The 50,716-nt window shown below is 73.3% G+C and carries 49 protein-coding genes and 1 tRNA gene; 38 read left to right on the forward strand and 12 right to left on the reverse strand.

Going from position 1 to position 50,716, the window contains the following annotated elements:
• Positions 1 to 31: 31 nt before the first annotated feature.
• Positions 32 to 1,150 carry a transaldolase gene (gene tal, locus ACPYO4_RS13980; RefSeq protein ID WP_425709864.1) on the reverse strand — a complete coding sequence of 373 codons (1,119 nt, stop codon included), beginning with the start codon at positions 1,148 to 1,150 and terminating at the stop codon, positions 32 to 34.
• Positions 1,151 to 1,229: 79 nt separating this feature from the next.
• Positions 1,230 to 3,329, reverse strand: coding sequence for a transketolase (tkt, locus tag ACPYO4_RS13985; RefSeq protein WP_425709865.1), 2,100 nt, complete (start codon positions 3,327 to 3,329; stop codon positions 1,230 to 1,232).
• 353 nt (positions 3,330 to 3,682) lie between these two features.
• On the opposite strand from tkt, the gene ACPYO4_RS13990 reads away from it, so the two are divergent.
• From ACPYO4_RS13990 to ACPYO4_RS14120, 27 genes are all read left to right on the forward strand, one after another.
• On the forward strand, positions 3,683 to 4,576 hold the full coding sequence (locus ACPYO4_RS13990; protein ID WP_425709910.1) for a heme o synthase: 894 nt from the start codon (positions 3,683 to 3,685) through the stop codon (positions 4,574 to 4,576).
• 64 nt (positions 4,577 to 4,640) lie between these two features.
• On the forward strand, positions 4,641 to 5,603 hold the full coding sequence (locus ACPYO4_RS13995) for a site-specific tyrosine recombinase XerD (protein ID WP_425709866.1): 963 nt from the start codon (positions 4,641 to 4,643) through the stop codon (positions 5,601 to 5,603).
• A gap of 41 nt (positions 5,604 to 5,644) precedes the next feature.
• Positions 5,645 to 7,279, forward strand: coding sequence for a glucose-6-phosphate isomerase (pgi, locus tag ACPYO4_RS14000; protein WP_425709911.1), 1,635 nt, complete (start codon positions 5,645 to 5,647; stop codon positions 7,277 to 7,279).
• 44 nt (positions 7,280 to 7,323) lie between these two features.
• Entirely contained in the window at positions 7,324 to 7,665 is a 342-nt protein-coding gene (locus ACPYO4_RS14005) for a TfoX/Sxy family protein (RefSeq protein ID WP_425709867.1), read from the forward strand.
• A gap of 46 nt (positions 7,666 to 7,711) precedes the next feature.
• The gene (locus tag ACPYO4_RS14010; RefSeq protein WP_425709868.1) at positions 7,712 to 8,593 is read left to right on the forward strand and encodes a ParA family protein; all 882 of its coding nucleotides are present in this window, start codon (positions 7,712 to 7,714) and stop codon (positions 8,591 to 8,593) included.
• Positions 8,583 to 9,530: a segregation and condensation protein A gene (locus ACPYO4_RS14015; RefSeq protein ID WP_425709869.1), complete on the forward strand. Its 948-nt coding sequence runs from the start codon at positions 8,583 to 8,585 to the stop codon at positions 9,528 to 9,530. The genes ACPYO4_RS14010 and ACPYO4_RS14015 overlap by 11 nt, the downstream gene beginning before the upstream one ends.
• Positions 9,527 to 10,177: an SMC-Scp complex subunit ScpB gene (scpB, locus tag ACPYO4_RS14020; RefSeq protein ID WP_425709870.1), complete on the forward strand. Its 651-nt coding sequence runs from the start codon at positions 9,527 to 9,529 to the stop codon at positions 10,175 to 10,177. The genes ACPYO4_RS14015 and scpB overlap by 4 nt, the downstream gene beginning before the upstream one ends.
• On the forward strand, positions 10,174 to 10,917 hold the full coding sequence (locus ACPYO4_RS14025) for a pseudouridine synthase (RefSeq protein WP_425709871.1): 744 nt from the start codon (positions 10,174 to 10,176) through the stop codon (positions 10,915 to 10,917). Before scpB ends, ACPYO4_RS14025 begins: the two co-directional genes overlap by 4 nt.
• Before the next feature lie 77 nt (positions 10,918 to 10,994).
• Positions 10,995 to 11,597, forward strand: a complete 603-nt coding sequence (locus ACPYO4_RS14030; RefSeq protein WP_425709872.1) for a MarR family winged helix-turn-helix transcriptional regulator — start codon at positions 10,995 to 10,997, stop codon at positions 11,595 to 11,597.
• The gene (locus ACPYO4_RS14035; RefSeq protein WP_425709873.1) at positions 11,594 to 12,673 is read left to right on the forward strand and encodes a polyprenyl synthetase family protein; all 1,080 of its coding nucleotides are present in this window, start codon (positions 11,594 to 11,596) and stop codon (positions 12,671 to 12,673) included. Before ACPYO4_RS14030 ends, ACPYO4_RS14035 begins: the two co-directional genes overlap by 4 nt.
• The gene (locus ACPYO4_RS14040; protein ID WP_425709874.1) at positions 12,670 to 13,545 is read left to right on the forward strand and encodes a phytoene/squalene synthase family protein; all 876 of its coding nucleotides are present in this window, start codon (positions 12,670 to 12,672) and stop codon (positions 13,543 to 13,545) included. Before ACPYO4_RS14035 ends, ACPYO4_RS14040 begins: the two co-directional genes overlap by 4 nt.
• On the forward strand, positions 13,542 to 15,365 hold the full coding sequence (crtI, locus tag ACPYO4_RS14045) for a phytoene desaturase family protein (RefSeq protein WP_425709875.1): 1,824 nt from the start codon (positions 13,542 to 13,544) through the stop codon (positions 15,363 to 15,365). The genes ACPYO4_RS14040 and crtI overlap by 4 nt, the downstream gene beginning before the upstream one ends.
• Positions 15,362 to 15,775 carry a lycopene cyclase domain-containing protein gene (locus ACPYO4_RS14050; protein ID WP_425709876.1) on the forward strand — a complete coding sequence of 138 codons (414 nt, stop codon included), beginning with the start codon at positions 15,362 to 15,364 and terminating at the stop codon, positions 15,773 to 15,775. Before crtI ends, ACPYO4_RS14050 begins: the two co-directional genes overlap by 4 nt.
• Positions 15,772 to 16,116: a lycopene cyclase domain-containing protein gene (locus ACPYO4_RS14055; protein WP_425709877.1), complete on the forward strand. Its 345-nt coding sequence runs from the start codon at positions 15,772 to 15,774 to the stop codon at positions 16,114 to 16,116. The genes ACPYO4_RS14050 and ACPYO4_RS14055 overlap by 4 nt, the downstream gene beginning before the upstream one ends.
• Positions 16,113 to 17,045 (forward strand): prenyltransferase, encoded by a 933-nt coding sequence (locus ACPYO4_RS14060; RefSeq protein ID WP_425709878.1) that lies wholly within the window; start codon positions 16,113 to 16,115, stop codon positions 17,043 to 17,045. Before ACPYO4_RS14055 ends, ACPYO4_RS14060 begins: the two co-directional genes overlap by 4 nt.
• Before the next feature lie 2 nt (positions 17,046 to 17,047).
• The gene (locus tag ACPYO4_RS14065) at positions 17,048 to 18,634 is read left to right on the forward strand and encodes an SDR family oxidoreductase (RefSeq protein WP_425709879.1); all 1,587 of its coding nucleotides are present in this window, start codon (positions 17,048 to 17,050) and stop codon (positions 18,632 to 18,634) included.
• On the forward strand, positions 18,634 to 19,134 hold the full coding sequence (locus tag ACPYO4_RS14070; protein ID WP_425709880.1) for a pyrimidine dimer DNA glycosylase/endonuclease V: 501 nt from the start codon (positions 18,634 to 18,636) through the stop codon (positions 19,132 to 19,134). Before ACPYO4_RS14065 ends, ACPYO4_RS14070 begins: the two co-directional genes overlap by 1 nt.
• Complete coding sequence (locus tag ACPYO4_RS14075; protein ID WP_425709881.1) at positions 19,097 to 19,939, forward strand: tryptophan-rich sensory protein; 843 nt, start codon at positions 19,097 to 19,099, stop codon at positions 19,937 to 19,939. The genes ACPYO4_RS14070 and ACPYO4_RS14075 overlap by 38 nt, the downstream gene beginning before the upstream one ends.
• A 41-nt stretch (positions 19,940 to 19,980) precedes the next feature.
• A complete protein-coding gene (locus ACPYO4_RS14080) occupies positions 19,981 to 20,655 on the forward strand; it encodes an FMN-dependent NADH-azoreductase (RefSeq protein ID WP_425709882.1) in 675 nt (224 codons plus the stop codon).
• Positions 20,656 to 20,791: 136 nt separating this feature from the next.
• A complete protein-coding gene (locus ACPYO4_RS14085) occupies positions 20,792 to 21,703 on the forward strand; it encodes a DUF2268 domain-containing protein (protein WP_425709883.1) in 912 nt (303 codons plus the stop codon).
• A 37-nt stretch (positions 21,704 to 21,740) separates the two neighbouring features.
• Positions 21,741 to 22,913 carry a prephenate dehydrogenase gene (locus ACPYO4_RS14090; protein ID WP_425709884.1) on the forward strand — a complete coding sequence of 391 codons (1,173 nt, stop codon included), beginning with the start codon at positions 21,741 to 21,743 and terminating at the stop codon, positions 22,911 to 22,913.
• A complete protein-coding gene (cmk, locus tag ACPYO4_RS14095; protein ID WP_425709885.1) occupies positions 22,910 to 23,686 on the forward strand; it encodes a (d)CMP kinase in 777 nt (258 codons plus the stop codon). Before ACPYO4_RS14090 ends, cmk begins: the two co-directional genes overlap by 4 nt.
• On the forward strand, positions 23,683 to 24,390 hold the full coding sequence (locus ACPYO4_RS14100) for a lysophospholipid acyltransferase family protein (protein ID WP_425709886.1): 708 nt from the start codon (positions 23,683 to 23,685) through the stop codon (positions 24,388 to 24,390). The genes cmk and ACPYO4_RS14100 overlap by 4 nt, the downstream gene beginning before the upstream one ends.
• A complete protein-coding gene (gene der / locus ACPYO4_RS14105; protein ID WP_425709887.1) occupies positions 24,387 to 26,003 on the forward strand; it encodes a ribosome biogenesis GTPase Der in 1,617 nt (538 codons plus the stop codon). Before ACPYO4_RS14100 ends, der begins: the two co-directional genes overlap by 4 nt.
• The gene (locus tag ACPYO4_RS14110; protein WP_425709888.1) at positions 25,996 to 27,432 is read left to right on the forward strand and encodes an MFS transporter; all 1,437 of its coding nucleotides are present in this window, start codon (positions 25,996 to 25,998) and stop codon (positions 27,430 to 27,432) included. Before der ends, ACPYO4_RS14110 begins: the two co-directional genes overlap by 8 nt.
• The gene (locus ACPYO4_RS14115; RefSeq protein WP_425709889.1) at positions 27,429 to 29,534 is read left to right on the forward strand and encodes a hypothetical protein; all 2,106 of its coding nucleotides are present in this window, start codon (positions 27,429 to 27,431) and stop codon (positions 29,532 to 29,534) included. Before ACPYO4_RS14110 ends, ACPYO4_RS14115 begins: the two co-directional genes overlap by 4 nt.
• Entirely contained in the window at positions 29,534 to 30,673 is a 1,140-nt protein-coding gene (locus ACPYO4_RS14120; RefSeq protein ID WP_425709890.1) for a glycoside hydrolase family 88 protein, read from the forward strand. The genes ACPYO4_RS14115 and ACPYO4_RS14120 overlap by 1 nt, the downstream gene beginning before the upstream one ends.
• Before the next feature lie 8 nt (positions 30,674 to 30,681).
• On the opposite strand, the gene ACPYO4_RS14125 is transcribed toward ACPYO4_RS14120, so the two are convergent.
• The 4 genes from ACPYO4_RS14125 to ACPYO4_RS14140 form a co-directional block, all read right to left on the reverse strand.
• A complete protein-coding gene (locus ACPYO4_RS14125; protein WP_425709891.1) occupies positions 30,682 to 31,128 on the reverse strand; it encodes a hypothetical protein in 447 nt (148 codons plus the stop codon).
• Positions 31,125 to 31,571, reverse strand: coding sequence for a hypothetical protein (locus ACPYO4_RS14130; protein ID WP_425709892.1), 447 nt, complete (start codon positions 31,569 to 31,571; stop codon positions 31,125 to 31,127). Before ACPYO4_RS14130 ends, ACPYO4_RS14125 begins: the two co-directional genes overlap by 4 nt.
• A gap of 66 nt (positions 31,572 to 31,637) precedes the next feature.
• The gene (locus tag ACPYO4_RS14135; protein WP_425709893.1) at positions 31,638 to 32,117 is read right to left on the reverse strand and encodes a hypothetical protein; all 480 of its coding nucleotides are present in this window, start codon (positions 32,115 to 32,117) and stop codon (positions 31,638 to 31,640) included.
• The gene (locus tag ACPYO4_RS14140; protein ID WP_425709894.1) at positions 32,117 to 32,761 is read right to left on the reverse strand and encodes a hypothetical protein; all 645 of its coding nucleotides are present in this window, start codon (positions 32,759 to 32,761) and stop codon (positions 32,117 to 32,119) included. Before ACPYO4_RS14140 ends, ACPYO4_RS14135 begins: the two co-directional genes overlap by 1 nt.
• A gap of 175 nt (positions 32,762 to 32,936) precedes the next feature.
• Here ACPYO4_RS14140 and ACPYO4_RS14145 point away from each other — a divergent pair.
• A tRNA-Pro gene (locus tag ACPYO4_RS14145) sits at positions 32,937 to 33,013 on the forward strand.
• 143 nt (positions 33,014 to 33,156) lie between these two features.
• Here ACPYO4_RS14145 and ACPYO4_RS14150 read toward each other — a convergent pair.
• Together ACPYO4_RS14150 and ACPYO4_RS14155 are read right to left on the reverse strand one after the other, a co-directional pair.
• Complete coding sequence (locus ACPYO4_RS14150; RefSeq protein WP_425709895.1) at positions 33,157 to 34,290, reverse strand: aminotransferase class V-fold PLP-dependent enzyme; 1,134 nt, start codon at positions 34,288 to 34,290, stop codon at positions 33,157 to 33,159.
• 4 nt (positions 34,291 to 34,294) lie between these two features.
• Positions 34,295 to 34,810 carry an O-acetyl-ADP-ribose deacetylase gene (locus ACPYO4_RS14155; protein WP_425709896.1) on the reverse strand — a complete coding sequence of 172 codons (516 nt, stop codon included), beginning with the start codon at positions 34,808 to 34,810 and terminating at the stop codon, positions 34,295 to 34,297.
• A gap of 150 nt (positions 34,811 to 34,960) precedes the next feature.
• On the opposite strand from ACPYO4_RS14155, the gene ACPYO4_RS14160 reads away from it, so the two are divergent.
• The 9 genes from ACPYO4_RS14160 (at position 34,961) to ACPYO4_RS14200 (ending at position 45,453) form a co-directional block, all read left to right on the forward strand.
• Positions 34,961 to 35,569 carry a dihydrofolate reductase family protein gene (locus ACPYO4_RS14160; RefSeq protein WP_425709897.1) on the forward strand — a complete coding sequence of 203 codons (609 nt, stop codon included), beginning with the start codon at positions 34,961 to 34,963 and terminating at the stop codon, positions 35,567 to 35,569.
• A gap of 56 nt (positions 35,570 to 35,625) precedes the next feature.
• Positions 35,626 to 36,702 carry a YdcF family protein gene (locus tag ACPYO4_RS14165; protein ID WP_425709898.1) on the forward strand — a complete coding sequence of 359 codons (1,077 nt, stop codon included), beginning with the start codon at positions 35,626 to 35,628 and terminating at the stop codon, positions 36,700 to 36,702.
• A gap of 29 nt (positions 36,703 to 36,731) precedes the next feature.
• Complete coding sequence (locus tag ACPYO4_RS14170; RefSeq protein WP_425709899.1) at positions 36,732 to 37,943, forward strand: GDSL-type esterase/lipase family protein; 1,212 nt, start codon at positions 36,732 to 36,734, stop codon at positions 37,941 to 37,943.
• Positions 37,944 to 38,015: 72 nt separating this feature from the next.
• A complete protein-coding gene (locus tag ACPYO4_RS14175; RefSeq protein WP_425709900.1) occupies positions 38,016 to 39,158 on the forward strand; it encodes an ROK family protein in 1,143 nt (380 codons plus the stop codon).
• Positions 39,159 to 39,377: 219 nt separating this feature from the next.
• Positions 39,378 to 40,466, forward strand: a complete 1,089-nt coding sequence (locus tag ACPYO4_RS14180; protein WP_425709901.1) for a substrate-binding domain-containing protein — start codon at positions 39,378 to 39,380, stop codon at positions 40,464 to 40,466.
• A gap of 168 nt (positions 40,467 to 40,634) precedes the next feature.
• Positions 40,635 to 42,161, forward strand: coding sequence for a sugar ABC transporter ATP-binding protein (locus tag ACPYO4_RS14185; protein WP_425709902.1), 1,527 nt, complete (start codon positions 40,635 to 40,637; stop codon positions 42,159 to 42,161).
• The gene (locus ACPYO4_RS14190; protein ID WP_425709903.1) at positions 42,158 to 43,174 is read left to right on the forward strand and encodes an ABC transporter permease; all 1,017 of its coding nucleotides are present in this window, start codon (positions 42,158 to 42,160) and stop codon (positions 43,172 to 43,174) included. The genes ACPYO4_RS14185 and ACPYO4_RS14190 overlap by 4 nt, the downstream gene beginning before the upstream one ends.
• Positions 43,171 to 44,166, forward strand: a complete 996-nt coding sequence (locus ACPYO4_RS14195) for an ABC transporter permease (protein WP_425709904.1) — start codon at positions 43,171 to 43,173, stop codon at positions 44,164 to 44,166. Before ACPYO4_RS14190 ends, ACPYO4_RS14195 begins: the two co-directional genes overlap by 4 nt.
• A gap of 33 nt (positions 44,167 to 44,199) precedes the next feature.
• Complete coding sequence (locus tag ACPYO4_RS14200) at positions 44,200 to 45,453, forward strand: Gfo/Idh/MocA family protein (RefSeq protein WP_425709905.1); 1,254 nt, start codon at positions 44,200 to 44,202, stop codon at positions 45,451 to 45,453.
• Between the two features lie 296 nt (positions 45,454 to 45,749).
• Here the strand turns inward: ACPYO4_RS14200 and mgtE are convergent, their stop codons facing one another.
• From mgtE to ACPYO4_RS14220, 4 genes are all read right to left on the reverse strand, one after another.
• Entirely contained in the window at positions 45,750 to 47,093 is a 1,344-nt protein-coding gene (gene mgtE / locus ACPYO4_RS14205; protein WP_425709906.1) for a magnesium transporter, read from the reverse strand.
• Positions 47,094 to 47,276: 183 nt separating this feature from the next.
• The gene (locus tag ACPYO4_RS14210; protein WP_425709907.1) at positions 47,277 to 48,317 is read right to left on the reverse strand and encodes a YeiH family protein; all 1,041 of its coding nucleotides are present in this window, start codon (positions 48,315 to 48,317) and stop codon (positions 47,277 to 47,279) included.
• Positions 48,318 to 48,352: 35 nt separating this feature from the next.
• Positions 48,353 to 48,886, reverse strand: coding sequence for a sugar O-acetyltransferase (locus tag ACPYO4_RS14215; RefSeq protein WP_425709912.1), 534 nt, complete (start codon positions 48,884 to 48,886; stop codon positions 48,353 to 48,355).
• A 128-nt stretch (positions 48,887 to 49,014) separates the two neighbouring features.
• The gene (locus ACPYO4_RS14220) at positions 49,015 to 49,818 is read right to left on the reverse strand and encodes a DUF4386 domain-containing protein (protein ID WP_425709908.1); all 804 of its coding nucleotides are present in this window, start codon (positions 49,816 to 49,818) and stop codon (positions 49,015 to 49,017) included.
• Between the two features lie 95 nt (positions 49,819 to 49,913).
• On the opposite strand from ACPYO4_RS14220, the gene ACPYO4_RS14225 reads away from it, so the two are divergent.
• Positions 49,914 to 50,579 (forward strand): TetR/AcrR family transcriptional regulator C-terminal domain-containing protein, encoded by a 666-nt coding sequence (locus tag ACPYO4_RS14225; protein ID WP_425709909.1) that lies wholly within the window; start codon positions 49,914 to 49,916, stop codon positions 50,577 to 50,579.
• Positions 50,580 to 50,716 lie beyond the last annotated feature (137 nt).

Below are 50,716 nucleotides of genomic sequence, written 5' to 3' on the forward strand. Positions count from 1 at the left end.
CCGCGTCCGTCCGGTTCGTGCCGACCGGCTGTCAGGCCGACGCCGAGTCGAGCGCCGAACGGACGGTCTGCAGGAGCTCCTCCCACGACACCTCGAACTTCGACACGCCCTCGTCCTCGAGCTGGGCGGTGACCTCGTCGATGTCGATGCCCAGCGCGGCGAGCGACTCCAGGACCTGCTGGGCCTGGTCGGCTCGGCCGGACACCGTGTCCCCGCGGATCTCGCCGTGCTCCGCGGTGGCGAGCAGGGTCTTCTCCGGCATCGTGTTGACGGTGTCGTCCGCGACGAGCTCCTCGACGTACATCGTGTCCCTGTACGCCTCGTCCTTCACGCCGGTCGACGCCCACAGCGGCCGCTGGACGTGGGCACCCGATGCGGCCAGCTCGGTGAACCGCGGAGAACCGAAGATCTCCTCGAACCGGGCGTAGGCCAGGCGGGCGTTGGCGATCGCCGTGGCGCCGCGCAGCGCGCTCGCCTCGGACGAGCCGAGCGCGTCGAGGCGCTTGTCCACCTCGGCGTCGACCCGGGAGACGAAGAACGAGGCGACCGAGCGGATGGTCGACAGGTCGATACCGTTGTCCTGGGCACGCTCGAGCCCGTCGAGGTAGGCGGTGGCGACGGCGCGGTAGCGGTCGAGGGAGAAGATGAGCGTGACGTTGACGCTGATGCCCTCGGCGATCGCGTCGGCGATCGCGGGCAGGCCCTCCTCGGTGGCGGGGATCTTGATCATGACGTTGGGCCGGTCGACGACCTGCCAGAGCGTCCGTGCCTCCGCGATCGTGGCTCCCGTGTCGCGCGCGAGGCGCGGGTCGACCTCGATCGAGACGCGGCCGTCCTTGCCGCCGGTCGCCTCGAAGACCGGGGCGAAGACGTCGCAGGCCGCGCGGACGTCGTCGGTCGTGATCGCGGTGACGGCCTGCTCGACGTCGCTGCCCGCACGTGCGAGCTCGGCCACCTGGGCGTCGTAGGCGGAGCCCTTCGACAGCGCACCGGCGAAGATCGTCGGGTTGGTCGTCACGCCGACGACGTTCCGGTCGTCGATGAGCTGCTGCAGCGAGCCGTCGTCGAGCCGCTCGCGGGAGAGGTCGTCGAGCCACACGGACACGCCGTGGGCGGAGAGCTCGGACAGGGGGCTGGTCTGATCGGTCATGCCGTCCTCCGGTGGTGGAAGTGCGACGGGCCGCGGCCGGCGTACCGTCCGCGGCCCGTCGAGGGTGTCACGTGGGTCGTCAGGCCGAGGCGGCCTCGATGGTCTCCTTCGCGGCAGCCACGACGGCGTCCGCCGTGATGCCGAGCTTCTCCATGACGACGTCGCCGGGCGCGGAGGCGCCGAAGCCCTCGATCGACACGGACCGTCCGGCGTCGCCGACGAGGTCGCGCCAGGGCATGGCCAGCCCGGCCTCGACGCTCACCCGGGCCCTGACGCCCGAGGGGAGGACCTCCTCGCGGTAGGCCTCGTCCTGGTCGGCGAACCACTCGACGCTGGGCAGGGACACGACGCGGGCGCCGATCCCGTCCTGCTGGAGCGTCTCGCGCGCCGCGAGCGCGTGCTGCACCTCGGAGCCGGTGGCGATCAGCAGGACGTCGATCGAACCGGTGGGCGAGTCGGCGAGCACGTAGCCGCCGCGCAGGGCGCCCTCGGCCGGGGCGAGACCCGTGTCCCCGCCGCGCTCCGGGTTGGGCAGGTTCTGGCGCGAGAGGATGAGGCCCACCGGGCGCTCGGTCCGCTCGAGGATGCCGCGCCACGCGACGGCGGTCTCCGCGGCGTCCGCCGGGCGGACGACGTCGAGGTCCGGGATCGCGCGCAGCGCGGTGAGCTGCTCGATCGGCTGGTGGGTGGGGCCGTCCTCGCCGACGCCGACCGAGTCGTGCGTCCACACGTAGATCGACGGCGTGCCCATGATGGCGGCGACGCGCACCGCGGCCCGCATGTAGTCGGAGAACACGAGGAACGTGCCGCCGTAGGGGCGCGTCACGCTGGAGGCGGAGATGCCGTTGAGGATCGAGCCCATGGCGTGCTCGCGGATGCCGAAGTGCAGCGTGCGGCCGTACTTGTTGCCCGGGAACTTCTTGGACGCGCGCTCCACCGGCAGGAACGACGGCTCTCCGTCCATCGTCGTGTTGTTCGAGCCGGCGAGGTCGGCCGAGCCGCCCCACAGCTCGGGCAGCACGGGCGCAAGGGCCGTGAGGACCTTGCCGGACGCCGAGCGGGTCGAGACCGCCTTGCCGGCCTCGAACTCCGGCAGGGAGTCGGTCCAGCCGTCCGGGAGCTCCTTGGCGACGAGGCGGTCGAGCAGCGCGGCGCGTTCCGGGGCGGCCGTGCGCCACGCGTCGTAGGACTCCTGCCACTGGGCGCGCTCGGCGGCGGCGCGGTCGGCGGCCTGCGTGCGCGTGTGGTTGATGACCTCGTCCGCGACCGCGAAGTCCTCGGCCGGGTCGAACCCGAGGACCTCCTTGGTGGCGGCGACCTCGTCGGCACCGAGGGCGGCGCCGTGGGCGGTGCCGGTGCCCTGGAGGGTCGGGGCGGGCCAGCCGATGACGGTCCGCAGCGCGATGAAGGACGGGCGTCCGGTCTCGGCCTTGGCGGCCTCGATGGCGGCGAGCAGCGCGTCGGCGTCCTCGGTGTAGCCCGTGCCGCCCTGGGTGAAGTCGACGACCTGGACGTGCCAGCCGTAGGCCTCGTAGCGGGCGACCGTGTCCTCGGAGAAGGCGATCGAGGTGTCGTCCTCGATGGAGATCTTGTTGTCGTCCCAGAAGACGATGAGGTTGTCCAGGTTCTGCGTGCCGGCGAGCGAGCTGGCCTCGGAGGTCACGCCCTCCTGCATGTCGCCGTCGGAGGCGATGACGTAGACGTGGTGGTCGAACGGGGAGGTCCCGGGGGCGGCGTCCGGATCGAAGATGCCGCGCTCGCGACGGGTGGCCATCGCCATGCCGACCGCGTTCGCGAGGCCCTGGCCCAGCGGGCCCGTGGTCACCTCGACGCCGTCGGTGTGGTGGTACTCCGGGTGGCCGGGGGTCTTCGATCCCCACTCGCGCAGCGCCTGGAGGTCCTCGATCTCGAGGCCGAACCCGGCGAGGTAGAGCTGGACGTACTGGGTGAGCGAGGAGTGGCCCGCCGACAGGACGAACCGGTCGCGGCCGATCCAGCGGCTGTCGGACGGGTCGTGCCGCAGGACCTTCTGATAGAGGAGGTAGGCGAGCGGGGCGAGCGCCATCGCGGTGCCGGGGTGCCCGTTGCCCCGCTTCTGTACTGCGTCCAGCGCGAGCAGGCGTGCGGTGTCCACCGCCTTGAGGTCGAGCTCGTCGAGCACCGGTGCGTGGTCGTTCACGTGTCCTCCAGTTCGTCGGGTGCGCCAGGGCGCTGCGGATCTTCTCCGAGCCTAGTCGGCGGCCGGGCGAGTGGCACGTGCCTCTCAGAACGGCCGCGGATCCCGGGCGGTGCGCGGGTAGCATGGGCAGGACCTGCCTCCCGCGCGCCGCCCCGCGTGCGCGCCCCGGGGATGTGGGAACGGCGAGAGAGGTGGTGCGCGTGCACGAGCGCGACCTGGTGAGCCCGCCCGAGGACACGACCGACGAGGTCGCCGCGAGCGGACCCGGCACGAACGGGCCCGCGGACGCGGGCGCGCACCCCACCGCGGGCCACGGAGCCGTCGCCGGCGCGGGCGGGCAGCACCCGGGCCCGCTGCACCCCGGGCGTCGCCGTTCCCGGCTCGCCGCCTACGTCGCGCTGACCAAGCCGCGCATCATCGAGCTCCTGCTCGTCACCACGCTGCCCACGATGGTCCTCGCCGCCGACGGATGGCCGGGCTGGTGGAAGGTCGTCGTCGCGCTCGTGGGCGGGACCGTCGCCGCCGGGTCGGCCAACGCCTTCAACATGGTCCTCGACCGGGACATCGACGCCGTGATGAACCGGACCCGGGAGCGCCCCCTGGTCACCGGCGAGATCCGGCCGCGCAACGCGCTGATCTTCGCGTTCGTCCTCGGCGTCGTGTCCGTGGCGTGGTTCGCCGTCCTCGCCAACCTCGTGGCCGCGGCGCTCACGCTCGCCGCGATCCTGCTCTACGTCGTGTTCTACACGATGATCCTCAAGCGCCGCACGAGCCAGAACATCGTGTGGGGCGGGGTCGCCGGCTGCATGCCGGTGGTCATCGGGTGGTCCGTCGTCACGGGCTCGCTCGACTGGCCGGCGCTGCTGCTGTTCCTCATCGTCTTCTTCTGGACCCCGCCGCACTACTGGCCGCTGTCGATGAAGTTCACCAAGGACTACCAGCGGGCCGGGGTACCGATGCTCGGCGCCGTGGCCGGAGCGCCCACGGTGGCCACCCACGGGCTCGTCTACGCCGCGCTCACCGTGGCCACGTCGCTCGCGCTCGTCCCGGTGGCCGGCATGGGCTGGTTCTACATCGTTGCCGCCGCGGTCTCCGGCGGCTGGTTCCTCGTCCAGTGCGTGCAGCTCCTGCGCCTGTCGGGAGACCCGCGCCGGGGCCGCAAGCACGCGATGACGGTCTTCCACGGATCGATCACCTACCTGTCGGTCCTGTTCCTCGCCGTCGCGATCGACCCGTTCATCCCGTGACCCGGTCGGGCCCCGTGGCCGGCGCCCGGGCCCTCGCCACCGGCGCCGACCCGGCACCCCACCCATGAGCCCGGACGGCCTGGCGGCCGCGCTCGAGCAGTACCTGGCGCACGTCGCCGTCGAGCGCGGGCTGTCCGCCCACACCGTCGCCGCCTACCGCCGCGACCTCACCCGGTACGCGCAGCACCTGCGCACACTCGGCCGGCGCGACCTCGCGAGCGTCACCGTCGACGACGTCGCCGGCTTCGCCGCCACGCTCGCGGAGGGCTCCGACGGGGGCCGGCCGCTCGCCGCCTCCTCCGCCGCCCGGGCCGTCACCGCGGCCCGGGGCTGGCACCGCTTCGCCCTCGCGGAGGGCCTGGTCCCCGACGACGTCGCCGCCCGCGTGCGCCCGCCCGCCCAGGGACGCCGCCTGCCCAAGGCCGTACCGGTGGCGGACGTCGAGGCGCTCATCGCCGCCGCCGGGGCGGCCGAGGAGCCGCTCGGCGTGCGCGACGCCGCCCTGGTGGAGGTCCTCTACGGCACCGGCGCGCGCATCTCGGAGGCCGTGGGCCTCGTGATCGACGACGTGGACCTGGCCGAGCGCGCCGTCCGGCTGTTCGGCAAGGGGCGCAAGGAGCGCGTCGTCCCCCTGGGCGGGCCTGCGGCCGACGCCGTCGGCGCCTACCTCGTCCGCGGGCGTCCCGCGCTCGCGGCGCGCGGGCGAGGCAACGCGAGCCTCTTCCTCAACACCCTCGGCCGGCCGCTCTCGCGCCAGAGCGCGTGGGGCGTGCTGCGGGCCGCCGGGGAGCGCGCCGGGATCGAGGTCGACCACCTCTCGCCACACACGCTGCGCCACTCCTTCGCCACCCACCTCCTCGCCGGCGGCGCCGACGTCCGCGTGGTCCAGGAGCTGCTGGGGCACGCGAGCGTGACGACCACCCAGATCTACACGCAGGTCACCGTCCAGGCGCTGCGCGAGGTCTACGCGACGAGCCATCCGCGTGCGCGTCACGGCGGACGGGCTGGCACGCGGGACGTGAAGTGAGCCACGATGGGGCCATCGACGTCGACCCCTCGGAGGAGACCATGGCCGCGCACGTCCCGGACACGCCCGCCTGGCGGGCGCTGGCCGCCCACCACGCCGAGATCGGCGAGACGCACCTGCGGGAGCTCTTCGCGGACGACCCCGCGCGCGGGACGAGCCTCGCCGCGCAGATCGGCGACCTCTACGTCGACTACTCGAAGAACCGCGTGACGGCCCGCACGCTGGAGCTGCTCCGGGACCTGGCCGACGAGGCCGGCCTGGCCGGCCGCACGGCCGCGATGTTCGCCGGCGAGCACATCAACACCACCGAGGACCGCGCGGTCCTGCACACGGCGCTGCGCCTGCCACGCGACGCGGAGCTCGTCGTCGACGGCCAGGACGTCGTCGCCGACGTCCACGAGGTACTGGACCGCATGGCGACCTTCGCCGACCAGGTGCGGTCGGGGGAGTGGACCGGGTACACGGGTAAGGCCATCACCACCGTCGTCAACATCGGCATCGGCGGCTCGGACCTCGGCCCCGCGATGGCCCAGCGTGCGCTCGCCGCCTACGCCGACCCGCGGATCGACGTGCGGTTCGTCTCCAACATCGACGGTGACGACCTCAGCGCCGCGCTCCAGGGCATCGACCCGGAGGAGACGCTCGTCGTCGTCGCCTCGAAGACCTTCGGCACGATCGAGACGCTGACGAACGCGCGGTCGGCGCGCGCGTGGCTCGTCGACGTGCTCGGGGACGAGGCCGCCGTCGCGCAGCACTTCGTCGCGGTCTCCACCAACGCCGAGAAGGTCGCCGAGTTCGGTATCGACACCGACAACATGTTCGGGTTCTGGGACTGGGTCGGCGGCCGCTACTCGTTCACCTCCGCCGTTGGTCTGGCACTGATGATCTCGATCGGGCCTGACGCCTACCGCGACATGCTCGCGGGCTTCCACACGGTCGACGAGCACTTCCGCACCACGCCGTTCGAGCAGAACGTGCCCGCCCTGCTCGCGATGATCAAGGTGTGGAACCGGAACCTCCTCGGTGCCTCGACGTCCGCCGTGCTGCCCTACGCCCAGGACCTGGGCCGGTTCGCCGCCTACCTGCAGCAGCTCGACATGGAGTCCAACGGCAAGCGCGTGACGCGCGACGGCGAGCCGGTGGCCACCGACACCGGTCCGGTCGTCTGGGGCGAGCCCGGCACGAACGGTCAGCACGCCTTCTACCAGCTCATCCACCAGGGCACCGAGCTGATCCCCGCGGACATGATCGGGTTCGTGCGTCCCGCGCACGAGGAGGTCGAACTCCATCACGACCTGCTCACCGCCAACCTCCTGGCCCAGTCCGAGTCGCTCGCGTTCGGCAAGACCGCCGAGGAGGTGCGGGCCGACGACGTGCCCGAGGAGCTCGTCGCGCACAAGACCTTCCCGGGCAACCGGCCGACGACGACGATCCTCGCCCCGCGCCTCACCCCGTCGGTGCTCGGCCAGCTCGTCGCGCTGTACGAGCACGAGGTGTTCGTCCAGGGCGTCGTCTGGGGCATCAACTCCTTCGACCAGTGGGGCGTCGAGCTCGGCAAGGTCCTCGCGACCCGCATCGCCTCCGAGCTCTCGGCCGACGAGGCGCCGCCGGCTGATGCCCACGACTCCTCGACCTCCGAGCTCATCCGCCGCTACCGGACAGAGCGCCGGGGCTGACCGGTGGTGACCTCGACGAGGGCACCGGCGGGCGGGGCGCCTCGGTGACGGCCGAGCGTGACCGTCTCGTCGAGCGGCTGCGCGTGCTCCTGGCCGGGGAGCCCTCGACCCTCGAGAAGCGGATGTTCGGCGGCGTGGCGTTCATGGTGCGCGAGCAGATGGTCGTCTCCGCGTCCGGCGACGGGTCGCTGCTGGTCCGCGTGGACCGTGCGGCGGACCCCGGGCTGGTCGACCTCGCCGGCGCGAGCCGGGCCGAGATGGGTGAGGGGCGGAGCATGGGACCGGGGTGGATCCGGGTCGACGCCTCGGCGATCGACGACGAGGACGGACTGTCCCGCTGGATAGGCCGCGCCATGGAGCGCAACCGGTCGGTGACCGGCGTCTGATCGGCGGGCGCGCCCCGGGCCCGGCACCTCGACTAACCTTGAGCCGATGAGCAACGAGCAGCCGACCCTGGACGCCGCCGGCACCGAGCCGGCCGCGCCGATCTCCTGGGGCGACGAGGACTTCCCGGCGCCGGACCCGTTGCCGAGCCACGGACCCGCCCGGGTCATCGCCATGTGCAACCAGAAGGGCGGGGTCGGCAAGACGACGACGACGATCAACCTGGGCGCCGCGCTCGCCGAGTACGGCCGGCGCGTCCTCATCGTCGACTTCGATCCGCAGGGTGCCGCGTCCGCCGGCCTCGGGATCAACGCCAACGAGATCGAGCGCACCGTCTACCAGCTCATCATGGAGCGCCGGCCCGACGTGCGGTCGGCGATCCTCACCAGCCCGGTCGCCAACCTCGACGTCCTGCCCGCGAACATCGACCTCTCCGCGGCGGAGGTCCAGCTGGTCGGCGAGGTCGCGCGCGAGCAGGCCCTCGCGCGGGTGCTCGCGCCGGTGCTGGACGACTACGACGTCATCATCATCGACTGCCAGCCCTCCCTCGGGCTGCTCACGGTGAACGCGCTCACGGCGGCGCACGGGGTGCTCATCCCGCTCGAGGCCGAGTTCTTCGCGCTGCGCGGTGTCGCCCTGCTGGTGGAGACCATCGAGAAGGTCACCGACCGGCTCAACCCGCGCCTACGGATCGACGGCATCCTCGCCACGATGGTCGACCTGCGGACCCTGCACTCGCGCGAGGTCCTCGACCGCGTCCGGGAGGCCTTCGGCGACAAGGTGTTCCGCACCGTCATCTCGCGCACGGTGAAGTTCCCGGACGCCTCGGTCGCGGCGGAGCCCATCACCAGCTACGCACCCACGCACCCGGGGGCGGACGCCTACCGGCGCCTCGCCCGCGAGCTCGTCGCCCGCGGCGATGCAGCCTGAGACGGACGTGACCGGGGCGGCTCCGGAGGTCGTCGCGGACGGGGACGCGCCCCCCGGGGACGGCGGCTTCTCGGTGGTCCTGGACAACTTCTCCGGGCCGTTCGACCTCCTGCTCTCGCTCATCTCCAAGCACCGGCTCGACGTCACCGAGGTCGCGCTCGCGACCGTGACCGACGAGTTCATCTCCTACCTGGCGGCCGCTGACGTCTGGGACCTCGACGAGGCGAGCGAGTTCGTCGTGGTCGCCGCGACGCTGCTCGACCTCAAGGCGGCCCGGCTCCTGCCGCGCGGTGAGGTCGAGGACGCGGAGGACCTCGCTCTGCTGGAGGCCCGCGACCTGCTCTTCGCCCGCCTGCTCCAGTACCGGGCCTACAAGTCCGTCTCCGAGGACCTGGCCGAGGCGTGGGAGCGCGGCGCGCGGTCCTGGCCGAGGTCGGCGCCGCTCGAGCCGCACCTGGCCGCGCTCCTGCCCGAGCTCGTCTGGTCGACCGGTCCGCACGACCTCGCGCGGCTCGCCGCGCACGCGGAGACCGGCCGGCCCGCTCCGCCCGGCGTCGGCGTCGACCACCTGCACGACCCGCTCGTGCCAGTCGCCGGGCAGGCCACGATCCTCGTCGACCGGCTGCGCGAACGCCGGACGCTGACCTTCCGGCAGCTCGTCGCCGACGTCCCCACCACGGGGCACGTGGTCTCCCGCTTCCTCGCACTGCTCGAGCTCTTCCGCCAGGGCGCGGTCGCCTTCGAGCAGGCCGAGGCCCTCGCCGAGCTCAGCGTCCGCTGGACCGGCCCCGACGAGGGCGACGTCGTCGTCGGTGACCCCACCGAGCTCGCCGAGCCCGAGCCCGGGCAGCGCGCAGTCATCCACGAGGCGGTCACCACCGCCGACGACGACGAAGCCGCTGCCGACGACCCGCACGACACCAGGAGCGAGACGTGAGCCCCGAGCCGACCGACGACGCGACGCCGACCGACGGGGCGGTGCAGGACACGCTCGACGAGGTCCACGCCCGCCCCGGGGCCGACGAGCTGCACGCCGCGATCGAGGGCGTCCTCATGATCGTCGACGACCCTGTGCCCGCGCTCGACCTCGCCGGCGTCCTCGGCGTACCGGCCGACCTGGTCACCGAGGCGCTCGTCGAGCTCGCGGCCGAGTACCGCGGTGAGCGCGGGGGCCGGCGCCGCGGCTTCGAGCTCCGCGAGGTCGGTGGCGGCTGGCGGATCTACTCCTCGCCGTCGGTGGCCGACGTCGTCGGCCGGTTCGTCGTCGACGGCCAGACCGCACGGCTCACCCAGGCCTCGCTGGAGACGCTCGCCGTCATCGCCTACCGCCAGCCCGTCACGCGCGGGAGGGTGGCGGCCGTGCGCGGCGTCAACGTCGACGGTGTCGTCCGCACGCTGCTCGCCCGCGGGCTCGTCGAGGAGGCCGGCGTCGCCGAGGAGGGCGGAGCCATGACCTTCCGGACGACCACGACCTTCCTCGAGCGGATGGGGCTGAGCTCGCTCGACGAGCTGCCGCCGCTCGCCCCCTACCTGCCCGATCTCGACGCCGACCTCGGCGTCGACCTGCCCCAGGGAGCGTCATGACCGATCCGCACACGCCCGAGGGCGTCCGCCTCCAGAAGGTCCTCGCCGGCGCCGGCGTGGCCTCCCGACGCGCGTCGGAGGAGCTCATCGCCGCCGGCCGGGTGAGCGTGGACGGCACGATCGTCCGCGAGCTCGGCACCCGCGTGGACCCCGCCACCGCGGTCATCCACGTCGACGGCTCGCGCGTCCAGCTCGACGACACGCTGCTCACGCTCGCGCTCAACAAGCCGCGCGGTGTGGTCTCCACGATGGACGACCCCGACGGCCGCGCGTCGCTCGCGCAGTACGTCGAGGGTCGGACCGAGCGGCTGTTCCACGTGGGCCGCCTCGACGCCGACTCCGAGGGCCTCATCCTGCTGAGCAACGACGGCGAGCTCGCCCACCGGCTCACCCACCCCTCCTACGAGGTCCCGAAGACCTACCTCGCGACCGTCGAGGGGCGCATCGCCAAGGCGGTCTCCGCGCAGCTGCGCGAAGGTCTCGAGCTCGAGGACGGCTTCGTCAGACCGAACGAGGTGACGATCAAGGACACCGCGCCCGACGCGACCCTGGTGGAGGTCGTCCTGCACGAGGGCCGCAACCACATCGTGCGCCGCATGTTCGAGCAGGTCGGCCACCCCGTGACCCGCCTCCTGCGCACGCGCATCGGCACGATCGCGATCGGCGACCTGCGACCGGGCCGCACGCGGGTCATCGCGGGACCCGAGCTCGGCGCACTGATGGCGACGGTGGGGATGTAGCTGCCCGTCGCGGATGGGACGGGCATGGCGGACACGTCGCTTCTTGCCAAAGTATCTTACTCAGTTAGTATTAACCGGTGCTCTCCGAACCGGTCCGGCGCATCGTCCACTCCTTCCATGACCATGCCTCGATGGACCCCGACGGCTCGCTCCTCGACCTGGACGGGCTGAGCGAGACCGACCTCGCCGAGATCGGCGAGGTGATGCGCGCGCTCCAGGCGTGGAAGGGCGAGGAAGCGCGGCAGGCGAAGGCCTCCAGCGACTACATGGCGCTGTCCGAGCGGGACATGCAGGCTCTGCGCCTCGTCATGGGCGGCGCCCGCATCGATGCCCTGGTCACGCCCGCGATGGTGGCCGAGTACCTCGGTCTGACCAGTGCCGCGGTGACGAAGCTGCTGGACAGGCTGCAGTCCGGCGGCCACGTCGTCCGGACCCCGCACCCGACAGACCGCCGCGGGGTCGTGCTGACCGTCACCCCGGAGACGAGGCAGAGCGCGCGCGGGCACGTCGGGGTGCAGCATGCCCGCAGGTTCGCCGCGGCCGCGCGCGTGAGCTCGGCCGAGCGACGCGCGGTCACGCACTTCCTCCTGGACCTCGCGAGCCACCCGGGCGACGACCCGCGCGACGGTCCTGACGGTGCTCGCCCGGAGGCCACGGACGCGGACGGGGGACGGACATGACGCAGATCGCGCAGCGTGCACGCACCGTGGACCGGGACGAGGCGCGCGTCGACGCGCGGCTCCGGGCGGTCACGCGCGAGCTGCAGACGCGCGGCGTCGGCCACCACCACGCCTTCGGTGACATGGTCGACCACCTCGCCGATCTCGTGCTCGGCGGCAAGCGGCTGCGCTCGCTGCTGGTGATGTCCGCGTGGCGCACCATGTCCGACAGCGACCTGAACCTCGGGCCCGCGCTCGACGTCGCCTGCGCGTTCGAGCTCCTGCACAACGCGCTGCTCGCCCACGACGACGTCATCGACAACGACGACCGCCGTCGGGGCCAGCCGAACGTCGCGGGGCGCGCCACGGCAGACGTCGTCGACCGGGGCGCGACCGCCGGAGGCGCCGTCGGGTTCGGCGTGGCCTCGGGCATCATCGCCGGTGACCTCCTCCTCAGCTCCGCGCACCGCCTCGTCTCGTCGTGCGACGCCCCCGGCGATGTCCGGCTCGAGCTTGTCCAGGTCATCGACGATGCGGTCGTCGCCGCAGCGGCCGGCGAGCACGCCGATGCCTGGTTCGGCCTCGGCCTCGAGGAGTCGGACTGGTCGCGCGTGCTGCGCACCATCGAGCTCAAGACGGCCCGCTACTCCTTCCAGGCCCCGTTGAGGGCGGCGTCGATCCTCGCCGGCGCGGACCAGGACGTCCGTGCAGCCCTGGACGAGATCGGTCGCCGCCTCGGCGTCGTCTACCAGCTGCGCGACGACGTGCTCGGCGTGTTCGGTCGGCCGGACGTCACAGGGAAGTCGGCCCAGGGCGACCTGCGCGAGGGCAAGCAGACCCTCCTCGTGGCGTTCGCCCGGACCACGCCCGACTGGGCGCGGGTCAGCCACCTGTTCGGCTCCCCGGCGCTGACCGACGCCGGTGCCGAGCAGCTCCGGACCGTGATCCGGGACTGTGGGGCGCTCGAGCGGGTCGAGCGCACCATCGACGCCGAGAGCGACGCGGTCCGGGCGATCGTCGCCGGAGCCGGCTTCGTCCACGAGCTCGACGAGCTCCTCCTCGACGTCCTCGACCGCAGCGCGGAGCGTGCGGCGTGAGCGCGTCCGCCGCGCTCGAGCGCTACGACCGCGCCTCGGCGAAGGTGTCCCGGCTCGTGCTGCGCGAGTACTCGACGTCGTTCGGCCTGGCCAGCGCGCTCCTGGCGCGCGAGATGCGACCGCACATCGCGAACATCTACGGGCTCGTCCGGGTCGCCGACGAGATCGTGGACGGTCCCGCCCACGCCGCCGGCCTGGACGTCGCGGCGCGGGGCGAGGTGCTCGACCGCCTCGAGGACGAGCTCCGCAGCGCGCGCGCGGTGGGCTACAGCGCCAACCCGGTCGTGCACAGCTTCGTCGCCACCGCCCGGCGGTTCGGTATCGGTGAGGACCTCACCGCGGCCTTCTTCGCGTCCATGCGCGCCGACCTCACGACGGTGACCTACACGCAGGAGATGTTCGACGCCTACGTCTACGGTTCCGCGGAGGTCGTCGGCCTCATGTGTCTTGAGGTCTTCCTCGGTGACGACGAGGTCTCTCCGGCCCGGCGTGCCCGCCTCGAGCACGGCGCGCGCAGGCTCGGCGCCGCCTTCCAGAAGGTCAACTTCCTGCGCGACCTCGCCGAGGACCACGACGAGCTGGGCCGCACCTACTTCCCGGGGACGTCGGACGGCGTCCTCGGCGACGAGCGCAAGGGCGAGATCACCACGTCGATCCGCCGGGACCTCGACGTGGCCCGCGAGTCGCTGCCCGACCTGCCGTCGGGTGCGCGTCCCGCAGTGATCGCGGCACTGCGCCTCTTCGCCGAGCTCAACCGCCGGATCGAGCGGGTGCCGGCCTCGGTCGTCGCCCGGCGGCGGGTACGCGTGCCCGCCGCGGTCAAGGCATGCATCGTCGCCGGTGCGGTCCGTACGGGGAGGCGGTCGGTATGAGCGGGAGTCGTCCGGAGTCGTACCCGCGTCCGGAGTCGCACGGACGTCGGGCGTCGCAGGCAGCGTCGGGTCGGCCGTTGACGGTGGCCGTGGTGGGCGGCGGCGTCGCCGGGCTCGCGTCCGCCGCGCTGCTCGCGCGCGACGGGCACGACGTCACGCTGCTCGAACGGCACGACTCGCTCGGCGGCCGCGCCGGCCGGTGGGAGCGGGACGGGTTCGTCTTCGACACCGGTCCGTCCTGGTACCTCATGCCGGAGGTGTTCGAGCACTTCTTCCGGCTCCTCGGCACGACGACGGCCGAGCAGTACGACCTCGTGCGCCTCGACCCCGCCTACCGCGTGGTCTACGAGCCCGCGCCCGGCAGACCCGCCGACCAGCTCCTCCTCCGCTCGGACCTCGAGGCGACCGTCGCCACGTTCGAACGCCTCGAGCCCGGGTCCGGCGAACGCGTGGCGCGCTACCTCCGGTCGGCCGCGCGGACGTACGCCACGGCCATGGAGACCTTCCTCTACAACCCCTTCACGGACGCCCGGACGCTGCTGTCGTGGCCCGTGCTCGGGCGCCTTCCCGCGCTCCTGCGCCTGCTCTCCACGTCGATGCACCGCCATGCCGGTCGCGTCGTCAGCGACACCCGGCTGCACCGCGTGCTGGACTACCCCGCGGTGCTCCTCGGGACGTCGCCGTTCGCCGCCCCGGCGATGTACCACCTGATGAGCCACCTCGATCTCGACGACGGCGTGTTCCACCCGCGCGGGGGTTTCTCCGCCGTCGTCTCCTCGATCGAACGTCTCGCCCGGGCGCACGGCGTCACCGTGGTGACCGGCGCGGAGGTCACGGGCATCGACACGCACGCGGGTCGTGCGACGGGCGTGCGCTGGCGGGCCGGAGGAGCCGGCGGCTCCGACGACGCCGCTGACGCGTCCGGCGCCCACGGCGGCACCGCAGGCGACCCGGCAGCCGGTGGCCCGGGCGAGCGACGCCTGGCCGCGGATCTCGTCGTGACCACCGCCGATCTGCACCACACGGAGACCGCGCTGCTCGGCCCAGGGGCGGGGGACCGTTCGCGTCGACACTGGGAGCGGCTCGACCCGGGCCCGAGCGCCGTCCTCGTCATGCTCGGAGTGACCGGCGCGCTTCCGGGGCTCGAGCACCACACCCTCCTGCTCGCCGAGGAGTGGCGGGCGAGCTTCGCCCAGATCTTCGGCCCGCACGCGCGGGTCCCCGACCCCCCGTCCCTGTATGTCTGCCGACCGAGCGCCACCGATCGGGCCGTCGCTCCCGACGGCCACGAGAACCTCTTCGTCCTCGTGCCGGTGCCCGCGCGGACGACCATCGGCTCGGGCGGCATCGACGGGGACGGTGACGAGGGGGTCGAACGGGTCGCCGACATCGCGATCGAGCAGATCGCGCGCTGGCTCGGCATCCCCGACCTGGCGGAGCGGGTGGTCGTGCGCCGCACCGTGGGCCCCCGGGACTTCGAGCGCGACTTCTCCTCCTACCGCGGCAGCGCGCTCGGCCCTGCCCACACGCTCCGGCAGAGCGCCTTCCTCCGTGGGCGCACCGCCTCCCGGCGCGTGGCCGGACTGGTCTCCGCGGGGGCGACGACGATTCCCGGCATCGGGGTGCCGATGTGTCTCATCAGCGCCGAGCTCGTCCTCAAGCACGTGCGCGGCGATCGCACGGCCGGCCCGCTGGCCGAGCCCCCGCACGCCCGGGGGAGCGGCGCGGGTGCCTCGTCCGGCGCCGCGGCCTCCGCCGGGGACGACGGCGCCCCCGAGGCGCAGGAGGCCGCGGCCACCGGGGCGGGCGGTGCCCGATGAGCTGGACCTACCTCACGGCGCTGCTGGTCTCGACGGCCGGCATGGCGACGATCGACGCCCGTCACCAGCTCTTCCTGTGGCGGGCGCCGCGCCGCGCGCTGCTCGTCGTCCTCGTGGGCACCGCCTACTTCCTCGCGTGGGACGCCGCCGGCATCGTCACCGGCCTGTTCCGCCACCTCGACTCCCGGTTCGCCACCGGCCTCCTGCTGGCCCCGCACATGCCCGTCGAGGAGATCGTCTTCCTCGTCTTCCTGTCCTACCTCACCATGGTGCTGCTCATGGCCGCGGGGCGCGCCCTCGGGCGGACGCAGCGTCCGGGGCCGGGCACGGCGACATCGGCGCCTCCCCGCACGCCGGGCCGATCCGGCGGAGCGGAGGCCCAGGGCCGGACGGACGGCGGTCGCACATGACCTACCTCGTGCTCTGCGCGATCTTCCTCCCGCTCGCGGCGCTGGTCCTCGCTGCGGGCCTCGCCCGTTCCGGACGTGCCCGGGCAGTCCTGCGGACCTGGTGGCTCCCGGCGGTCGTCACCGCGGTGCTTCTTGCCGTGCTCACCGCGACGTTCGACAACCTCATGATCGCGGCCGGGCTGTTCGAGTACGACTGGGACGGCCTGACCGGGGTGCGCGTGGGACGCGTCCCGGTGGAGGACTTCGCCTACCCCCTCGGCGCGCTGATCCTGCTGCCGGGCGTCTGGCTGCTGCTCGCCCCGCGGGGCGGGTCGGGGGACGACACCGAGGAGGACCGATGAGCGGACCGAACGGACCGAGCGGACCGAGCGTCCGGCGGGCCACCGCGACCGCAGCGGCGCGCCGCCCGCTCGGCACCGCGCTGCTCCTCGCGTCCCGGCCGGTGAGCTGGATCAACACGGCCTACCCCTTCGCCGCCGCCTACCTCCTCACCGGCGGGCACGTCGATGCCGCGCTCGTCGTCGGGACGCTGTTCTTCCTCGTTCCCTATAACCTCGCCATGTACGGGATCAACGACGTCTTCGACCACGCCTCCGACCTCCTCAACCCGCGCAAGGGGGGCGCGGAGGGCGCGCTGCTCGCACCGGACCAGCACCGAGCGGTGCTGGTCGCCGTGGTCGTCGCCGTCGTGCCGTTCGTCGTCGTGCTCGTGGCCATGGGCGACCCGGTGTCCTGGCTGGTGCTGGGGCTCAGCCTGTGTGCCGTCGTGGCCTACTCGGCTCCCGGGCTGCGACTCAAGGAGGTCCCGTTCCTCGACTCGGCAACCTCCAGCGCACACTTCACCACCCCCGCGCTGTACGGTGCGGTCCTCGCTGGCCAGGCGATCTCGCCCGCCCTTGCCCTCGTGCTCGTGGCGTTCTTCCTGTGGGGGATGGCGAGCCACGCGTTCGGGGCCGTGCAGGACGTCGTGCCCGACCGGGCCGGCGGGCTGTCGTCCGTCGCCACGGTGCTCGGCGCCCGGTGGACGGTCCGCCTCGCGATGCTGCTCTGGGCGGCGGCCGGGCTGCTCATGCTGGCCGTGCCGTGGCCCGGCCCCCTCGGAGCGCTGATCGCGGTGCCCTACCTCGTGACGGCGCTGCCGTACGTCACGGTCGCCGACGCCGACTCCCCGCGCACGAACCGGGGCTGGAAGCACTTCCTCGTCATCAACTACGCCTGCGGGTTCGTCGCCACGATGATCCTCATCCACGCCGCGAGGACAGGAGTCTGACCATGGTGACGATCCCACCGCGCACCGTGCGCAGGGCCGAGCGTTCCCGCACCGTGCTCGTCACCGGTGCCACCGGCTACATCGGTGGACGCCTGGTGCCCGAGCTGCTCGAGGCGGGACACGCCGTCCGGGCGCTCGTCCGCACCCCGGACAAGCTGCGGGACGTCCCCTGGGCCGGGGACGTCGACGTCCGGCAGGGTGACCTGCTGAGCGAGTCGTCCCTGGACGAGGTGATGGACGGGGTCGAGGTCGCGTACTACCTCGTCCACGGACTGTCCGCGAGCCGGGACTTCGAGGTGGACGAGCTGCGTGCCGCTCGGGCGTTCGTCCGCGCGGCCGAGGCGGCGGGCGTGGAGCGCATCGTGTATCTGGGCGGCCTGCACCCGCGCGACGAGCAGCTCACCGTGCACCTGCGCTCCCGGGTGGCTGTCGGTGAGGTCTTCCTCGGCAGCTCGGTGCCGGCGATCGTGCTCCAGGCCGGCACCGTCATCGGCTCCGGCTCGGCCTCGTTCGAGATGGTGCGCCACCTCGCCGACGTGCTGCCGCTCATGCCGGCGCCGAGGTGGGTGCGCAACCGGGTCCAGCCGATCGCCGTCCGCGACGTGCTGCACTACCTCGTCGAGGCCGCCTCGGCGAAGGGCGACATCGACCGGGCGTTCGACATCGGTGGCCCGGACGCGTTGACCTACGCGGAGATGCTCAACGGGTTCGCGCGCGAGAGAGGACTGCCGCGGCGGACGATCATCGCCCTGCCGGTACTCACGCCCTGGTTGGCCTCGCAGTGGATCAACCTCGTCACACCGATCCCGCGTGACCTCGCGGTGCCGATCGTCGGATCGCTGCGCCACTCGTGCGTCGTCACCGAGCGCGACATCGACGCCCTGATCCCGCCGCCGGCCGAGGGGCTGGTGCCCTACCGCCGGGCGGTCCGCCTCGCCCTGGCTCGGACGAACGAGCGCAACGTGCCGACCAGCTGGCGCGGCTCGACACCGGCGGGCGCCCCGAGCGATCCGTTGCCCACCGACCCGGACTGGGCCGGACAGCGGGTGCTCACCGACGACCGGGCACGCGCCACCTGCGCCTCGCCACGCACGCTGTGGTCCTTCGTGGAGGGCATCGGCGGGGAGAACGGGTGGTACTCGTTCCCCCTCGCCTGGGCGGTGCGCGGCGTGCTCGACAAGCTCGTGGGCGGGGCGGGCCTGCGCCGGGGTCGGCGCGACGCGGTCCACCTGCACGTCGGCGATGCGCTGGACTTCTGGCGGGTCGAGGCGCTCGAGCCGGAGCGGCTGCTCCGGCTGCGCGCCGAGATGCGGATGCCGGGCCGGGCGTGGCTCGAGCTGGGGATCGAACCGGGCCCGGACGGCGAGGGTGCCGTCTACCGTCAGCGCGCCGTCTACCTTCCGCGCGGGCTCACGGGCCGCCTGTACTGGCTGCTCCTCCAGCCCTTCCACGCGGTGATCTTCGGGGGGATGACGGAGCGGATCACGGCAGCCGCGGAGGCCGCCGAGGCCGACGCCCTCCTGGCGACCGCCGGAGCGAGCGACGCCGACGCCCGGTCCGACGACGTCGACGAGCAGGTGGGTGGCTGATGCGGCTCTGGTCCCTGCATCCGCGCTACCTCGACCGGCAGGGTCTGACGGCCGCCTGGCGCGAGGCGCTGCTCGCGCAGTCCGTCGTCATCAAGGGCGGCGGAGGGTACGCGAACCATCCCCAGGTCGAGCGCTTCCGTTCGCAGGCCGACCCCCTGGCCGCCCTGGGCGAGTACCTCGCCGGTATCGCCGACGAGGCACATGCCCGCGGGTACCGGTTCGACGCCGCGAAGATCCGCACCCCGCCCGGTGACGCGTCCGGTCCGCCAGCCATGACCGTGACGACCGGACAGCTCGCGCTCGAGTGGCAGCACCTGCTCGGAAAGCTTCAGCGGCGCAGCCCCGACGTCCACGCCCGCCTCGCCGGCGTCGAGCACCCTGATCCGCACCCGTCGCTCGTCGAGGTGCCCGGGCCGGTGGCGACGTGGGAGCGGCAGAGCACCAACGACGAGAGGACATCGCATGGCACACCCCGCACAGGGATCGCACCGCAGGCCTGAGTCGGACACCCGTCCCACGGGCGCCGACCGCGTCCGCCACGTGGTCGTCTCCGTGAGCGCGGTCCTGGCGATCCTCGGCGCCATGGTCGGCTCCGGCGCGCTCGGCGGCGAGTCGATGCCCGAGGCCGCAGGTGGGGCGTTCGCCGCCGACGCCACCCACGTGGCCCCCGCGGGACCGGCGTTCTCGATTTGGTCGGTGATCTACATCGGACTGGTGGCCTACGCGGTGTGGCAGTGGCTGCCGGCCCCGGCGGCCGCCGAACGGCACCGGCGGGTGGGCTTCTGGATCGCCGCGTCGATGCTGCTCAACGCCGTATGGCTCCTCGTCGTGCAGGCGGCGCTCCTCTGGCTGAGCCTTGCCGTCATGGCGGTGCTCCTCGTCGTCCTCGTCATCGTTCTCGTCGAGCTGCGGAGCCGTCCGTCCACCGGCGTCGTCGACACGATCGTCACGGACGGAACCGCGGGGCTCTACCTCGGGTGGATCGTCGTGGCCACGGTCGCGAACGTGGCTGCCGTGCTCGCGGAGGCCGGCTTGCGCGAGTCGGTGAGCAGCCCCGGCGCGTGGGCGGTCGCCGTGCTCGCCGTCGCCGGACTGGTCGGTTCCGCGCTCGCCCTGTGGAGCCGCGGGCGTCTCGCCCCGAGCGTGGCCATCTGCTGGGGGCTCGCCTGGGTCGGCGTCGCCCGACTGACCGGCGATCTGCTCTCCGGGCCTGCCGCCTACGCGGCGATCGCCGCGGCGGCCGTGGTCGCGATCGTGACGGTGTCGGCACGCCTGCGTCGTGCGCGGACGACCGTGGAGAGCTGACGTCGCGCCGGCCGCGTGCGACACCGGTACCGTGCAGTGGCATGGCTCACCTGCTGCGACTCGACTCCTCCGCCCGGCCCGACGGCTCCGTCTCCCGCGAGATCACCGGCGCGTTCGCCGACGCCTGGGCGTCCGTGCCCGGGGCGACCGTCCGGTGGCGCAACCTGCACGCCGACCCGCTGCCGCACCTGCCGCACGCCGACCTGCACTGCGCGCCACCGCTGCGCCCGAGGGGCGCGACGATCAGCCATCGCGTCGAGCAGCACCAGCTGCAGGTCGTCGGCGAGCTCCTCGCCGCCGACGTCCTGCTCGTGGGAGCGCCGCTGTACAACTACTCGCTGCCCTCCACGCTCAAGGCCTGGCTCGACCACGTCCACGTGCTCGGCATGACGGCGCCGTTCCTCGAGCACCAGACCCAGCCGCTCGCCGGCCGGCCTGCGATCGTCGTCTCCAGCCGCGGGGCCGTGTACGACGACGCCGACGGACCGGAGGACCACGGCCGCCCGGTGCTGCAGGCCGTGCTCGGGGACGCGATGGGCATGCAGCTGACCTTCCTCGGAGCCGACGCCACGCTCGCCGACCTCGTGCCGGCGATGGCTCCCTTGCGGCAGCGCGCGCAGGAGGAGCGAGCCGCCGCCCTGCAGGCGGCCCGGGCGATGGGGGAGGAGCTCGCGCGCGAGGCGGCCGGGACCGGTACGGACGAGCCGGACGTCTGACCACCTGGCACGGGCGATGCCGGTGCCGCCCGGTCGCCCGCCAGCTACGTCGAGTTGATCTCGGCACGTGATCCGGGAGTGCCGTATCGGGCACACCGCGTGCACGTCCCCGCCTGCGGTCCCTACCGTGATGGGCATGCCGATCACCGTGCTCGACACCGCGTCCGGCATGCGGGAGGTGCTCACCGCGCCGCCGGCCGGCCGGCCCGACCTCCTGCGCGACCTGCTCGCGCCGATGGCGGACATGTATCGCTACGTTCCCGGCGAGGTCGACCTCGTCGCCCTGCACGCGATGTGCCAGGGCTTCCCGCTCGACCGGAGCACCGAGGACGTGCTGGCGGCCCTGGACCGCCTCGAGGCCGCGGACGCGTGGACGAGGGTCAGCGCCGCGCTGACCGATGCGGTCGAGCTCCTGACCGGTGCCGTCCCCGGGCTCGAGGTCCCGGACATCACCGTCCTGCTCGTGCTCGGGGATCCCGATGACGAGACGTTCATGGGCCCGGCGCGCGGCCTCAACGGCAACGGTGCGATGACCGGCTACATCCAGGTCACCCTGTGGCCGACCGAGGAGAACCTCGCCCGCCTCGAGGCGGCCGCCGTCCACGAGCTGCACCACAACCTCCGCTACGCGCCCGGCGGCGTGGTGTGGGACCCGGCCACCGTCGACGTCGGCGAGCACGTCGTCTCCGAGGGCCTGGCCGACGCTTTCGCGCGGCAGCTGTTCGGGAACGAGCTCGGACACACCCCGATCGGCATCCCGCACCTGGAGGACGACGAGGTGTTCGCGCACGTCCTCACCGGCCTGGACGTGACAGGCATGCAGAACGTCACCGCATGGGTGCTCGGGGACCCGATCGCCGAACGGTTCGGTGGTACCGGGGTGGGCGTGCCCACCGGCGGCGGGTACGCGGCCGGCAACCGTCTCGTCGACGCCTACCTCGCCCGGACCGGGCGGAGCGCCGCCGAGGCGCTGCACGTGCCCAGCGCGCAGATCCGCGCGGCGACCCCCGGGGCGGCGGCCGGTAGCGGGTGCGCCCACGGCGCGTGACCACGGCCGGGCCCGCCGCCTGGGCTAGCCTTCCCCGGTGACCGACGATCTTCCCCGCCGCGCCGCGGCCACCGCGGGACCGGTGCGGATCGTCGGCACCGGTCTGCTCGGCGCGAGCCTCGGGCTCGCCCTGCGCTCCCTCGGCGTCGAGGTCCGGCTGGCCGACACCTCCCCGGTCTCGCTCGCCCTCGCGCGCGACCTCGGCGCGGGAGACATCGCGGCCGGGAGCAGCGCCGTCGGGGGCGGACCCCCGACCGACGAGCCCGGGTCCCGGGAGCCCGCGACGCCCGCGATCGTCGTCGTGGCCACGCCGCCCGACGTCGCCGCCGAGGTCGTGCTGCGCGAGCTCGCCCACCACCCGGGTGCCGTCGTCACCGACGTCGCCTCCGTCAAGGACGTCGTCGCCCGGGACATCCTCCTCGGCGCGGGCGAGGCCGCGCCGCGCTACGTCGGCTCCCACCCCATGGCCGGGCGCGAGCGCTCCGGCGCCACCGGCGCGGACGCGGACCTCTTCGCCGGCCGGCCCTGGGTCGTGGTCCCCACCGAGCGCTCGTCGGCGGACGCGGTGCGGACCGTGCGGGCGCTCGCGCAGGACGTCGGCTCGTTCGCCGTCGACATGGCGGCTGCCGAGCACGACCGCGCCGTCGCCGTCGTGTCCCACCTGCCCCAGGTGCTCTCCTCGTTGCTCGCCGCGCGACTCAACCACGCCGACGAGGCCGCACTCGGGCTCGCCGGCCAGGGGCTGCGCGACACCACGCGGATCGCCGCTGCCGACCCCCGGCTGTGGAGCGCGATCCTCACCGGGAACGCGGCCGCGCTCGCCGCCGAGCTGCGGTCCGTGCGCGACTCGCTCGACGAGGTGCTGGGCGCACTGGATCTCGGCGTCGCCGACCCGCTCGCCGCCGGCGCGGTCCGCCCGCTCGCCGACGCGATCCGCGGCGGCAACGAGGGGGCCGCCCGCATCCCCGGCAAGCACGGGGGAGCGCCCCGCCGCTACGCCGAGGTCACCGTGCTCGTCCCCGACGCGCCCGGTCAGCTCGGCCGCCTGTTCAGCGAGGTCGGCGACGCCGGCGTGAGCATCGAGGACCTCGGCATCGAACACTCGGCGGGACAACGCGTCGGTCTCGTGCGACTGTCGGTGGTGCCGTCGGCCGCCGCCGACCTGGAGATCGAGCTCGACCGCAGAGGCTGGAGGGTGGTCGCCTCATGACCACGGACGACATACCGACGACACCGGCACAGCGCTGGCCCGACCTGCCCGGCCGCGGCGCGGGCCTGCTCCTCGCGATCGACGGACCCGCCGGCTCCGGCAAGTCGACCGTCGCGCGGCGGGTCGCCGGCTCGCTCGGGCTCGCCTACCTGGACACCGGGGCGATGTACCGGGCGGCGACCCGCTGGTGCCTGTCCGGCGGGCTCGACCTCGCCGAGCCCGACCCGGCCGCCGTGACGGCCCGGGTGGCCACGATGCCGCTGACGATGGTCCTGGATCCCGAGCGGCCCCGCACGCTGCTCGACGGCGAGGATGTCTCGCAGGCCATCCGCACCCCGGAGCTCACCCGCCGCGTGGCCGCCGTCGCTTCGAACCTCGACGTGCGCGCCGACCTCCTGCGCCGCCAGCGTGCGATCGTCGTCGACGAGACCACGCCGGGCCGGGCCTCGGTCTCTGCGGGCCGCGGGGTGGTCGCCGAGGGGCGCGACGTGACGACCGTGCTCGCCACGGACGCCGACGTGCGGCTGCTGCTCACCGCCAGCGAGGAGGCCCGGCTCGCCCGCCGCGCCCGCGAGGTCCGCGGCTCCAGCGACGCCGAGGCGGTCGCCGCGACGCGCGCCGAGGTCCTCGACCGGGACACGACCGACTCCGCCACCACGAGCTTCCTCACCGCCGCGGACGGGGTGACCACGCTGGACACCTCCGACCTCGACCTGCCCGAGGTCGTCGCCGCGGTCCGCGAGCTGGTGGCGTCGACGAAGGGACACCGATGACGGACAAGGACACCCGCTCGCGCGGCCGGCGCACGTCGGCGGACGACATCCTGCGCTGGGGCCCCGTGTGGTCCCGCAGGGTCGGGCAGGTGCTCGCCCACGGATGGTGGCGCACGAGGATCGTCGGTGCGGAGAACGTGCCGGCGACGGGACAGGTCATCGTGGCCTCCAACCACACCGGCATCGTCGACGGCCCGCTCCTGCACGGCGCCCTCCCGCGCGGCTCGCACATGATCATCAAGCAGGAGTTCTGGGACAGCCCGCTCGGGTTCCTCATGACGCTCGCCGGCCAGATCCCGGTCGACCGCCGTGCCGGTCGCAACGCCCTGCAGATCGCCAAGCAGTTCCTGTCCGAGGGCCGGCTCGTCGGGATCTTCCCAGAGGGCTCCCGCGGCCGCGGCGACGCCAGCCAGGTCCACGCGGGCGTGGCGTGGCTGGCCGTCCAGTCGGGCGCGCCGGTCGTGCCCGTCGCGATCCTCGGCACCCGCCCGCCCGGTACCCCCCGGTCCTACGTCTCCCCGCCGCGCTCGAGGCTCACGGTCGTCATCGGCGAGCCGGTGGCCGTCGAGGTGCCCTCTGGCGCGTCGGGCCGCACCGCCATCACCGCCGCGATGGAGCAGATCGGCCGGGCGCTGTCCGCGCACGTCGCCGACTCCGTGGAACGGACCGGCATCCCCCTGCCCGACGACGAGGACCCCCGATGAGCGAGCCCACCGACCCCACCACAGGCCCCACCGACGCCCCGGCCGCCGACCAGCGGCCGGCCGCCTCGACGCCCGGCGGCGACGGCACGCCGGCCACCGAGCCGGGCTTCGTCGTCGGGGACTGGGACTCCGACGCCCCGCCGGAGCGCCCCGACGTGCCCGAGGCCGACGACGACGACGAGGCCCGCCGCGCCGAGGCGCTCCTGGCCGGCCTGCAGCAGTACGACCTCGGCGACGAGGACCTCGCCGTGCTCGACGGCGAGGGACAGCTCGACGACGACACGGAGATCGAGGCCGGCCTGCCCGTGCTGGCCGTCGTCGGCCGACCCAACGTGGGCAAGTCGACCCTCGTCAACCGGATCCTGGGCCGGCGGGAGGCCGTCGTCCAGGACACGCCCGGAGTCACCCGGGACCGCGTGAGCTACCCGGCGGAGTGGGCCGGCCGCCGGTTCACGCTCGTCGACACCGGTGGTTGGGAGGTCGACGCCCGCGGCCTGGACGCCCAGGTCGCCCAGGCCGCCGAGACCGCGATCGATCTCGCCGACGCCGTGCTGCTCGTGGTCGACGCCGTCGTCGGTCCCACCGACACCGACGAACGGGTCGTCCAGCTCCTGCGCCGTTCCGGCAAGCCGGTGGTCCTCGTGGCCAACAAGGTCGACTCCGCCTACCAGGAGCCTGACGCCGCGATGCTCTGGTCGCTCGGCCTCGGCGAGCCCCACCCGGTCTCGGCCATGCACGGCCGGGGCAGCGGCGACGCTCTCGACGCCGCGATGGCGGTCCTGCCCGAGGTCTCCGCCGTCGCCGCCCCGCTCCCGCCCGGCGGCCCCCGGCGGGTCGCCCTCGTGGGACGGCCGAACGTCGGCAAGTCCTCCCTGCTCAACTCGCTCGCCGGCAGCGAGCGGGTCGTCGTCAGCGAGATCGCCGGCACCACCCGGGACCCGGTCGACGAGGTCGTCCACCTCGACGGGCGCGCCTGGTGGTTCGTCGACACCGCGGGCATCCGGCGCCGCGTCCACCAGTCGAGCGGCGCGGACTACTACGCGTCGATCCGCACCCAGGCCGCCATCGAGCGCGCCGAGGTCGGGGTGGTCCTCATGGACGCCTCCGAACCGCTGGCCGAGCAGGACCTGCGCGTCGTCCAGCAGGTGGTCGACGCCGGGCGTGCCCTGGTCGTCGTCATGAACAAGTGGGACCTCGTCGACGACGAGCGCCGCCACATGCTCGAGCGCGAGATCGAGCGGGACCTCGTCCAGGTGACGTGGGCGCCCCGCATCAACCTCGCGGCCATGACGGGCTGGCACACCAACCGCCTCGCCCGCGCGCTCGACGCCGCGCTGGACTCGTGGTCCACGCGCGTGCCGACGGGCCGGCTCAACGCGTTCATCGGCGAGCTCGCGGCCGCGCACCCGCACCCGGTCCGCAGCGGCAAGCAGCCCCGGATCCTCTTCGCCACCCAGGTGTCCGCGCGCCCTCCCCGGTTCGTGCTGTTCGCCTCGGGATTCATCGAGGCCGGCTACCGGCGGTTCATCGAGAACCGACTGCGGGCGGCCTTCGGCTTCGTCGGCACCCCCATCGAGATCTCGGTCCGGGTCCGCGAGCGACGCCGTGCCTGACGCCGCGCGCGTCGCCGACCCGGACGGTCAGGACCGGTCGGTCGGCGGACGCGCGCAGCCCGGGCGGGGCGAACGGCTGGGGTTCGCCGTCGGCGACGTCTTCATGGGCGGGGCCAGCTCGCTCATCTCCGTCGTCTACCTCATCTTCCTCACCGACGTCGTCGGCCTCAGGCCCGGCCTCGCCGGCTCGGTGGTGCTCGTGGCCAAGGTGTGGGACGCCGTCAACGACCCGCTCATGGGTGCCCTGTCGGACCGCACCCGCACGCGGTGGGGGCGCCGCCGGCCGTACATGATCGTCGGCGCGCTGCTGCTCGTGCCGGCGATGGCGCTGCTCTGGCTGCCGCAGCTGCCCGTCTCCGGCCAGCTGTCGATGTTCGCGTGGGCGGTGGCCTCCTACCTGCTGTACGCCACCGTGCAGACGGTCATGGCGGTGCCGTACGCGTCGTTGTCGACCGAGATCGCCACGGACTACGACGTCCGCAACCGCGTCAACACACTCAGGCTCCTGCTCTCCACCGTGTCCTCGGCGGTCTGCTCGCTGCTCGCGACCTTCCTGTTCGAGGCCTACCGCGGGGGCGACCTGACCGTCGGCGGGCTCTACACGGGGATCGTCCTCGGACTCGGTGTCGTCCTCGCGGCCTGCGTACTGACCTCGGCCCTCGTCTCGAGGGAGCGGACGCCGCTGCCGGAGACGATCGAGCCCGTGACCCCGCGCGCGTTCGTCGCGCCGCTGCGGATCCCCACGTTCCGGCGCCTCCTGGGCATGTACCTCGGCCACTCCCTGGCGCTCGACATCATCACGGCCTCGCTCCTGTACTACACGCTGTACGTGGTGTCCGGCGCGAGCTCCCAGGTGGTGCTCGGCCTCTTCATCGCCGTCAACGTCGTGGCCTACCCGATCGTCACCGCGCTCGTCGGGCGCGTGTCGAAGGCGACCGTCTACCGCACCCTGCTGCCGCTGGGGATCGCCGCGGCGGCCGGCGTCGCCCTGTACCCGGGGACGTGGCCCGTGTGGGGCCTGTACGGCGTCGCGCTCGCGCTGGCCGTCGGCATGGCCGGCGCCCAGCTCATGCCGTGGGTGATGTTCGGGGACGTCGTCGACGACGCCGAGCTCGCCACCGGCCGCAGGGACGCGGGCTCCTTCAGCGGTCTCATGACGTTCGTGCGCGGGCTGGCGACCGCCGTCGTCGTCCAGCTCATCGGGCTCGTGCTCGAGCTCACCGGCTACGTCGCGCCCGTCGGCACCGAGGTCGTCGAGCAGTCGGAGGCTACCCGGTGGGGGATCCGGCTCGTGCTCGGCGTGGGGGTCGGGGCCATGCTCCTGCTCGGCCGGCGGGTCTCGCGCGGCTACCCGATCACGCGCGACCGCGCGCTGGTGACGGCGCGGACGCTCGCGGAGCGACGTGGGGCGGCCGGGGGGCCGGCATGAGCGCGCGACGCCTGCGGCGGCTCGGCCACGACGCGCCGCCGCCCACCGACGACCCCGGCATGGGCGAGAAGATGGGCCCCTCCGGGTTCGCCGCCCTGGCCGATCTCGTGGCGGGACGACCGGTCGACGTGGCGCCGCTGCTCGACCGGGCGCGCTTCGTCGACCTGCGCATCGACTGCGCCGACTTCCGGGCGCTCACGCTCGCGCGCGTGGTGCACGCGGACCTCGCGAACGCGGAGGTCGCGAACGCGGAGGTCACGTCGGGGTCCGGGGAGCGCGCGAACGCGGAGCTCGCCGCAGGGACCGGGGCCCGTGCGCCGTGGCGCGAGGCGCGTGCGCCGTGGCGCCTGCCGGCCGAGGTCCGGGACCGGCTCCGCGACACCCTCACCGGTTTTAGGTACTCCCTCGACGTGCCGGGCGACGACTCGATGTGCCTGTGGTCGGAGAACCACCAGGTCGTGGCGGCGGTCGCGGAGCACGCGGCGGGGCTCGGGTACCCGACCCGGCGCTTCTCCGCGTCCGGGGCGACCGGCCGTGAGCACGCAGATCTCGCCGCCGACCGGCTCCGGACGTGGCTGGCGGACCGGTTCCGGATCGGGTTCGTCGAGTGGCTCTCGCCCACGTACTACGAGGAGGACGCAGCCGCGCTGGCCGTCCTCATCGACGTGACCGACGACGAGGATCTGCGCGAGCGGGCGCGCGGGGCCCTCGACCTGCTGACGATCGACCTCGCCCTGCACTCCGCCGGCGGGGTGCTCGTCGGCAGCGCGGGCCGGGCCTACGGCGCGCAGAAGCTGGCGCCGTCGACCCAGGAGGTCGCCCCGGTCCTCGCGTGGCTGCTCAACGACCGGTCAGGGCGCGCGCCGGGGCACCGGGACGACGACGCGGTGCGAGCCCGCGGTGCCGACCGCCTCGGCGGCCTGCTGCGCGTGTCCTCCTACCGTGCGCCGGCGGTGGCGCGGTCGATCGTCGCGGACACCTCGCCGATGCTGGTGCGGGAGAGCTTCGGCCTCGACATCGGCGAGGTCGCCGGATACGTCGCCGACCCGGACGACCTCGAGCGCAGGGGGTTGCTGCTGTGGTCGATGGAGTCGTTCACGGACCCCGAGTCGGTGCGCATCACGATGGACCTCGTGGCGCGGTGGGGACTGTGGCGCAACCGGTTCCTCTCACCGCTGGCCGCGTTCCGGCACGTCCCGCGCGCGATCCTGCCCGCCCTCGTGCACGCCGTGGACCCGGCCACGCGGGGAGTGACGATCCGTCGTGCGGACGTGACGACCTGGCGGCGGGGCGGGCTCGCGCTGTCGTCGGTCCAGCACCACGAGCCGGGTGGGTACGGCGACCAGCAGCACCTGTGGCAGGCGACCCTGCCCGGGGGAGTCCCGGTCCTCGCCACGCATCCGGGGCGGGCGATGTTCGACGACGTCGCGCGGAACTTCTCCCCGTCGGCGTGGACCGGCAACGGGCGCAACCCCGACGTCGGCCAGGACGGTCAGGTGCTCCTCGCGCTGCACCGCCTCGGGGGGCGGCACGGGTATCTCGAGCGCGAGCGGCACCGGTGGACGCACCTGCTGTGGCGGGAGGACCGGTTCGACCGGCAGGACCGGGGCGACGACTGGGTGGTCGCGCAGGCGGGCGACGGCCTGGTCGGCGTGCGGTCCCTGCGTCCGATGCGCACCGGCGAGCCCGGGGAGCTCGTGCAGGCCGGCGACGTCACCGGATGGGCGGTGGTCGTGGCGGACGCCGGCGAGGGGTTCCCGTCCTTCCGTGAGCGGATCCGGCGCTCGACGCTGCAGATCGACGACGCCGGCCGCACCCTCGTGCTCCGGATCGCCGGCGACGACGCCCGGGTGCCCGGCGGGACCGCGACCGGTGCCGGCGACCCGGCGTCCGTGCCAGGCCGGGACGGGCGGGTGCCCGTCGGCGAGTGGCGCCTCACCTGGCGTCGGGGGCTGTTCCGCGACGGCGCGGCCCTGACGCGTGAGCACCCGCGGCTCTCGTTCGGGGACACCCACGTGGAGCGGTTCCCGGACCGCCTCACGGTCCGGCACGACGGTCACGAGCTCGTCCTCACGCCCCGTGGTCGGCAGGAGCAGCGGTGATGAGGTTCGCCCTTGCGCGCACGGTCGAGCTGCTCGACGATGTCGTCGCCTCGGACGCCACGCGGCCCGTCCGGCCGTGGATGTGGGGACCGGCCCTGCTCGGGCTCGCGCTCGCCGAGGTGGAGACCGCCGTCGGCGACCGCGGCTACGAGGCATGGCTCGCCCGGTTCGCCGACCACCACCTCGAACGGGGCGCGCTGCCGGTCAGTGCGGACACGATCGCCCCCGCGCTGGTCACCGCCGAGCTGGCCCGCCGCACCGGCGAGTCGCGCTACGCCCGGGCCACCGACCGCGCCCTGGCCGCCGTGCGTGCGGAGGAGCCGCTCGGCGGCCCGCCGGGCGGGGGAGCGGCGAACCACCTCGGTACGTCGGGCTACTCGAGGTTCTACCCCCGGTCGGTGTGGGTGGACTCGCTGATGATGGTCGGCGTGCTCGCGGCCCGCGAGGGCGCGGCCCGGGGGGACGAACGGCTGACCGCCACGGCCGCCGCGATGCCGGGCGCCTTCGCCGACCTGCTGCAGGATCCGGTCACCGGGCTGTGGGCGCACTCGTGGTGGGCGCCGGGGCGGTTCGGCGGCGCGCACGGGCGGCGGTACCCGCGCGTGGCCTGGGCGCGGGGGAACGCCTGGGTCGTCGCGGCACTCCCGGCGATCCTCGAGGTCGTGGGGTCCGGACCTCCTGCCGGGCCGGGTTCGCCGGCGGGCCGGCCGGACCCGGTGGCCGACGGGGCGTCGCGCCCCGTCGAGCTCGCGCGAGCCGTGGACGTGCTCGGGTCGACCAGCGCGGCGATCCGGCGTCGTCAACGGCCCGACGGCACCTGGCCGACGCTCCTGGAGCCGTCCGGAGGCTACCGCGAGCTCTCCGCCACCGCGCTCGTGGCCGGCGGCTGGTTGCGGGCCGTTCGGCTCGGGCTCCTCGAGGAGTCCTACGTGGTGCCCGCCCGGCGCGCGCTGGCCGCGGTGGTCGGCGCGGTCGACCGGCGTCATGGCCGATGGTCGTTGCCCGAGGTCTCGGGCCCGACGATCCCGCTGCCCGTCCTGCCGCGCGCGGGCTATCTCGCGGTGCGCCCGGGGCGCGACCATCCGTGGGGGCTCGCCGCGCTCGCGCTCGCGGCGATCGAGGACGACCGCCTCGCGTAGCGGCGTTGTCAGTCGTCCTGCGGACTCAGGCCGAGCGCATCGCACTCCGTGCGCAGACCGCTGACCGCGTCGTCGGCGGCCTGCTGGTCGAGGAACTGTTGCGCGGACACGAGGTCCGTGCCGTGCTCCTCGAGCTCGTCGTAGGTCGGGTCGGCGACCGATGCAGCGGACGCGAGCTGGACGATGATGCCGAGCCGCGCATGGACCGGGTCGTCGTCGATCCCGCCGAGTGACATGAGGTCCAGCGGTTCCGGCAGCTGGTCGACGACCGAGCACACGTGAGCGGCGTCGGATGCGGGGCCCGGAGCAGCCTCGTCGGCGGAGCCCGCGCTCGGCAGGACGAGCCACACGACGAGGAACCCCAGTCCCGCGCCGACGAGCACGGCAACGAGGGCGGCAAGGACCTGCGGCCCTGAGCGGCGCTCCGGTCGTCCGGAGGCGGTGTGCGCGGTCATGATGTGCCCTCCGTCAGACCGAGGTCCGTGCAGGTGGTGCGGAGCGCGTCGAGTCCCTGGGTGACCCTGGTGCTGTCGAAGAACAGGGTCGCCTCGCGGATCTCGGTTCCGCTGTCCCGGATCGGCTCGTAGGTGGGATCGACCAGGCTGGCGGCCGCACCGAGATCGGCTATCGAGTGCAGCAGTCCCCACGTCGGGTCCTGCTCGAGATCGCCGAGGCTCTCCAGGTCGACCTCGCTCGGCAGCCGGTCCGCCACGCCGCACGCATAGGCGGCGTCGGCCTCCGCGGACGAGACCTCGGGGGCCTCGTCGTCGCGGAGGAACCACCCGGCCGCCGCTCCCACACCACCACCGACGACGAGCGCGACGACCGCGACAGCGACCAGCAGACCGCGGCCCCTGCGCGGGGGCGCGTGGGGCCCACCGGGGGTCCGGCATCCCACGGCGGTTGGTGTCCCTGCCACGTCGGTGGCTGCGACGCGTGCGGAGCGGGTCCCTCCCCCCGACGATCAGGCGTCGGCGTCCCATGCCAGGTCAAGGCGCTCACACTCCTCCCGGAACTGAGCCAGTGGCTCGGTGGCTGCGGCGATGTCGAACGCCCGCTGGTGGGCCGACCTGATCTCGCCGCCGAGCTCCTGGAGCGGGACGAACGTGGCGTCGGCCGCCGCTGCGGCCGAGGGAAGGACCATCAGCGCGCCCAACCGGTAGAAGAGCGGATCGTCGTGGTCGGCGATCATCTCGTTCGAGAGGTCGTCCGGAAGCTCGCCGGCGATGCGGCAGGCGTGCGCCGCATGGTCGCGGGGCTGCAGGCTCTCGGAGGCGTCGTCGTCGACGAGGAGGAGGCGGTGCAGCAGGAGACCGAGCCCGACCCCGACGGCGAGCGCGAGAACGGCGACGATCGCTCGGACCGGGCCTGCGCCGCGCCCACGGTCCGACGGGAGCGCGGTGGCGGAGGACCGTGCGGGCGGACCCCCGTGGTGGGTACTCATCACGCGTCCTCCTCGAGACGGTCGCACTCGGCGCTCAGGTCGCCCAGCGCGGCGTTCACGCCCGGTTCGTCGAAGTTGACGATGCTCCGATGCAGCGTGGCTGCGTGCTCGAGGAGCGCGGCGTAGCGCTCGTCGTCCGCGTCCGCGTCCGCGGCAGCGGCCAGCTCGTGGACGGACAGCGCGAGCATGTAGCCGGGATCGTCCGAGCCGCTGGTGGCGCCGTAGTCCCAGTCGGACTCAAGGTCGCGGGAGACCGCGCAGGCATGCGCGGCGTCCGCCTCGGCCGCCGAGAGCTCGCCGGGCTCGCCACCCCCGATCAACCAGCCCACCCCGACGCCGACGGCGGTCCCGACGACCAGCAGCCCGACGCCGATCGGGACGAGGTGGCGGCGTGGGGGAGCAGCGGGGGCGTGAGGTTGGGCGGCGTACTGCTGCTGGGGATGTGCCTGCTGCGGCCAGGCCTGATCGCCGTCCTGCTGGGGCGGGTAGGAATGCTCCGGCCCGGGCTGGTAGCCGTGCGTCCGGGTAGGGTGCGGCTGTTCCGGCCACGGCTGATGCCCGTGCGGCTGCGGGGGGCCGTGCTGGTGCGGGCCGTAGTGACGAGGAGACGGTTGATGAGGGGAGAACTCCGGGGGGCGGGCCATCGCCTCACTGTGCCCGGGGGTCAATGGCAGGTCAATGTCTGACCGTGCGCGCGAATGGACAGGGGTACCCTGGCCCCATGCTCGCTGGTGACGTGACGTGCGCGACGCTCGGCGGATTGGAGAAGCGGCGTCCCCGCGGTGTAATCTCGTGCGGTCCCGCGGTGCTCCGCGGAGACGGGCTGTGGCGCAGCTTGGTAGCGCACTTGACTGGGGGTCAAGGGGTCGCAGGTTCAAATCCTGTCAGCCCGACCATGTGATGTCTGAAGGCATCTCGAGGGCCCGAACTCACGGACGTGGGTTCGGGCCCTCGTCATGTTCGGGGTCGGTAGTCGCGGTCGGTGAGACGCGCTCACACTCCGCTCGCGGTACTTGGTGCTGCAGGAAACCGCGCCGCCTCAGCGCGCCCTGATCTGGTCCAGCGCCCGTTCGAGGCGGCCCACGGCGGCGTCGACGTCGGCGAGCTTGTCCAGCCCGAACAGACCGATCCGGAAGGTGGAGAAGTCCTCGCCCTCACCGCACTGCAGCGGCACGCCGGCCGCCACCTGCACGCGGGCCTCCTTGAACGCCGCGCCGCTGCGCAGCTCCGGGTCGTCGGTGTGCACGACGACCACGGTGGGCGCGGCGAAGTCGGGGGCCGCGACCGACGGCAGCCCGCGGGAGGCCAGGAGGTCCCGCACGCGAGCGCCCAACTCGATCTGTGCCGCGCGCTGCGTCTCCAGCCCGCGCTCCACGGTCTCGCGCATGAGGTCGAGGTTGTGGGTGAGCGTGTCGGTGGGCATGGTTGCGTGGTACGGCGCGCGTCCCTCGCGGTAGTCGTCGGCTATCGAGAGCCACTTCCTCAGGTCGGCCGCGAAGCTCGTGCTCGTGGTCGAGAGGACCGCCTCGCGACCCGCCTCGCCGAGCATGACGTAGCCGGCGCCGGGAGAGCCGCTCCAGCCCTTCTGCGGCGCGGTGAGCAGCACGTCCACGCCGGTGTCGGACATGTCCACCCACAGCGCCCCGGAGGCCACGCAGTCGAGGACGAACAGCCCGCCGACCTCGTGCACCGCGTCCGCCACGGTGCGCAGGTAGTCGTCGGGCAGGACCATGCCGGCCGCGGTCTCGACGTGCGGCGCGAACACGACCTCCGGCCGCCTCTCGCGGATTGCCGCGACGACGTCCTCGACCGGCGCGGGCGCCCACGCAGCCTGTGGCTCCGTCGTCGTCGGCCGTGCGGCGCACACCGTCACGTCGTCCGTGATCGACCCGGCCTCGAGGATCTGCGTCCATCGGTAGGAGAAGAGGCCGTTGCGCACGACGAGCACGCGGCGCCCGGTGGCCAGCTGGCGGGCGACCGCCTCCATCGCGTAGGTGCCGCCGCCGGGCACGACCGCTGCGCTGCGGGCGCTGTACGTCGTGCACAGGATGTGGAGGACCTCCTGCAGCACCCCGACGAAGCGCCGCGACATGTGGTTGAGGGAGCGGTCGGTGAAGACCACCGAGTACTCGAGGAGGCCATCGGGGTCGACGTCGTCGTGCGGCAGGATCACACCATCACTCTGCCACGTCCGACCGAGCGATCTCTGTCTCGACCCGGTCTCGCACGCCGGGGTCGAGGGCGACGATGCGCACCCGCTGCACGTCGGTGGGGGTAGTGAGGATCGTCGTCACCGCTGCCCTGACGGCGTCGTCGAGCGGCCAGGCGTACACCCCTGCGCTGATGAGCGGGAACGCCACCGTGCTCGCCCCGAGCTCGTCGGCGACCTGGAGCGAGCGGCGGTAGCAGGACTCGAGCAGCGACCGGTCGCGCTGCCCGGCGCCGTAGTTCGGTCCCACGGTGTGGATCACCCAGCGTGCCGGCATGTCGCCCGCCGTGGTCCAGCCGGCGTCACCGGTGGCGAGCCCGTCGGGGAACCGCGCGACGCAGTCCGCCAGGACGGATGGTCCACCCACGCGGTGGATCGCACCGTCGACGCCGCCGCCTCCGCGCACCCGGTTGTTGGCGGCGTTGACGAGGGCATCGACGTCCTGCCGTGTGAGGTCGCCCAGCACGGCGGTCAGCTCGGTCATCGGCCCAGTCTGGGTCGCCTCCGCCCGGGCGTGCAACGGATCACGACACGCACGACGCCGGAGGAACGGGGCCGGCCGGTCCGCGCACGGAGCACCACGGTCCGTACCGTGTCCGCACGGCACCGGTGCCGACCAACCGACGGGGGAGACATGAGCACGCACGAGGAACCAGCAGCGCACGAGCACCCAGGGTCGCCCGACGGCACGAGCGCCCGTACGCTCGCGATCACCCAGAACATCACCGTCGACGGCCGGGTCGAGATGCTGGGGGACTGGTTCGACCCGGCCGCGCAGGACGAGGAGCTCCTCGCGGAGATCCACCGGCAGGATGCGACCTGCGACGCGCTGCTGCTCGGCCGCCGGACCTTTCTCGACCTTCGCGGCTACTGGCCGGAGCAGACGGACGACAGGACCGGCATCGCCGACCAGCTGGGCACCGTGGCCAAGTACGTCGTCTCGACGACGTTGGCCGACCCCGGATGGCAGCGCTCCACGATCATCGGCCAGGACCCGCTCGCGGCGATCCGCGACCTCAAGCGCCGACCGGGGCAGGACATCGTGTGCACCGGCAGCATCACCCTGTGCCACGCCCTCCTCTCGGCCGGGCTCGTGGACGAGGTCCGGCTGTTCACCTACCCCGTGATCCAGGGCCGAGGCCGACGGCTGTTCCCGGACGATCTCCCCGCTGTCGACGCCCGCCTCGACCGATCGATGTCGTTCGGCAACGGAGTGACCTACACGGGCTGGTCCCTGCAGTGACCTCCGGGGCCGCGACGATCGAAGGATCGCCGCAGGTCAGGCGTTAGGTTGCGCGTATGGACACGACCTGGATCCTCGTAGTCGTCGCCCTGCTGGGCCTGTCGGCGACGGCGGCCGGCGTCGTCGGGATCGTTCGCGACGGCAGGCGGATCAGCACGCTGGTTCGTGCCGTCCTCGGGCTAGGCACCGCCGTCCTCGCCGTCGCTCTCCTGCTCTACTCATGGGGGCACGAGGGGATGCTCCTCACGGTCGGCATCGCGGCACTCGTCGTGGTGGTGCTCGGGAACGTACTCGGCTATCCGCTGCTGGTGCTCTTCCTCCTGTGGAGCGGCGTCACCGTCCTGCGGCGGGAGAGCCGCACTCTCGGCAACGCGCTGGCCCTGGTGGCCGGCGTCGGGCTGGTGCTGCTGCCTGGCACGCTGGGCCTGCTGGAGCCGTCCGGGACCGCGCAGCCTGATGCCGGTTACATGGTCCGGTACGCGGTGCACCTGGCGCTCGTTCTGATCGTGGCCGAGCTCGCCTTCTCCTTCGCGGCGTTCCTCGGCGCCTCCGTGCTCTACCGGTGGCGCAGGACCCGGGTCGTGCCCGAGGCGGTCATCGTCCTCGGCTCGGGACTGCGCGACGGCGAGGTGCCACCCCTGCTATCCGGCCGTCTCGAGCGAGGACTCCGCGCGCAGCAGGAGCACGACGGTCGTCCCGTGATCATTACCAGTGGCGGACAGGGCCCGGACGAGCCTCGTTCCGAGGGCGTCGCGATGCGCGAGTACCTGCTCGAACGCGGCACCGAGCCGGACCGGGTGGTCGCCGAGACGGAGTCGAGGAACACCTCGGAGAACCTCCGGTTCTCACGGCGACTTCTGACCGCCGCTGACGCCCCGGTGGAGGTCGTCACCAGCAGCTACCACGTGTTCCGAGCCGCACTGCTGACTCGCGACCTCGGCATGCGGGCGCGCGTGCTCGGGTCGCGCACCGCCTGGTACTACGTCGCCAGTGCGATGCTGCGAGAGTTCGCCGCGCTCACGCGCGACCACCTGCGCCTGCATGCGACCGTGGTCGTCCTGCTCGTGGCCCTGGCCGTGGCCCTCACCCTGGTGGTCGTCCCGGCGTCGGGCACGCCGACGGGCTCACCGTGAGCACCGACGACGAGGAAGGACGGCGACTCATGATCAGTACACCGCTGACCGACGAGCTGCTGCGCGGCCACGAGATGCTCGAGCACACCCCGCGAGGCCGGCGCCCGCACCGCCTGCCCGGCTGGGTCCTCGACCAGGTGCCGGACCCGCGGATGGCGGCGATGGAGGCCCAACCCTCGGGCGTACGGGTCGCGATGCGCACGACGGCGCGGACCGTCGAGCTCACCGTCCACCCGACCCGGCTGACCCTCCTCGGCTTCGACCGGCCGCGCGGCGCCGTCGACCTCGTCGTCGAGAACCGGCTCGTCACCAGCGACGTGCTCACGGGCGGCGACACGATCGAGACCGACCCGAGGACCGGGCTGACGACTCGGTCCGAGGGCCCGCCGCACGTGGCCCGCTTCGAGCTGGACCCGGGCGACACGCTCGTCGAGCTGTGGCTGCCGCACAACGAGTCGGTCGAGCTCCTCGAGCTGCGCACCGACGCACCGGTGGCCCCCGCACCGCCGGCGGGTCGGAGGTGGCTCCACCACGGCAGCTCCATCAGCCAGGGCTCGAACGCGACGTCGCCGGCCCGCACCTGGCCCGCTCTCGCCGCCCGCCTCGGCGGCGTCGAGCTGCGCAACCTGGGACTGGGCGGGAACGCGCTGGTGGATCCCGGCGTCGCGCGCGTCATGCGCGACACCCCGGCGGACCTGCTCAGCGTCAAGCTCGGCATCAACGTCGTCAACGCCGACGCGATGCGCGTGCGCACCTTCGTGCCGGCCGTGCACGGGTTTCTCGACACGATCCGCGAGGGCCACCCGACCGCGCCGCTGGTCCTCGTGTCCTCGACGCACTGCGCGATCCACGAGTCCACGCCCGGTCCAGGGGCGTTCGAACCCGCGAGCCTCACGACCGGGCAGGTGAGGTTCGCCGCCACGGGGCGGCCCGGTGACACCGAGCTCGGCCGCCTCACCCTGACGGTGGTCCGCGAGGTGCTCGCCGAGGTCGTCGCGGGTCGCGACGACCCCCACCTGCACCACCTCGACGGCACCGCGCTCTACGGCGCGAAGGACGAGGCGGACCACCCCCTGGCCGACGCCCTGCACCCCGACACGGCCGCCCACGAGCTCATCGGGACGAGGTTCGCGGAGTACGCGTTCGGCACCGCCGGCCCGTTCGCCGGGACGGACGACGGCGACCGGACCGGGGAGGAACGCCCCGCCGCATCCCCACGGCAGCCACTCGACCAGGGGTAAGGTCCATCGACGCCGCCGCGTCGCTCGGACGCCGGCACACCGACGGGTGCGACGAGGGACGAGGGAGGCGACGTGCCGGAGGAGACGCCGCCTGGCCGACGTGTGGTCGAGTGCATCCGGGCGATGGGTCCGATCTCCCGGGTCGACGTCGCCCGCGAGACGGGCCTCGCCCCCGCCACGGTCAACCGGTGGGTCGCGCGGATGATGCGCTCGGGCCTCGTCCGGGACGTCGGTGCGGACCTGGGGACCGGCGGACGCCCCTCGGTGCTCGTCGAGCTCGACGAGCGCCACGGGGTCGTCCTCGCCGTCGACGTCGCCGACCGGCACCTCGACCTCGCCCAGCTCGACCTCAACGGAGCGGCGGTGAGCACCGAGCGCATCCCGACGTCGGGGGCGACCGGGGACCAGCGGCTCGACGAGGTCCTGGGGCACATCCTGGCCGCCGTGCAGGCGGAGGACTCCCCGCCCGTGCTCGCCATCGGCGTCTCGGTCCCCGGCCCGGTGGACAAGCGGGGCACCGTGCTCTTCGCCCCCTCCCTCGACTGGCACGAGGTCCCGCTCGGACGCCTCCTGGTGGAGGCCACCGGACTCAGCGTCGTCGTCGAGAACGACGCCAACCTCATCGCGCTCGCCGAGTACTCCCGCGGACCGTGGGAGAACGTGCAGACACTGGTGACGATCGCCGTGTTCGACGGCGTCGGCATGGGCATCGTCGAGGGCGGCAGGGTGTGGCGCGGTGCCACCGGTGCTGCCGGCCAGGTCGGACGGATGCTCTTCACGCCGGACGCGCTGGGCACCACGTTCGAGGGCTTCGGCGACCTCGAGCTGCACCTGGGGCGGGTCGGCATCGTCGCCCGCGGTGCCCGCCGAGGGCTCGTCCCCGTCGGCGACCCGCGCGACGCCGACGTCGTCCTCGAGCTCGCCGCCGCCGGCGAGCCCCGTGCGCGGGCGCTCCTGGGCGAGCTGCTCGACGACTACGCGTTCGCGCTGGTCAACATCTGCGCCCTGCTCGAGCCCGACGTCGTCGTCATGTCGGGACTGTTCGACCGCTGGGGCGACCTGGTGATCCCGCTCATCGCCTCGCGCATGGCCGGCCAGGTCATCACCATGCCGCGGCTCGAGCGGCCCTCCATCGGTCCATCCGGGGCGATGACGGGGGCCGGGCTGCGGGCGTTCGAGGAACGCGGCGGCCTCGGCTCGCTCATCGAGCCCTGACGGCACCTCCTGTGCGGAGCGCCCTCCACAGGGCCCGTCCCGGCCGACCGGCACGCCCGCCGGGGCGGCCTGGCTGTGTCCCACGGCACGGCGCGCCGACACGCGACACTCCGTGTGATCCAATGCGCTTGACGCCGGCGAACCGCCGGAGGTAGTTTCGCGGCACGACTTCAAATCACCCCGAAAATAAGTCGGCCACCGGTTCAAGGAGGAACTGTCATGCGCAAGCGCACAGGAGCTACGGCAGCAGCAGGACTGTCGTTCGCGTTGCTCGTCGCGGCCTGCGGGTCGGGCGACGACGGCGGCGACGGTGGCGGCGGCGGTGAGGGGGAGGCCCAGGAGGGTCCCTTCACCATCGGCGTCAGCAACGCGTTCGTCGGCAGCGAGTACCGCACCCAGATGATCGAGGTCATCGAGGAGACGTTCGCCGAGTACGAGGAGCAGGGCGTCGTCGACGAGCTCGTCATGGAGAACGCGGACGCGGACGTCAACGGCCAGATCCAGCAGATCCGCAACCTCATCAACCAGGACGTCGACGTCATCATCGTCGACCCGAACTCCGCCACGGCCCTCGACGCCGTGTTCCAGGAGGCCATCGGCCAGGACATCGCCGTGTTCGCGATCGACCAGGCCGTGGAGTCCGAGGACGTCATCAACGTCGGCATCTCCCAGGAGGACCTCGGTCGAGCCAGCGCCGAGTGGTTCGCCGCCGAGGTCGGCGAGGGCGCCAGCATCGTCACCGTCGAGGGCGCGTCCGGCAACCCGGCGACCGACGCCCGCTGGGCCGGTGCCGAGCCGGTCTTCGAGGAGGCCGGCATCGAGGTCGTCGCCCGCGGCGACGGCGGCTGGGACCAGTCCGTGGGCCAGACCACGGCGACGGACCTCATCTCGACGAACCCCGACATCGACGGCATCTGGACCTACGACGGCATGGCCCAGGGTGTGCTGCGCGCCGTCCAGGCGGCCGACGCCGTGGAGGACCTCGTCATCGGTGGTGAGGCGCGGGTCGGCTTCATGTCGATGTGGAGCACCATGCTCGAGGAGGGCACGGACTTCTCCAGCATCGGTGTCATCAACCCCCCGGGGACCGGCGCCGCGGCGATGCACATCGCCATCCGGATGCTCCAGGGCGAGGAGCTCGACGAGTCGCAGCTGGAGAACGGCAACACCGTCGTCCTCGAGCTCGCCGACCCCGTGACGAACGAGAACTTCGAGGAGCAGTGGGCCGAGGTCTCCGACCAGCCCGACACCTACGTCCTCGACTCGGTCCTCACCGCCGAGGACGTCGACCAGTACTTCGCCGGCTGAACGCGGGCGGCGCCACCGCCAGGTGGCGCCGCCCCTCCCGCTCGCCCGGGTCCCGCTCGCCGCACCACGCGACGCGGCGGGGCCGGGCGAGCCTCACACCATGTCCGGGGACACGTCCCGGCCCGACCCACTACCGCCCCACGACACTCGCCCCAAGGAGGTGCCCTCGTGACCACCCTCGCGATCGACCAGGTCGACAAGCGATACGGCGGCGTCCAGGCGCTCAAGGATGCGTCGCTCGAGCTCCGCGCCGGCGAGGTGCACGGGCTGCTCGGGCCGAACGGCTCCGGGAAGTCGACGCTCAACAAGGTGATGTCCGGCGCCGTCAAGCCCGACCGCGCCCGGATCCGCGTCGACGGCACCGAGATCTCGATCGACCGGCCGCTCGACGCCCAGCGCCACGGCATCGCGTCGGTCTACCAGCACCTCTCCATCGTTCCCCACCTCACCGTGGCGGAGAATCTCGTCCTCGGCACCGAGGCCACCCGGGCGGGCTTCCTCGCCCCCGGGCGGCAGCGGAAGCGCATCGACGAGGTGCTCGAGCGGCTCGCGCCCGGGCTCGGGCCGAGGGTGCGCCCCGACACCCGCGCCGGCCGCCTCGGTCCCGGGCAGAGCCAGATCCTCGAGCTCGGCAAGGCCTGGCTGCGGGACCCGCGCTTCCTCGTCCTCGACGAGGCCACCGCCTCCCTGCACCGCGACCAGGTCGAGCTCCTGTTCTCCGTGGTCCGGGAGCTGACCGCGGACGGCGTCGGCGTCGTCTTCGTGTCCCACCGGATGGAGGAGGTGCTCGCGCTGTGCCAGCGCGCGACCATCCTGCGCAACGGGCTCAACGTCGCGACCGTGGAGGTCGCCGAGACCACCGACAAGGAGATCGTCCGCCTCATGGTCGGTGACGATCTCGCCGCCCGGGTCGGTGCGGCGACGGAGACCAACCGACGACCGGACCAGGACCCCGTCATCGCGACGACCGACCTCGTCGCCGACGGGGTCGACAGGGTGACGCTCCAGGTGCGCCCCGGAGAGGTCCTCGGCCTCGGTGGTCTGCAGGGCCAGGGCCAGTCCGAGCTCCTGCTCTCGCTGTTCGGCGCGAACCCGGCCGGCGCCGGCGAGATCTCCGTCGGTGGCCGTCCGCGGCGCCTCGGTCGCCCCCGCACCGCGATCCGCGCCGGCATCGCTCTGGTCCCCGGCGACCGCGGCAAGGAGGGGCTCTACGACAAGCGCTCGATCCAGGAGAACATCTCCACCGTCTCGCTGCGGGCCCGTAGCCTCCTCGGCGCCATCTCCATGCGTAAGGAGCGCACGGTCGCCCGCGAGCAGGTCAAGGCGATGAGCATCAAGATCGGCTCGCTCGACGACCCGGTGAGCAGCCTGTCCGGCGGCAACCAGCAGAAGGTCGTCATCGGGAAGTGGCTCCCGGCCAACCCCCGCATCGTCCTGCTCGACGACCCGACCAAGGGCGTCGACGTCGGGGCGAAGGCCGAGATCTACACGATCATCCGCGCGCTGACCGCCGACGGGGTCGCGGTCGTCCTCAACTCGAGCGACGACACCGAGCTCGAGGAGCTCGCCGACCGCGTGCTCGTCCTGTTCGAGGGCGGGGTCGTCAGCGAGCTCGAGGGCGACGAGATCACCCACTCCGCGCTCGTGGCGAGCGCGCTGCGGGTCGACGACGAGGAGGAGGCCATGCCCTCATGACGCAGACCACCGAGAGCTCGACCTCGAGCTCCACCACCCGCACGGTCGGCGACATTCTGCGCGACGGCAGCTGGCAGCGGCGCCTGAACTTCTCCCTGTCGGGCTGGGTGACGCTCGGCCTCCTGGTCGGGGTGATCGCGCTCAACGCGTCGCTCCAGCCCACGTTCTTCACCGAGTACTCGATCACGAGCAACTTCGCCACCTTCGCCCCGCTCGTGCTCGTCGCGGTCGGACAGGCGATCGTCGTCATCGGCGGCGGCCTGGACCTCTCGGTCGGCTCGAACCTCGCGGTCTCCAGCGTCGTCTCCCTGCGCGTCATGGACGGCGACGACAGCAGGATCCTGCTCGGCATGGCGGCGGGCGTCGCCACCGGTGCGCTCTGCGGGCTGCTCAACGGCGTCGTCATCGCGGTCGTCCGGCTCCAGCCGCTCATCGCCACGTACGCGACCGGGTCGGTGTTCGCCGGAGCCGCCCTCGTGGTGCTCCCGTCCCCGGGCGGCAGCGTCCCCGGTGACATGGTGAGCACCTACCGCGACACGGTCGCCGGCCTGCCCGTCGCGGCCCTCATCGTGCTCGCCTGCATGGGCGTGTGGCTCGCGCTGGACCGCACGAGGCTCCTGCGGCACATCCGGGCCGTGGGCGGCAACGAGCAGTCGGCGTACACGTCCCTGGTCCCGGTGGTCAGGTCCCGCGCCTGGACCTACACCCTCGCCGGCGCGTTCGTCGGTGCCGCCTCGCTGACCATCCTGGCCAACTCGGGATCGGGCGACCCGTTCATCGGTGAGGCCTTCGTGCTCGACTCGATCGCCGCCGTCGTCCTCGGGGGCATCGCGCTGTCCGGCGGTCGCGGGACCGCGATCGGCGCCGTGGCCGGGGCCATCATCCTCACGATCATCGACAACGTGCTCGGGCCGCTTGGCGTCCCGACCTTCTGGCGGCCCCTGACGAGCGGTCTGGTCATCATCGCCGCCTTCGCGCTGTCGGTCCTCACCAACCGGAGGGAGTCCGCATGAGCACGTCGACGGACCTGACCTCGGACGGCGACCTGCGGGCGAGGCTCGCGACGGTCGTCCGTCAGCCGATCGTCATCGCCGCTCTCGCCGCGGTCGCCATCCTCGTCGTCGGGCAGATCGTCTCGCCGGGCTTCGCCGGCTACGGGCAGATCGTCTCCATGCTCCGCGTGGCGAGCTTCCTGGGAATCATGGCGATCGGCCAGACCATCGTCATCCTGTCCGGCAACACCGGCATCGACCTGTCCATCGGCGCGGTCGCCACGTTCGGCGCGATCGTCGGGGCGCGGGTGATGGACGGGGACAACTCCAACCTCTTCCTCGGCATCCTCATCCCGGTCCTCCTCGGTGCGGGCCTCGGGGCGATCAACGGGCTGGGCATCGTGTTCCTGCGCCTGCCACCGTTCGTCATGACGCTCGGCATGATGGGCGTCGCGGGCGGGCTCTCGCTGGCCTACACCCAGGGCGTGGCGGCCGGCCGCAGCGCCCCGTTCCTCACGAGCCTCGTCAACACGCGCTGGTTCCTCGGCGTGCCCGGCGTCGTCTACGTGTGGATCGCGCTCATCGTCATCGTCACGCTCCTCCTGCGGCGGACGTCCTACGGCTGGAACCTCTATGCGGTGGGGACGAACCGGCGTGCCGCACGGCTCTCGGGCCTGCCGGTCGGCCGGACCGTCGTCGGTGCCTACGCCGCCTCCGGCGCGTTCGCGGTCGTCGGCGGGCTCATGCTCCTCGGCTACAACGAGTCCGTGCTGCTCAACCTCGCGGACAGCTACACGCTGACCACGGTGGCCGCCGTCATCATCGGTGGCACGCTCGCCGCCGGCGGCGTGGGCGGCTACGCGGGAACCGCCATCGGTGCGGTGGTCCTGCAGTTCCTCGACAGCTTCCTCAGGACGGTGGCCATCCCGCAGTCCTGGCGGACCATCATCACGGGCCTCGTCCTGCTCTCCATCCTCGCTCTGTTCGGACGCCAACGCCGGCTCCGTTCCTGATCCACGTACACGACCTCACAAGGGAGACCCACCATGTCCCAGCGCACCACCCTCGGCGTCGGAATCGTCGGGGCGGGATTCATCGGCAACTTCCACGTCGACTCCTGGCAGGGAGTCCGTGACGCCGACATCGTCGCCGTCACCTCGCGCACGCGATCCTCCGCGCAGGCCCTCGCCGACAAGGCGGAGGCCACCGGGGTCGGTTCCGACGTCGCGGTGCATGACGACGTGGCCGCGCTCGTGCGCGACCCCCGGGTCGACGCGGTGTGGGTGCTCACGCCGAACTTCACCCGGCTCGAGGTCGTCCGTGCCATCACCGAGGAGGTGACCTCGGGGCGGGCCGAGCTCAAGGCCATCGCCATCGAGAAGCCGCTCGGCCGCACGATCGAGGAGGCGGTGCAGGTCCTCGAGCTCGTCGAGGGCGCGAACCTGCTGCACGGCTACCTCGAGAACCAGGTCTTCTCGCCGAGCATCACCCGGGCCCACGAGCTGCTCTGGTCGCGCGGCGCCTCGGTGGCCGGCACCCCCTACCTCGCGCGCGCCGCAGAGGAGCACTCCGGCCCCCACAACACGTGGTTCTGGAACGGCGCCGACGAGGGCGGCGGCGTCCTCAACGACATGATGTGCCACTCGGTCGAGTCGGGCCGTTTCCTGCTCACGCCCCCGGGCAAGGACTCCGCCGAGTGGCTGACCCCGGTGTCCGTCACCGCGACGATCGCCTCGCTCAAGTGGGGCCGCCCGGGCTACGCCAAGCAGCTCTCCGAGACGTACCCGGGGGTCGTGGACTACACCAAGAGCCCCAGCGAGGACTACGCGCACGCCGTCTTCGAGTTCGTCAACGGCGACGGCGAGCCGGTGGTCGTCGAGGCCACGACCTCGTGGAGCTACGTCGGCGCCGGGCTGCGCCTGTCGTTCGAGCTGCTCGGCCCGGAGTACTCGATGAAGTCCGACACCCTGTCGACCGAGTCGCAGATCTTCCTCTCCCGCGCGCTGATCCAGGCCGAGGGGGAGGACATGGTCGAGAAGCAGAACGCCGAGCAGGGCCTCATGCCCATCGTCTCCGACGAGTCGATGACCTATGGGTACACCGGTGAGAACGCCACGTTCGCGTCGGACTTCCTCGCCGGCCGTCAGCCGGTGGAGAACCTGCGCACCGGGCTCGACGTGGTCCGCCTCCTCATGGCGGCCTACCACTCGGCCGAGACCGGGCAGAAGGTGGAGTTCCCGTTCGAGCTGACGGACTACGTGCCCGCCGTCGCGCGCGGGGAGTGGAACCCCCGCGCCTGACCCGAGCCCGGGAGGGCCTCATCGCCCCCTCCCGACCGCGGCCAGGTGCCCGGACGGTCCGTTCCCGTCCAGAGCCTCGCCGCACGAACGCGACGCCCCGGCGGATTTCCGCCATTGTCCGCCGGGGCGTCGTCCCATGCCCGGCCGCGCGGACGCGCGGGCCGCCCGGACGCGCGGGCGGTCCGGACGCGCGTCCGGCCCGGACGCGCGAATGCTCGGGCCCTCGCGATGACCCCACGGCCCTCGCGAGGACGCCCGGGGCCGCGCGACGACGCGACGCCGCCGGCGGTGCCTGCTCACAGCCCCAGCACGGAGATCGCCACGGTGAAGTACAGGAGCAGGCCGCTGGCGTCGCAGAACGTGGAGATGAACGGGGTCGAGAAGACCGCCGGGTCGACGCGGCACACGCGGGCGACGAGCGGGACGACGCCCCCGACCGTCGCGGCGACGGGGCAGTTGAGCAGCAGGGTGAGGCCGAGGACCGTGCCGATCCCGGCGCCGTAGATCAGCGAGCCCACCCCGAGGGCGACCGCGCCGAGTAGCAGTCCGAGCAGCAGGCCCGTGCGCACCTCCTTCGCGGCCACGCGCAGGATGTCCCGCGGCCCCACGTCGCCGACCGCGAGCGCGCGGGTGACCGTGGTGGCGGCCTGGGAGCCCGTGTTGCCCCCGATACCGGTGAGCAGCGGGATGAACAGGGCGAGGGCCACCTGCTGCTCGAGCGTGGCCTCGAACATCTCCAGCACCTGCACCGTGAGCACCGCGGAGATCGCGAGCACGAGGAGCCACACGATCCGGGAGCGCGTGATCGTCCGCACCGGCGTGAGCAGGTAGCTCCGGCGCAGCGGCTCCCGGGCACCGGCCCGGGCGTGGTCCTCGGCCGCGGCCGAGCGGTCGATGAGAGCGGCGTCGGCGATCTCCAGCATGCCGACGAGGCGCTGCTCGCTGTCGAGGACCGGCAGGAGGACCTCGCCACGGTCGAGCACGCCGCGCGCCACCCGCTCCGCGTCGTCGTCTGTGCTCGCGAAGCGTGGCGTGGTGTCCATGACGGCGTCGACCGCCTCGTCGGCCGGCCGCCGCAGCAGCGCCAGCGGGTCGACGACGCCGCGCAGCACCCGCTCCGAGGAGAGCACGGGGATCGTGGCGACGGCGCCGACGTCGAGGTCGGCGGACCGCAGCCGCTCGAGGACGGCGCCGACCGTCTCGCCCTCCTGCGCGCGCAGCACCACCGGCGACATGTGCCGTCCCACCGAGCCCGGGTCGTACCCGAGCAGCAGCATCGCCGCGCCGACGCGGTCGTCGTGGACCGCGGCGAGGATCCGCCTGGCGACCCGCGCCGGGAGCTCGTCGAGCAGCCGCGCGAGATCGTCCGGGTCGAGCGACGTGAACACCTCGGCCGTCGACGCCTCTCCGAGCTCGCCGACGAGCTCGGCCTGAACGCCCGTGCTCAGGCGGTCGAAGACCGTGACGGCCGTGTCCTTGGCGAGCAGCCGGAACACCACGGCCGCCTCGCGGCCCGGGAGCGAGTCGACGAGCTCGGTGGCGTCGTGCGTGGGAAGTGGGCTCACCTCCTCGGCGAGGGACGTCAGCTCCCGGGAGCGGATGAGCCGGCGGACGCGGTCGAGATCGACGGGACGAGGCACCAGCTCCACCCTCCCGACCGCCGAGGTCGACGCGCGCGGGGTCTCCCGCGGGCCGCGGACGAGCCTACCGCCGGGCCTGCCGGGGCCGGCCGACGCCCGCCCGGGCCCGCCGGGCTCCTCCACGTCCGAGGTCACACCAGCGCCGGCCCTCGGTCCTGGGACCCCGGTCGCCCGCGAGAGCCGTCAGAACGCGCCGGTCACCCGCATGATCGCGAGGCTGGACACCGCGACGACGACCCACAGCAGGCCACCGAACGCGAGCGGGCGCCAGCCCGCCCGGCGGAACGCCTGGATGTCCGTCTGCAGTCCGATCGCCGCGAGCGCCATGGTGATGAGGAACGTGGCGACGTGGCCCGCGTACGGCTGCACGGACTCCGGGACCGCACCGATCGTCGTGAGCGCGGCCATGAGGAGGAACCCGACGAGGAACCACGGGACGAGCCCGACGACGCTGCGCACGGTCAGGCGCTGGACCTCGACGCCGGCGCGTCCGGCGGCACGTCGTTCCCGGACCTGCTCCCGGACGGCGAGCGTGACGGAGACGGGGATGATCATCAGCGTGCGGGCGAGCTTGACGACGACCGCGTACCCGGTCGCGGCCGCGCCGAAGACGCTCGCTGCCGCGACGACGGAGGACGTGTCGTTGACCGCCGTGCCCGCGAAGAGCCCGAACGCGTCGTCGGACATGCCCAGAGCTCGACCCAGTGGCGGGAAGAGCAGGACGGCGGCCACGTTGAACAGGAAGATGGTCGACACGGCGTAGGCGATGCTCGCGCCCTTGGCCCGGATGACCGGGGCCGTCGCGGCGATCGCCGACGCGCCGCAGATGCCGGTGCCGACCGTGATGAGCGTGCGCAGCTCGCCGTCGACCCCGAGGAGCCGGCCGAGCGGGACGGCGGCGAGGAAGCAGGCCGCGAGCGTCCCGAGCATGACGGGCAGGGTGTCCACGCCCACCTCCCACACGCGCCCGAGGGACATGCCCACACCCAGGAGCACGACGGCGAGCTGCAGGACGCGCTTGGCCGAGAAGCTCAGGCCCGGGGCGAGCACGGGACCGGGGCGCCGCACCTGGCCGAGGACGACGCCGATGACGACGCCCGCGACCGCGGAGCCGAGCACCGGCACAGCGCGCCCGACGAGCGTGGCGACGACGGCGATCGCCACCGCGACGGCGAGGCCCGGGAGGCGGTCCCGGACGCCTGGGCCCGTGGGGAGTGTGGACATGGTGAGCAGCATGCGCCCGTTTCGGGGCGCGCCGGTCAGATCCGGCGGGTGACCCGGGCAGGGTTGCCGACGGCGACGACGTCGGAGGGGAGGTCCTTGGTGACGACCGCGCCCGCGCCGACGACCGTGTTGTCTCCGATCGTCACGCCCGGGCACACGATGACGCCGCCGCCGAGCCACACGTTGTCACCGATCGTCACGGGTCGTGCCGCCTCGAGCTTCGCCCGGCGCGGCCGGGGGTCGATCGGGTGGGTGGGCGTCAGCAGCTGGACCCCGGGGCCGATCTGGCAGTCGGCCCCGATCGTCACCGCGGCGACGTCGAGGGCCACGAGGTTGTAGTTGATGAACGTGCCGGGGCCGACGGAGATGTTCGTGCCGTAGTCGACGTACAGCGGCGGGCGCACCTCGACGCCGTCCCCGACGTGCCCGAGCAGCCGGCGCAGAAGATCGGGCGCGGTCCCGTCCGCCGCGAGGTGGGCGCGCAGGTAGGCGTCCTGGAGCGTACGGGCCTGCTCCTGGAGCTGGTCGAGCTCGGGGTCGTCGGCGATGTAGAGGTCGCCCGCGAGCATCCGCTGACGGCTCGTGCGATCGTCTCCGGCGAGCACCTCGGCGGCGACGTCGGAGGAGCTCTGCGCCGTCGTGTCCCGTTCCGCGTCGTCCCGTGCCGGGTCCTGGTGGGGTGTCGTGTCGGGAGTGGTCACGGCGTCGAGGGTACGTCGGAGCGTCGAGTGGACGCGCGTCGTTCCTCCGGCTCGACGTCGGTGCCCGCGTGCCCGTGACGAGTGCGCCCGCCGCGCAGGTCGCGCAGCCCGCGCAGCCCGCGCACGACGAGCCAGACGATGAGGGCGACCTCCCCGACGAAGGAGACGGTGCTGACCTCGAAGGCGTCCGGCGGGCCCGCCTGTGCGACGACGGCGTCGACGACGTAACCCACGCCCGCGACGACGACGAGCGCGCCCAACCAGCGCGGCGCCCCGGCGAGGCGCCAGAGCAGGACACCGACCGCCACGAGGGAGAGCCCGAACACGCCGAGGGCGGCTTCCCAGGTCCGGTCGAACCGGCCGGCGTCGGCGGTGACAGCGAGCTGGACCGCGGCGATGCCGAGCGCGATCCCGTACCCGAGACGCAGGGCGGCGGCCGTACGGGAGAGCGTGCGACCGGCGGGAGCGAGCACGGGCAGGAGCGCGAGTGCGACGACGACGTCCAGGACGGCGACGGCGAGCATGATCGCACCCGCGGTGGTGGTGCGGCCGTCCGGCAGCGCCACGAACGCGGCGAGCGGCGCGAGCACGGCCATCGCGGTGAGTGCCGCGGCGGCGGTGAGAGCCGCCCGCGCCGTGCGTGCGGCCGTGGCGGCCGTTGCGGTGCGTGTGGTGGGCGCCGTGGGCGTGGTCGGTGCCGTGCGCGCGGGAGCGACGGCGTGGTCGGGTGCGTGGGAGAGCGACGGCTCGATCGAGACGAGGGGCTCGAACGCCGGCGGAGGCGGGGTGCGCGAGGGCATGTGTACTTAGTACACTAGTCGGAGGTCGGCGACAAGAGGCACGTGCGCGGCGTGGTGTGCACAGGATGAAGGGATGCGTGGTGAAGGAGGGTGAGATGAGCGAACGGCGGTCCGAGGGGCGCCCCCGGGCGCGCCTGACTCGGGAGCGTGTGGTGAGTGCCGGCGTCTCGCTGGCGGATCGCGACGGGCTGGCAGCGCTGACCATGCGATCGCTCGCCGACGACCTCCGGGTGCGACCGATGGCCCTCTACCGGCACGTGGCGAACAAGGAGGAGCTGCTCGACTCGCTCGTGGACTCGGTCTTCGACGAGGTCGTGCTCATGGACCCGGATGGCGCGTGGCGCGCGGAGCTGACGGAACGGTGTCGCTCGCTGCGGGCCGCGCTGGGGCGGCACCCGTGGGCGCTTGCGCTCATGGAGACGCGCAGCAGTCCGGGGCCCGCCACGCTCGAGCACCACGAGAACGTGCTTGAGACGCTGCGCTCAGTGGGCTTCTCGGTGGTGGCGACGGCGCACGCCTATGCGGTGGTGGACGCTTTCGTCTACGGCTTCGCCCTGCAGGAGGCCGAGCTCGCAGCGGCTGGCCTGGGGGAGGCGGAGCAGACGCTCGCCGGCATTCCGCTCGAACGGGTTCCTCGGATGGCGGAGCTCGCTCGGGAGCACGTTCTGCAGCCGGGGTACGACTTCGGGGACTCGTTCGACGTCGGGCTCGCGATCGTCCTCGACGGGCTCGAGAGGCTGCGGTCCGGCGAGCTTCCGTGACGCGGTGCGTGCGGGTGGTGGTTGTCGTGGGCACGGTTTTTCCCCAGGTCAGGGTGGGTGGTGGATGTGGCGTAGTTGTCCACAGATTCGGGCATTTCGCTTGTCCTCGAATATGTGTTCGAGTAGAATTGGGGTAG

Source organism: Georgenia sp. Z1491, from assembly GCF_049856175.1.
In the GTDB taxonomy this organism is placed as follows: domain Bacteria; phylum Actinomycetota; class Actinomycetes; order Actinomycetales; family Actinomycetaceae; genus JB111.

Coding starts and splice junctions, on each gene's coding strand:
- tal (WP_425709864.1), bottom strand. CDS start 1,150: ATGACCGATCAGACCAGCCCCCTGTCCGAGCTCTCCGCCCACGGCGTG.
- ACPYO4_RS13995 (WP_425709866.1), top strand. CDS start 4,641: ATGAGCCCGGACGGCCTGGCGGCCGCGCTCGAGCAGTACCTGGCGCAC.
- pgi (WP_425709911.1), top strand. CDS start 5,645: ATGGCCGCGCACGTCCCGGACACGCCCGCCTGGCGGGCGCTGGCCGCC.
- ACPYO4_RS14010 (WP_425709868.1), top strand. CDS start 7,712: ATGAGCAACGAGCAGCCGACCCTGGACGCCGCCGGCACCGAGCCGGCC.
- ACPYO4_RS14015 (WP_425709869.1), top strand. CDS start 8,583: ATGCAGCCTGAGACGGACGTGACCGGGGCGGCTCCGGAGGTCGTCGCG.
- ACPYO4_RS14025 (WP_425709871.1), top strand. CDS start 10,174: ATGACCGATCCGCACACGCCCGAGGGCGTCCGCCTCCAGAAGGTCCTC.
- ACPYO4_RS14035 (WP_425709873.1), top strand. CDS start 11,594: ATGACGCAGATCGCGCAGCGTGCACGCACCGTGGACCGGGACGAGGCG.
- crtI (WP_425709875.1), top strand. CDS start 13,542: ATGAGCGGGAGTCGTCCGGAGTCGTACCCGCGTCCGGAGTCGCACGGA.
- ACPYO4_RS14050 (WP_425709876.1), top strand. CDS start 15,362: ATGAGCTGGACCTACCTCACGGCGCTGCTGGTCTCGACGGCCGGCATG.
- ACPYO4_RS14055 (WP_425709877.1), top strand. CDS start 15,772: ATGACCTACCTCGTGCTCTGCGCGATCTTCCTCCCGCTCGCGGCGCTG.
- ACPYO4_RS14060 (WP_425709878.1), top strand. CDS start 16,113: ATGAGCGGACCGAACGGACCGAGCGGACCGAGCGTCCGGCGGGCCACC.
- ACPYO4_RS14065 (WP_425709879.1), top strand. CDS start 17,048: ATGGTGACGATCCCACCGCGCACCGTGCGCAGGGCCGAGCGTTCCCGC.
- ACPYO4_RS14070 (WP_425709880.1), top strand. CDS start 18,634: ATGCGGCTCTGGTCCCTGCATCCGCGCTACCTCGACCGGCAGGGTCTG.
- ACPYO4_RS14075 (WP_425709881.1), top strand. CDS start 19,097: ATGGCACACCCCGCACAGGGATCGCACCGCAGGCCTGAGTCGGACACC.
- ACPYO4_RS14080 (WP_425709882.1), top strand. CDS start 19,981: ATGGCTCACCTGCTGCGACTCGACTCCTCCGCCCGGCCCGACGGCTCC.
- ACPYO4_RS14085 (WP_425709883.1), top strand. CDS start 20,792: ATGCCGATCACCGTGCTCGACACCGCGTCCGGCATGCGGGAGGTGCTC.
- cmk (WP_425709885.1), top strand. CDS start 22,910: ATGACCACGGACGACATACCGACGACACCGGCACAGCGCTGGCCCGAC.
- ACPYO4_RS14100 (WP_425709886.1), top strand. CDS start 23,683: ATGACGGACAAGGACACCCGCTCGCGCGGCCGGCGCACGTCGGCGGAC.
- der (WP_425709887.1), top strand. CDS start 24,387: ATGAGCGAGCCCACCGACCCCACCACAGGCCCCACCGACGCCCCGGCC.
- ACPYO4_RS14115 (WP_425709889.1), top strand. CDS start 27,429: ATGAGCGCGCGACGCCTGCGGCGGCTCGGCCACGACGCGCCGCCGCCC.
- ACPYO4_RS14120 (WP_425709890.1), top strand. CDS start 29,534: ATGAGGTTCGCCCTTGCGCGCACGGTCGAGCTGCTCGACGATGTCGTC.
- ACPYO4_RS14125 (WP_425709891.1), bottom strand. CDS start 31,128: ATGACCGCGCACACCGCCTCCGGACGACCGGAGCGCCGCTCAGGGCCG.
- ACPYO4_RS14135 (WP_425709893.1), bottom strand. CDS start 32,117: ATGAGTACCCACCACGGGGGTCCGCCCGCACGGTCCTCCGCCACCGCG.
- ACPYO4_RS14140 (WP_425709894.1), bottom strand. CDS start 32,761: ATGGCCCGCCCCCCGGAGTTCTCCCCTCATCAACCGTCTCCTCGTCAC.
- ACPYO4_RS14155 (WP_425709896.1), bottom strand. CDS start 34,810: ATGACCGAGCTGACCGCCGTGCTGGGCGACCTCACACGGCAGGACGTC.
- ACPYO4_RS14160 (WP_425709897.1), top strand. CDS start 34,961: ATGAGCACGCACGAGGAACCAGCAGCGCACGAGCACCCAGGGTCGCCC.
- ACPYO4_RS14165 (WP_425709898.1), top strand. CDS start 35,626: ATGGACACGACCTGGATCCTCGTAGTCGTCGCCCTGCTGGGCCTGTCG.
- ACPYO4_RS14170 (WP_425709899.1), top strand. CDS start 36,732: ATGATCAGTACACCGCTGACCGACGAGCTGCTGCGCGGCCACGAGATG.
- ACPYO4_RS14180 (WP_425709901.1), top strand. CDS start 39,378: ATGCGCAAGCGCACAGGAGCTACGGCAGCAGCAGGACTGTCGTTCGCG.
- ACPYO4_RS14190 (WP_425709903.1), top strand. CDS start 42,158: ATGACGCAGACCACCGAGAGCTCGACCTCGAGCTCCACCACCCGCACG.
- ACPYO4_RS14195 (WP_425709904.1), top strand. CDS start 43,171: ATGAGCACGTCGACGGACCTGACCTCGGACGGCGACCTGCGGGCGAGG.
- ACPYO4_RS14200 (WP_425709905.1), top strand. CDS start 44,200: ATGTCCCAGCGCACCACCCTCGGCGTCGGAATCGTCGGGGCGGGATTC.
- ACPYO4_RS14210 (WP_425709907.1), bottom strand. CDS start 48,317: ATGTCCACACTCCCCACGGGCCCAGGCGTCCGGGACCGCCTCCCGGGC.
- ACPYO4_RS14215 (WP_425709912.1), bottom strand. CDS start 48,886: ATGCTCGCGGGCGACCTCTACATCGCCGACGACCCCGAGCTCGACCAG.
- ACPYO4_RS14220 (WP_425709908.1), bottom strand. CDS start 49,818: ATGCCCTCGCGCACCCCGCCTCCGCCGGCGTTCGAGCCCCTCGTCTCG.
- ACPYO4_RS14225 (WP_425709909.1), top strand. CDS start 49,914: ATGAGCGAACGGCGGTCCGAGGGGCGCCCCCGGGCGCGCCTGACTCGG.